The sequence below is a fragment of the Sphingopyxis sp. OAS728 genome (assembly GCF_014873485.1).
Taxonomy (GTDB): domain Bacteria; phylum Pseudomonadota; class Alphaproteobacteria; order Sphingomonadales; family Sphingomonadaceae; genus Sphingopyxis.
On record NZ_JADBDT010000001.1, the window covers coordinates 56697 to 110572 of the forward strand.

General features: G+C 63.6%; 62 protein-coding genes, 1 tRNA gene and 1 other RNA gene (2 of these 64 cut by a window edge). 34 read left to right on the plus strand and 30 right to left on the minus strand.

The annotated features are described in order from the left end of the window. A protein-coding gene (locus GGC65_RS00270; protein ID WP_192645330.1) for an alpha/beta fold hydrolase crosses the window boundary here: on the plus strand, nucleotides 1-675 show its 3' portion. Its footprint begins 99 nt before the window's first position; 675 of the gene's 774 nt are visible here — the last part of the coding sequence; its start codon lies beyond the left edge, outside the window; the stop codon is at nucleotides 673-675. Between the two features lie 7 nt (nucleotides 676-682). Here GGC65_RS00270 and aguB read toward each other — a convergent pair whose 3' ends face one another. Genes aguB through GGC65_RS00285 form a run of 3 tightly spaced genes read right to left on the minus strand, consistent with a single transcriptional unit; the run spans nucleotide 683 to nucleotide 4278 of the window. Beyond that, on the minus strand, nucleotides 683-1534 hold the full coding sequence (gene aguB / locus GGC65_RS00275) for an N-carbamoylputrescine amidase (RefSeq protein ID WP_192645331.1): 852 nt from the start codon (nucleotides 1532-1534) through the stop codon (nucleotides 683-685). A 58-nt stretch (nucleotides 1535-1592) separates the two neighbouring features. Beyond that, on the minus strand, nucleotides 1593-2576 hold the full coding sequence (locus tag GGC65_RS00280; protein WP_192645332.1) for an agmatine deiminase family protein: 984 nt from the start codon (nucleotides 2574-2576) through the stop codon (nucleotides 1593-1595). A 19-nt stretch (nucleotides 2577-2595) separates the two neighbouring features. Continuing rightward, nucleotides 2596-4278, minus strand: a complete 1683-nt coding sequence (locus tag GGC65_RS00285) for a M28 family metallopeptidase (RefSeq protein ID WP_192645333.1) — start codon at nucleotides 4276-4278, stop codon at nucleotides 2596-2598. Nucleotides 4279-4508: 230 nt separating this feature from the next. On the opposite strand from GGC65_RS00285, the gene GGC65_RS00290 reads away from it, so the two are divergent. Further along, nucleotides 4509-6440, plus strand: coding sequence for an alpha/beta hydrolase family protein (locus GGC65_RS00290; protein WP_192645334.1), 1932 nt, complete (start codon nucleotides 4509-4511; stop codon nucleotides 6438-6440). 31 nt (nucleotides 6441-6471) lie between these two features. After that, a complete protein-coding gene (locus tag GGC65_RS00295) occupies nucleotides 6472-8418 on the plus strand; it encodes an alpha/beta fold hydrolase (RefSeq protein ID WP_225940608.1) in 1947 nt (648 codons plus the stop codon). 59 nt (nucleotides 8419-8477) lie between these two features. Here the strand turns inward: GGC65_RS00295 and rpsD are convergent, their stop codons facing one another. After that, nucleotides 8478-9089, minus strand: coding sequence for a 30S ribosomal protein S4 (gene rpsD, locus GGC65_RS00300; protein ID WP_058803739.1), 612 nt, complete (start codon nucleotides 9087-9089; stop codon nucleotides 8478-8480). Between the two features lie 201 nt (nucleotides 9090-9290). Between rpsD and GGC65_RS00305 the strand changes: the two genes are divergently transcribed. After that, nucleotides 9291-9605, plus strand: a complete 315-nt coding sequence (locus GGC65_RS00305; RefSeq protein WP_192645336.1) for a chorismate mutase — start codon at nucleotides 9291-9293, stop codon at nucleotides 9603-9605. 11 nt (nucleotides 9606-9616) lie between these two features. Here the strand turns inward: GGC65_RS00305 and GGC65_RS00310 are convergent, their stop codons facing one another. The 7 genes from GGC65_RS00310 to rpiB form a co-directional block, all read right to left on the minus strand. Next, nucleotides 9617-9862 carry a hypothetical protein gene (locus GGC65_RS00310; RefSeq protein WP_192645337.1) on the minus strand — a complete coding sequence of 82 codons (246 nt, stop codon included), beginning with the start codon at nucleotides 9860-9862 and terminating at the stop codon, nucleotides 9617-9619. 100 nt (nucleotides 9863-9962) lie between these two features. Beyond that, nucleotides 9963-10202 carry a hypothetical protein gene (locus tag GGC65_RS00315; RefSeq protein WP_192645338.1) on the minus strand — a complete coding sequence of 80 codons (240 nt, stop codon included), beginning with the start codon at nucleotides 10200-10202 and terminating at the stop codon, nucleotides 9963-9965. 27 nt (nucleotides 10203-10229) lie between these two features. After that, nucleotides 10230-10955 (minus strand): RNA methyltransferase, encoded by a 726-nt coding sequence (locus GGC65_RS00320; RefSeq protein WP_192645339.1) that lies wholly within the window; start codon nucleotides 10953-10955, stop codon nucleotides 10230-10232. Beyond that, nucleotides 10952-11416 carry a transcriptional regulator NrdR gene (gene nrdR / locus GGC65_RS00325; RefSeq protein WP_039573215.1) on the minus strand — a complete coding sequence of 155 codons (465 nt, stop codon included), beginning with the start codon at nucleotides 11414-11416 and terminating at the stop codon, nucleotides 10952-10954. Before nrdR ends, GGC65_RS00320 begins: the two co-directional genes overlap by 4 nt. Nucleotides 11417-11419: 3 nt before the next feature. After that, a complete protein-coding gene (locus GGC65_RS00330; RefSeq protein WP_192645340.1) occupies nucleotides 11420-11638 on the minus strand; it encodes a hypothetical protein in 219 nt (72 codons plus the stop codon). Nucleotides 11639-11648: 10 nt separating this feature from the next. Beyond that, entirely contained in the window at nucleotides 11649-12950 is a 1302-nt protein-coding gene (glyA, locus tag GGC65_RS00335) for a serine hydroxymethyltransferase (protein ID WP_192645341.1), read from the minus strand. Beyond that, a complete protein-coding gene (gene rpiB / locus GGC65_RS00340) occupies nucleotides 12947-13399 on the minus strand; it encodes a ribose 5-phosphate isomerase B (protein WP_192645342.1) in 453 nt (150 codons plus the stop codon). Before rpiB ends, glyA begins: the two co-directional genes overlap by 4 nt. Before the next feature lie 112 nt (nucleotides 13400-13511). On the opposite strand from rpiB, the gene GGC65_RS00345 reads away from it, so the two are divergent. Continuing rightward, nucleotides 13512-13676, plus strand: a complete 165-nt coding sequence (locus GGC65_RS00345; protein WP_192645343.1) for a hypothetical protein — start codon at nucleotides 13512-13514, stop codon at nucleotides 13674-13676. 37 nt (nucleotides 13677-13713) lie between these two features. Here the strand turns inward: GGC65_RS00345 and GGC65_RS00350 are convergent, their stop codons facing one another. Beyond that, nucleotides 13714-14370 carry an alpha/beta hydrolase gene (locus GGC65_RS00350; RefSeq protein WP_037510410.1) on the minus strand — a complete coding sequence of 219 codons (657 nt, stop codon included), beginning with the start codon at nucleotides 14368-14370 and terminating at the stop codon, nucleotides 13714-13716. A 140-nt stretch (nucleotides 14371-14510) separates the two neighbouring features. Between GGC65_RS00350 and GGC65_RS00355 the strand changes: the two genes are divergently transcribed. From GGC65_RS00355 to GGC65_RS00415, 13 genes are all read left to right on the plus strand, one after another. After that, nucleotides 14511-15602, plus strand: coding sequence for a cysteine desulfurase family protein (locus tag GGC65_RS00355; protein ID WP_192645344.1), 1092 nt, complete (start codon nucleotides 14511-14513; stop codon nucleotides 15600-15602). Beyond that, nucleotides 15602-15937: a 2Fe-2S iron-sulfur cluster-binding protein gene (locus GGC65_RS00360; RefSeq protein ID WP_192645345.1), complete on the plus strand. Its 336-nt coding sequence runs from the start codon at nucleotides 15602-15604 to the stop codon at nucleotides 15935-15937. Before GGC65_RS00355 ends, GGC65_RS00360 begins: the two co-directional genes overlap by 1 nt. A gap of 78 nt (nucleotides 15938-16015) precedes the next feature. Beyond that, on the plus strand, nucleotides 16016-16564 hold the full coding sequence (locus GGC65_RS00365) for a hypothetical protein (protein ID WP_192645346.1): 549 nt from the start codon (nucleotides 16016-16018) through the stop codon (nucleotides 16562-16564). A 117-nt stretch (nucleotides 16565-16681) separates the two neighbouring features. Further along, nucleotides 16682-16779: signal recognition particle sRNA small type (gene ffs, locus GGC65_RS00370), an RNA gene on the plus strand. 43 nt (nucleotides 16780-16822) lie between these two features. Further along, the gene (locus tag GGC65_RS00375) at nucleotides 16823-18541 is read left to right on the plus strand and encodes a DNA polymerase III subunit gamma/tau (RefSeq protein ID WP_192645347.1); all 1719 of its coding nucleotides are present in this window, start codon (nucleotides 16823-16825) and stop codon (nucleotides 18539-18541) included. Continuing rightward, complete coding sequence (locus GGC65_RS00380) at nucleotides 18538-18873, plus strand: YbaB/EbfC family nucleoid-associated protein (RefSeq protein ID WP_192645348.1); 336 nt, start codon at nucleotides 18538-18540, stop codon at nucleotides 18871-18873. Before GGC65_RS00375 ends, GGC65_RS00380 begins: the two co-directional genes overlap by 4 nt. A gap of 136 nt (nucleotides 18874-19009) precedes the next feature. After that, the gene (lon, locus tag GGC65_RS00385; protein WP_192645349.1) at nucleotides 19010-21406 is read left to right on the plus strand and encodes an endopeptidase La; all 2397 of its coding nucleotides are present in this window, start codon (nucleotides 19010-19012) and stop codon (nucleotides 21404-21406) included. A gap of 172 nt (nucleotides 21407-21578) precedes the next feature. Beyond that, nucleotides 21579-21851 carry an HU family DNA-binding protein gene (locus GGC65_RS00390; RefSeq protein WP_037510426.1) on the plus strand — a complete coding sequence of 91 codons (273 nt, stop codon included), beginning with the start codon at nucleotides 21579-21581 and terminating at the stop codon, nucleotides 21849-21851. A gap of 182 nt (nucleotides 21852-22033) precedes the next feature. After that, a tRNA-Val gene (locus GGC65_RS00395) sits at nucleotides 22034-22108 on the plus strand. An 88-nt stretch (nucleotides 22109-22196) separates the two neighbouring features. Further along, complete coding sequence (locus GGC65_RS00400) at nucleotides 22197-22505, plus strand: PepSY domain-containing protein (protein ID WP_192645350.1); 309 nt, start codon at nucleotides 22197-22199, stop codon at nucleotides 22503-22505. Nucleotides 22506-22619: 114 nt separating this feature from the next. Further along, nucleotides 22620-23285 (plus strand): response regulator transcription factor, encoded by a 666-nt coding sequence (locus GGC65_RS00405; RefSeq protein ID WP_192645351.1) that lies wholly within the window; start codon nucleotides 22620-22622, stop codon nucleotides 23283-23285. Nucleotides 23286-23384: 99 nt separating this feature from the next. Then, nucleotides 23385-24689 (plus strand): sensor histidine kinase, encoded by a 1305-nt coding sequence (locus tag GGC65_RS00410; RefSeq protein WP_192649326.1) that lies wholly within the window; start codon nucleotides 23385-23387, stop codon nucleotides 24687-24689. Between the two features lie 216 nt (nucleotides 24690-24905). Then, nucleotides 24906-25784: an OmpA family protein gene (locus GGC65_RS00415; RefSeq protein ID WP_192645352.1), complete on the plus strand. Its 879-nt coding sequence runs from the start codon at nucleotides 24906-24908 to the stop codon at nucleotides 25782-25784. Between the two features lie 80 nt (nucleotides 25785-25864). Here GGC65_RS00415 and GGC65_RS00420 read toward each other — a convergent pair whose 3' ends face one another. Both GGC65_RS00420 and GGC65_RS00425 read right to left on the minus strand, forming a co-directional pair. After that, nucleotides 25865-26560: a glutathione S-transferase N-terminal domain-containing protein gene (locus GGC65_RS00420; RefSeq protein WP_192645353.1), complete on the minus strand. Its 696-nt coding sequence runs from the start codon at nucleotides 26558-26560 to the stop codon at nucleotides 25865-25867. After that, nucleotides 26557-26844, minus strand: coding sequence for a chorismate mutase (locus GGC65_RS00425; RefSeq protein ID WP_192645354.1), 288 nt, complete (start codon nucleotides 26842-26844; stop codon nucleotides 26557-26559). Before GGC65_RS00425 ends, GGC65_RS00420 begins: the two co-directional genes overlap by 4 nt. Nucleotides 26845-26952: 108 nt before the next feature. On the opposite strand from GGC65_RS00425, the gene GGC65_RS00430 reads away from it, so the two are divergent. The 4 genes from GGC65_RS00430 to GGC65_RS00445 all read left to right on the plus strand — a co-directional run bounded on the left by GGC65_RS00430 (nucleotide 26953) and on the right by GGC65_RS00445 (nucleotide 31174). Continuing rightward, nucleotides 26953-27966: a polyprenyl synthetase family protein gene (locus GGC65_RS00430; RefSeq protein ID WP_192645355.1), complete on the plus strand. Its 1014-nt coding sequence runs from the start codon at nucleotides 26953-26955 to the stop codon at nucleotides 27964-27966. Between the two features lie 22 nt (nucleotides 27967-27988). Continuing rightward, entirely contained in the window at nucleotides 27989-28366 is a 378-nt protein-coding gene (locus GGC65_RS00435) for a DUF1801 domain-containing protein (protein WP_192649327.1), read from the plus strand. Next, nucleotides 28366-30828 (plus strand): ATP-dependent helicase HrpB, encoded by a 2463-nt coding sequence (gene hrpB / locus GGC65_RS00440; RefSeq protein WP_192645356.1) that lies wholly within the window; start codon nucleotides 28366-28368, stop codon nucleotides 30826-30828. Before GGC65_RS00435 ends, hrpB begins: the two co-directional genes overlap by 1 nt. A 67-nt stretch (nucleotides 30829-30895) precedes the next feature. Then, nucleotides 30896-31174, plus strand: coding sequence for an ETC complex I subunit (locus GGC65_RS00445; protein WP_192645357.1), 279 nt, complete (start codon nucleotides 30896-30898; stop codon nucleotides 31172-31174). A 30-nt stretch (nucleotides 31175-31204) separates the two neighbouring features. On the opposite strand, the gene GGC65_RS00450 is transcribed toward GGC65_RS00445, so the two are convergent. From GGC65_RS00450 to GGC65_RS00470, 5 genes are all read right to left on the minus strand, one after another. After that, nucleotides 31205-31423, minus strand: a complete 219-nt coding sequence (locus GGC65_RS00450; RefSeq protein ID WP_192645358.1) for a DUF4170 domain-containing protein — start codon at nucleotides 31421-31423, stop codon at nucleotides 31205-31207. An 86-nt stretch (nucleotides 31424-31509) separates the two neighbouring features. Beyond that, nucleotides 31510-31872: a hypothetical protein gene (locus GGC65_RS00455; protein WP_192645359.1), complete on the minus strand. Its 363-nt coding sequence runs from the start codon at nucleotides 31870-31872 to the stop codon at nucleotides 31510-31512. Further along, nucleotides 31856-32245: a hypothetical protein gene (locus GGC65_RS00460; protein WP_192645360.1), complete on the minus strand. Its 390-nt coding sequence runs from the start codon at nucleotides 32243-32245 to the stop codon at nucleotides 31856-31858. The genes GGC65_RS00455 and GGC65_RS00460 overlap by 17 nt, the downstream gene beginning before the upstream one ends. Further along, nucleotides 32229-32693 carry a phage holin family protein gene (locus tag GGC65_RS00465; RefSeq protein WP_192645361.1) on the minus strand — a complete coding sequence of 155 codons (465 nt, stop codon included), beginning with the start codon at nucleotides 32691-32693 and terminating at the stop codon, nucleotides 32229-32231. The genes GGC65_RS00460 and GGC65_RS00465 overlap by 17 nt, the downstream gene beginning before the upstream one ends. A 7-nt stretch (nucleotides 32694-32700) precedes the next feature. Further along, nucleotides 32701-33252 carry a hypothetical protein gene (locus GGC65_RS00470; RefSeq protein ID WP_192645362.1) on the minus strand — a complete coding sequence of 184 codons (552 nt, stop codon included), beginning with the start codon at nucleotides 33250-33252 and terminating at the stop codon, nucleotides 32701-32703. Between the two features lie 204 nt (nucleotides 33253-33456). On the opposite strand from GGC65_RS00470, the gene eno reads away from it, so the two are divergent. Beyond that, nucleotides 33457-34731: a phosphopyruvate hydratase gene (gene eno / locus GGC65_RS00475; RefSeq protein WP_192645363.1), complete on the plus strand. Its 1275-nt coding sequence runs from the start codon at nucleotides 33457-33459 to the stop codon at nucleotides 34729-34731. Nucleotides 34732-34914: 183 nt separating this feature from the next. Here the strand turns inward: eno and GGC65_RS00480 are convergent, their stop codons facing one another. Beyond that, nucleotides 34915-35256, minus strand: a complete 342-nt coding sequence (locus tag GGC65_RS00480) for a hypothetical protein (protein ID WP_192649698.1) — start codon at nucleotides 35254-35256, stop codon at nucleotides 34915-34917. Between GGC65_RS00480 and GGC65_RS00485 the strand changes: the two genes are divergently transcribed. The 6 genes from GGC65_RS00485 (at nucleotide 35231) to GGC65_RS00510 (ending at nucleotide 39901) form a co-directional block, all read left to right on the plus strand. Continuing rightward, nucleotides 35231-35527: an FtsB family cell division protein gene (locus GGC65_RS00485; RefSeq protein WP_225940609.1), complete on the plus strand. Its 297-nt coding sequence runs from the start codon at nucleotides 35231-35233 to the stop codon at nucleotides 35525-35527. The genes GGC65_RS00480 and GGC65_RS00485 overlap by 26 nt on opposite strands. A gap of 140 nt (nucleotides 35528-35667) precedes the next feature. Continuing rightward, nucleotides 35668-36738: a pyruvate dehydrogenase (acetyl-transferring) E1 component subunit alpha gene (gene pdhA, locus GGC65_RS00490; protein WP_192645365.1), complete on the plus strand. Its 1071-nt coding sequence runs from the start codon at nucleotides 35668-35670 to the stop codon at nucleotides 36736-36738. A gap of 1 nt (nucleotide 36739) precedes the next feature. Then, nucleotides 36740-38125 carry a pyruvate dehydrogenase complex E1 component subunit beta gene (locus GGC65_RS00495; RefSeq protein WP_192645366.1) on the plus strand — a complete coding sequence of 462 codons (1386 nt, stop codon included), beginning with the start codon at nucleotides 36740-36742 and terminating at the stop codon, nucleotides 38123-38125. A 28-nt stretch (nucleotides 38126-38153) separates the two neighbouring features. Further along, nucleotides 38154-38753, plus strand: coding sequence for a hypothetical protein (locus tag GGC65_RS00500; protein ID WP_225940610.1), 600 nt, complete (start codon nucleotides 38154-38156; stop codon nucleotides 38751-38753). Between the two features lie 84 nt (nucleotides 38754-38837). After that, nucleotides 38838-39551: a serine O-acetyltransferase gene (cysE, locus tag GGC65_RS00505; RefSeq protein ID WP_192649329.1), complete on the plus strand. Its 714-nt coding sequence runs from the start codon at nucleotides 38838-38840 to the stop codon at nucleotides 39549-39551. Further along, on the plus strand, nucleotides 39551-39901 hold the full coding sequence (locus tag GGC65_RS00510) for a DUF2794 domain-containing protein (protein ID WP_192645367.1): 351 nt from the start codon (nucleotides 39551-39553) through the stop codon (nucleotides 39899-39901). Before cysE ends, GGC65_RS00510 begins: the two co-directional genes overlap by 1 nt. Here GGC65_RS00510 and GGC65_RS00515 read toward each other — a convergent pair. The 3 genes from GGC65_RS00515 to GGC65_RS00525 all read right to left on the minus strand — a co-directional run bounded on the left by GGC65_RS00515 (nucleotide 39879) and on the right by GGC65_RS00525 (nucleotide 42642). Then, nucleotides 39879-40952, minus strand: a complete 1074-nt coding sequence (locus GGC65_RS00515; RefSeq protein WP_192645368.1) for a hypothetical protein — start codon at nucleotides 40950-40952, stop codon at nucleotides 39879-39881. The two genes, GGC65_RS00510 and GGC65_RS00515, sit on opposite strands and share 23 nt — an antisense overlap. A 77-nt stretch (nucleotides 40953-41029) precedes the next feature. Continuing rightward, complete coding sequence (locus tag GGC65_RS00520; RefSeq protein ID WP_192645369.1) at nucleotides 41030-41680, minus strand: DUF4328 domain-containing protein; 651 nt, start codon at nucleotides 41678-41680, stop codon at nucleotides 41030-41032. A gap of 59 nt (nucleotides 41681-41739) precedes the next feature. Then, nucleotides 41740-42642, minus strand: a complete 903-nt coding sequence (locus GGC65_RS00525) for an SDR family oxidoreductase (protein WP_192645370.1) — start codon at nucleotides 42640-42642, stop codon at nucleotides 41740-41742. A gap of 200 nt (nucleotides 42643-42842) precedes the next feature. Between GGC65_RS00525 and GGC65_RS00530 the strand changes: the two genes are divergently transcribed. Further along, nucleotides 42843-44210 carry an OprO/OprP family phosphate-selective porin gene (locus tag GGC65_RS00530; protein ID WP_192645371.1) on the plus strand — a complete coding sequence of 456 codons (1368 nt, stop codon included), beginning with the start codon at nucleotides 42843-42845 and terminating at the stop codon, nucleotides 44208-44210. 209 nt (nucleotides 44211-44419) lie between these two features. Here the strand turns inward: GGC65_RS00530 and phoB are convergent, their stop codons facing one another. From phoB to GGC65_RS00560, 6 genes are all read right to left on the minus strand, one after another. Further along, the gene (phoB, locus tag GGC65_RS00535) at nucleotides 44420-45118 is read right to left on the minus strand and encodes a phosphate regulon transcriptional regulator PhoB (RefSeq protein WP_192645372.1); all 699 of its coding nucleotides are present in this window, start codon (nucleotides 45116-45118) and stop codon (nucleotides 44420-44422) included. Further along, entirely contained in the window at nucleotides 45118-45837 is a 720-nt protein-coding gene (gene phoU / locus GGC65_RS00540; protein WP_192645373.1) for a phosphate signaling complex protein PhoU, read from the minus strand. Before phoU ends, phoB begins: the two co-directional genes overlap by 1 nt. A 25-nt stretch (nucleotides 45838-45862) precedes the next feature. Next, nucleotides 45863-46645 carry a phosphate ABC transporter ATP-binding protein PstB gene (pstB, locus tag GGC65_RS00545; protein WP_192649330.1) on the minus strand — a complete coding sequence of 261 codons (783 nt, stop codon included), beginning with the start codon at nucleotides 46643-46645 and terminating at the stop codon, nucleotides 45863-45865. A gap of 2 nt (nucleotides 46646-46647) precedes the next feature. Further along, nucleotides 46648-47904, minus strand: coding sequence for a phosphate ABC transporter permease PstA (gene pstA, locus GGC65_RS00550; RefSeq protein WP_192645374.1), 1257 nt, complete (start codon nucleotides 47902-47904; stop codon nucleotides 46648-46650). Beyond that, nucleotides 47897-49273: a phosphate ABC transporter permease subunit PstC gene (gene pstC / locus GGC65_RS00555; RefSeq protein ID WP_192645375.1), complete on the minus strand. Its 1377-nt coding sequence runs from the start codon at nucleotides 49271-49273 to the stop codon at nucleotides 47897-47899. Before pstC ends, pstA begins: the two co-directional genes overlap by 8 nt. A gap of 172 nt (nucleotides 49274-49445) precedes the next feature. After that, the gene (locus tag GGC65_RS00560; protein WP_192645376.1) at nucleotides 49446-50495 is read right to left on the minus strand and encodes a substrate-binding domain-containing protein; all 1050 of its coding nucleotides are present in this window, start codon (nucleotides 50493-50495) and stop codon (nucleotides 49446-49448) included. A 329-nt stretch (nucleotides 50496-50824) separates the two neighbouring features. Here GGC65_RS00560 and GGC65_RS00565 point away from each other — a divergent pair, with 329 nt between their 5' ends. The 4 genes from GGC65_RS00565 to GGC65_RS00580 all read left to right on the plus strand — a co-directional run bounded on the left by GGC65_RS00565 (nucleotide 50825) and on the right by GGC65_RS00580 (nucleotide 53776). After that, nucleotides 50825-52159, plus strand: coding sequence for a reverse transcriptase domain-containing protein (locus GGC65_RS00565; RefSeq protein ID WP_192645377.1), 1335 nt, complete (start codon nucleotides 50825-50827; stop codon nucleotides 52157-52159). Nucleotides 52160-52164: 5 nt separating this feature from the next. Further along, nucleotides 52165-52515: a hypothetical protein gene (locus tag GGC65_RS00570; RefSeq protein WP_192645378.1), complete on the plus strand. Its 351-nt coding sequence runs from the start codon at nucleotides 52165-52167 to the stop codon at nucleotides 52513-52515. 28 nt (nucleotides 52516-52543) lie between these two features. Further along, a complete protein-coding gene (locus GGC65_RS00575) occupies nucleotides 52544-52852 on the plus strand; it encodes a putative quinol monooxygenase (RefSeq protein WP_192645379.1) in 309 nt (102 codons plus the stop codon). Between the two features lie 372 nt (nucleotides 52853-53224). Continuing rightward, nucleotides 53225-53776, plus strand: coding sequence for a hypothetical protein (locus tag GGC65_RS00580; RefSeq protein ID WP_192645380.1), 552 nt, complete (start codon nucleotides 53225-53227; stop codon nucleotides 53774-53776). A gap of 1 nt (nucleotide 53777) precedes the next feature. Here GGC65_RS00580 and GGC65_RS00585 read toward each other — a convergent pair whose 3' ends face one another. Then, on the minus strand, nucleotides 53778-53876 hold the 3' portion of the coding sequence (locus GGC65_RS00585; RefSeq protein ID WP_192645381.1) for a nuclear transport factor 2 family protein. It continues 330 nt past the right edge of the window; 99 of the gene's 429 nt are visible here — the last part of the coding sequence; its start codon lies off the right edge, out of view — the gene reads right to left on this strand; it ends in the stop codon at nucleotides 53778-53780.

Below are 53876 nucleotides of genomic sequence, written 5' to 3' on the forward strand. Positions count from 1 at the left end.
GCACGCAATATCGTGTTCGTTCACGGGCTCTTTGCCGACGGCTCCTGCTGGACCGACGTAATATCGCGGCTGCAGGCATTGGGCTTCAATACGACCTCGGTCCAGAATCCGCTGACCACGCTCGACGAGTCGGTCGCCGCCGCCGAACGCGTTCTGGCGCGGCAGGACGGGCCGACGGTGCTGGTCGGGCATAGTTTCGGCGGCATGCTCGTGACGCAGGCCGGGGTGCATCCGAATGTCACTTCGCTCGTCTATGTCGCGGCGCGGGCACCCGACGCGAACGAGAATTATGCTGCGCTTGCTGCGACCTATCCGACGCCGCCAGCAACGGCGGGCATCGTTTATGACGGTGACGAAGGGCGGCTTACTGAAGCGGCCTTCCTGCGCGATTTCGCCGGGGATCTGCCCGAAGCGAAGGCGCGGCTGCTCTATGCCGTGCAGCAGCCCTTTCAGCGGGCGTTGCTGGGCGGGCAGGTCACGCAGGCGGCGTGGCGGTCGAAACCCAGCTTCTATGCCGTGTCGAGTGACGACCGCACGATCAATCCCGATCTCGAACGCTTCATGGCGAAGCGGATGGGCGCGAAGACGATCGAACTCAAGGCGAGCCACCTGTCGATGATTTCACAGCCCGATGCGATCACCCGGCTGATCGTCGAAGCGGCGCGCGGCGGCTGACGCCGGCTCAAATATCCTCGACCAGCCGCCCGTAAAGCTGCGGCCGGCGATCGCGGAAGAAGCCCATGCCGGCGCGGTGCTTGGCGGCACGGTCGAGGTCGATCGTCTGGACGAGCACGCCGGTTTCGGACGCGCCATATTCCTGGGTCAGGTCCCCCCATTCGTCGCTGATGAAGCTGTGGCCGTAAAAATTGGCCTCGCCCTCGGTGCCGATACGGTTCGACGCGATCACCGGCATGCAGTTCGACACGGCGTGACCCTGCATCGCGCGGCGCCACATGCGGCTGGTGTCGAGGTCCGCGTCATAGGGCTCGGACCCGATCGCTGTCGGATAGAACAGCAGTTCGGCGCCCATCAGCGCCATCGCGCGCGCGCATTCGGGATACCATTGGTCCCAGCAGACGCCGACGCCGATGCGCGTGCCGAAGACGTCCCAGACCTTGAAGCCGGTGTTGCCGGGGCGAAAATAATATTTCTCTTCGTAACCCGGACCGTCGGGGATGTGGCTCTTGCGATACGTCCCCATGATCGCGCCATCGGGACCGATCATCGCGAGCGTATTGTAATAATGTGGCCCGTCCTTCTCGAAATAGCTCGTCGGGATCGCGACCTTCAGTTTCGCGGCGAGCGCCTGCATCGCGACCACGCTCGGATGCTCGGCGGTCGGGCGCGCCGACGCGAACAATTCCTCATCCTCGACCTGGCAGAAATAGGGGCCTTCGAAGAGCTCGGGCGGCAGGATGACCTGCGCGCCCTTTGCGGCCGCTTCCACGACGAGCGCGGTCACGGCATCGATGTTTGGCTGGACAGGGCCGGGCAGGGGAAGCTGCAGCGCGGCGACGGTGATGGTGCGGGTCATGGCGTATCCGTGATGGGCTCAGAATCGAGCCGGAATATAGGGGGCTTCGCACCCGATACTAGGCCGGCAATTGCTGGCTGGAGCAGTGGAAACTGCCCCCGCCGACGATGATCCCGCGCGCGGGTACGCCGACCGCACGGCGGTCGGGGAAGAGCGCGGCGAGCGTGTCGACCGCCGCCCGATCATTCGCGACACCATAGGTCGGCACGACCACGACGCTGTTGCCGATATAGAAGTTCATATAGCTCGCCGCCGCGATCTCGCCGTCCACTTCGACGCGGCCGGGCGAGGGCAGGTCGACGATCTCGACCCCGCCGAACGCCGCGGTCCTCGCGCGCGCGTCGGCATAGATATGCGCGTTGGGATCGTCCGAGCCCGCTGTGACGGGCAGCGCGAGCCGACCTTCGCCGACGAAACGCGCCAGATTGTCGACATGGCCGTCGGTGTGATCGCCGACCAGGCCATTGCCGAGCCACAGGATGCGGTCGATCCCGAGCGACTGGTTGAGCCGAACCGCGATATCCTCGCGCGTCAGCGTCGGATTACGGTTCGTGTTGAGCAGGCATTCCTCGGTCGTAACGCAGAGGCCGGTGCCGTCGACGTCGATGCCGCCGCCTTCGAGCACCCAGTCCTGATCGTCGACCGGCAGACCCGATCCGGCGGCCAGTGCCGCGCCGACTTCCTGATCGCCCGGCATGACGAACTTCTCGCCCCACCAGTTGAATTCGAAGTTGCGCGCGCGGCGTGCCGCGCCCGTGCCGGCGATGATCGGCCCGGTGTCGCGCAGCCAGATGTCCCCCAAGGGCTGGATCAGGATGCGCACGCCCGGATCGACGAGCGCGGCGGCGATATCGGCCTGCCGCGCATCGTTGACCACCAGCCGCACCTCTTCGCCGCGGCCGCCGTCATGGACGGCGTTGGCGAAGCAGGCGACGTCGCGCCGTCCTTCTTCGATCGCTCCCGCCCACTCTTCGGCGAGGTGCGGGAATCCGATCCAGACGGCGTCGTGCGGCGCCCATTCGGCAGGCATTTTCAGCGTCATGGGCGCGCGCTCTTTCCGCTTATTTGCCGGCGCGCGACTTGTCGCGGGCGGCGCGGAATTCGTCGCCCTCGACCCAGTTCGGCCATGCGTCGGTCATCGCGAGCATGCGGCCCGCGGCGTAATAGAGGCGCAGGTCCGACATCATGCCGGCCCAGTTGGTAATCGCCTCATATTCGTCGCCCGGCGCGTGGTAGCGGTTCTTCTCATAGTCTTCCGACGCCTTCTTGCCGGCTTCGGTGCCGCCCTCGACCAGATCCTCGCCGCTGCCGAAGTTGAACATCGGCACGCCGAGCTTGGCGAAGCTGAAGTGATCCGAGCGGTAGTAGAAGCCCTTTTCGGGGGTCGGCTCGGCCTTGATCGTGCGGCCCTCCATCTTGGCGAGCTTTTCGACATAGGCGTCGAGTTCGGACTTGCCGCCACCGACGACGACAATGTCCTTCGCCGGGCCGATCGCGTTCAGCGCATCCATGTTCACGCCACCGACCGTCTGCGCGAGCGGGAAGATCGGGTTTTCGGCGTAGAATTTCGAACCGAGCAAGCCCGATTCCTCGGCGGTCACGGCAAGGAAGACGATGCTGCGGTCGGGTGCGCCCGCCTTGTGGAAGGCCTGCGCTAGCGTCACGAGACCGGCGATGCCGCTCGCATTATCGACCGCGCCGTTGCAGATGTCGTCACCCGCGACCGGCGTGCAGCGGCCCAGATGGTCCCAGTGGCCGGTGTAGAGCACATATTCGTCGGGACGCTTGGCGCCCGGCAGGACGCCGATGACGTTGCGCGACATCTTCTTCGAAATGTCATTGTCGAAACCGAAGTTCGCCTTCACGCCGGTGAGGGCGACGGGCTTGAAGCCCTTCTTGCCTGCCGCGGCGCGGAGCTTGTCGAAATCCTGGCCCGCGCTTGCGAAAAGTTCCTTCGCCTTCGGCAGCTGAATCCAGCCGTTGGCGACGGTTTCTTTCGCGCCGCCGTCCTTGGTTTCGGCGAGATAGTTCGCGCCGGTGTTGCTCGATTCGACGACGTTCCAGCCATAGGCGGCGGGTTCGGTATCGTGGACGATCAGCACGGCGGCTGCGCCCTGACGCGCGGCTTCCTCATATTTGTACGACCAGCGGCCATAATAGGTCATCGCGCGGCCGTTGAATTCGCCCTTGGCTTCCTTGGTCTGCCAGTCGGGGTCGTTGACGAGGACGACGACGGTTTTGCCCTTCACATCCAGGCCGGCATAGTCGTTCCAGCCCTTTTCGGGGGCGTTGATGCCATAGCCGACGAAGACGACGTCGCTGTCCTTGACCTCGGTCTTGGGCTGCACGCGGTAGCTGAACGCGACATAATCCTTCGCATATTGCGCGGTCACCGGCGTCTTGCCGCCGGTAAAGGTCAGCGGCGTCGCATTCTTTGCGGTGATCTCGACCAGCGGTACGTCCTGCGTCCACTTGCCGTTGTTCCCGGGCTTCAGCCCCGCTTCCTCATATTTCTTGATGATATAGGCGACGGTCTTTTCCTCGCCTGCAGTGCCGGGGGCGCGGCCCTCATAGGCATCCGACGACAATTCCTTCGTCACTTCCTGCAAGGTCGCGAGCGACAGTTCGGGGATCTGGACGTCGGGAATGGCGGTGGCGGACGTCGCCGCCTTGTCGGACGTGTTGCACGCGGCAACGGTCAGGAGAACCGCAAGCGCTGCGGTCGTTCGGGGGAAGCGAAGCATGGAAATTCCTCGGAAAGTTTCATTTGCGACGAGCGGGCTTGTGCCAGCCGCGGCGCGTCGATGCAAGGCGGGCAACCGTTATGGACCGGGCTTTCCGTTACAACCGCCAAGGTTCCAAATTTGCTTGATAATTCTTCCGTCTTGATCACTCTCGCGGCAGGTATGAATTAAAGCGGGGGCGCATAGTGATTTCAAAATGGGTTGGCCGGAGCGTTTCGGCTCTGGCTTTGATGGCGGCATTGTCGCCGCTTGGTGCAGTGGGGGCACAGGAAAAGGATAATGCGGCACGGTTCGGCGCGCTCGAATCGATCCGCGATGTCAGCCTGTCGCCCGACGGGAACCGGCTGGCATTCATCGATCAGGGGCAAAATCGCCAGCGGCGGCTGTATATCGTCGATGCGACCGAGGGTGCGACGCCGCGCAGCATCCTCGCGAGCGATGCGAAAGCCGGGAATCTGTCGTGGTGCGGATGGGTAACCAATGCCCGTCTCGCCTGTCAGGCCATCGCGACCGACAATGTGGCGGGTGAGGTGATCTCGCAGTCCAACATCATTGCAATCAATGCAGATGGCACCAATTTGCGCGTGCTCAGCAACCGGCGCAGTACGCGCGCGCTTTACTGGGATACGCGCGGCGGTTCGGTTATCGACTGGTCCTCGACCGACAACGGCTCGCTGCTGATGACGCGCAGCTATGTTCCCGAAAGCGACATGGGGACGCGCATCGCGAGCAAGGCCGAGGGGCTGGGTGTCGATCGCGTCGACTCGGTGAACGGCACAAGCAAGAAGGTCGAATCGGCGGTGCCCGATGCGGTCCAGTTCATTTCGGACGGACAGGGCCGGGTTCGCGTCATGGGCACGGTAAAGCTGACCAACGCTTATCAATATGAACCGGTGATCCGCTATCTCTACAAACCTCAGGACGGGGGCGCCTGGAAGTCCCTGTCGCAAGTCGACATGGTCACCGACCAGGGCTTCGAGCCCGTTGCGGTCGACGCGGCAAGCAATCGCGCGATCGGTTTCCTGCCTGTCGATGGACGTAAAGCCGTGGTGTCGATGGCGCTCGATGGATCGGGCGCCACGACGCCGATCTACTCGCATCCCGAAGTCGACGTCGACGAGGTGATCCGGGTCGGCCGGAATGGCAGGATCGTCGGCGTGTCCTATGTCACCGACGAGCGCACCGCAGTGATGACCGATCCGGCGCTTGCCAAGATGACGACGGCGCTGTCGAAGGCGCTGGGTGGAAAACAGGTGGCAGTCGTCGATGCATCGGCTGACGAGAGCCGGTACCTGGTCCGGGCGACGTCGGATACCGATCCCGGCAACTATTATCTGTTTACGCCGAAGGCGGGCGAGCTGCGCCCCTTGCTAATGGCGCGGGCACCGTTGGCGGAAACGATGCTGTCGCCGGTCAGGTCGGTGCGCTACCCGGCGGCCGACGGCACGATGGTCCCTGGCTATCTGACCCTGCCGCCAGGCCGCAGCGATGCGAAGGGGCTTCCCGCGATCGTGTTGCCGCACGGCGGGCCATCGGCGCGCGACGAATGGGGGTTCGACTGGCTGGCGCAATATTTTGCGCAGTCGGGCTATGCGGTGCTCCAGCCGAATTATCGGGGTTCGGCGGGCTATGGCGATCAATGGTTTCTGAACAACGGCTATCAGTCGTGGAAAACGGCGATCGGAGACATCGCTGACGGCGGCCGATGGCTGGTGTCGGGGCAGGGGGTCGATCCGCGGAAGCTGTCGATCGTCGGTTGGTCTTACGGGGGCTATGCGGCGCTGCAATCCGCGGTCGTTACCCCCGATCTATTTCAGGCGGTCGTCGCGATCGCGCCCGTAACCGATCTCGAGCAATCGAAGGACGAAGCAGAGGATAATGGCAACGGCCGGATTCGTACCCGGATGCTCGGGAGCGGCCCGCACCTCAAGGAAGGGTCGCCGGCGCAGAATGCCGCCGCGATCAAGTCGCCGGTCCTGATGTTCCACGGCACCTTCGACCAGAATGTCGAGGTGACGCAGTCGAGAACGATGAAGCGATCTCTTGTCGCTGCCGGCAAGCGCGTCGAACTGGTCGAATATCCCGAACTGACGCACAGCCTGGAGGCGAGCGAGGCGCGTGCCGACATGCTGCGCAAGATTTCGGGGTTTCTTCCGCACTAAGACATGAAGCGGAATGACAGGGGGGATAGGGATGCGGGGTCGGTTTATATGGCTATTGGGTGCCGGACTGCTTGCGACGTCGGTGCAGGCGCAAGTCGACGAGGTGGCACGCCGCTTCGGCACACTCGACGGAATCACACAGGTCAGCCTGTCGCCCGACGGTCGGAAAATTGCGTTTCTTGCGCCGAACAAGGGTGAGGCGAATGATCTGTTCGTGGTCGATGTCGACGGCGATGCGTCGCCGCGCCGTATTCTTCGCGCCAGCGGCGATCCTGAAATCCTGCAATGGTGCCGCTGGGCGACCGACGCGCGCCTGATCTGCCAGATCGGTGGGCGGGAGAAGCTCGGCGATTTCATCTACGGCTTTTCGTCATTGCTTGGCGTCGATGCTGCGGGCGGCAATGTGAAGACACTGAGCACCCGGCGCGGCGACAATGCGGTGGGCATCGATTTTCGCGGCGGCAGTGTGATCGACTGGCAGCCGGGGACCCCAAACAACGTCCTCGTGATGCGCAGTCATGTGCCGGAAGCGACGCTGATTGCCAAAGAAGACGCGGGCATGGGGGTCGACCTGATGGACGTCTCGCAGGGCACGGTGAAGGTCATCGAAAAGCCGCGGCGCGATGCACGCGAATATATCACCGATGGCAAGGGCAGGGTCCGCATCATGGGCACCCAGCCGATGGAGGGGCGCACGGGCAACTTGAGCGGCACATTGCGTTATTTCTTCAAACCCGCGGCCGGCGGCGACTGGCAGCCATTGTCGTCCTACGACGTGGTTTCGCGCGAGGGGTTCGATCCGTGGGCGGTCGATGCAGCGACCAATCGTGCCATCGGCTTTGGCCGGATCGACGGACGTCAGGCCGTCATGGCCGTGAACCTCGATGGAACCGGTAAGGGTGAGACGCTGTATCGACATCCCGAGGTCGATGTGAATGAGCTGGTGCAGGTCGGCCGCGACCGGCGCGTCGTCGGTGCAACTTACGCTACCGAACGTCGCCAGATGGTAACGACCGACCCCAATGTCGCGGCGATGGCGAAATCGCTTTCGCGCGCGCTGGGCGGGCGCGAGGTCTATTTCATTGATGCGTCGGCGGACGAGGCGCACTGGCTCCTGTGGTCGGGCTCCGATGTCGATCCAGGCCGTTACTATCGTTATACGCCCGCAGCAAAGCAACTCCGCCGGCTGCTCGAGAACCGACCCTTGTTGGCTGAACAGCCGTTGTCAGCGGTGAGGCCGATCAAATATCCGGCTGCAGACGGCACGATGGTCCCCGGCTATCTGACGCTGCCGCCCGGGCGGGCGGATGCAAAAGGGTTGCCGGCGATCGTCATGCCGCACGGTGGGCCGTCGGCGCGCGACGAATGGGGTTTCGACTGGATGGCGCAATATTTCGCGCAGCGCGGCTTTGCGGTGGTGCAGCCCAATTTTCGGGGATCGTCGGGCTATGGCGACAGCTGGTATCAAAACAATGGTTTCCAGTCGTGGAAGACGGCGGTCGGCGACGTTGCCGACGCCGGTCGGTGGGTCGTCGCCGAAGGTGCCGACCCGGCAAAGCTGTCGATCGTCGGGTGGTCTTATGGCGGCTATGCCGCGCTGCAGTCGGGCGTGCTCGCGCCCGATCTGTTCAAGTCGATTGTCGCGATCGCACCAGTCACCGATCTTGGCAAAATGAAGGATCAAAGCATGCGCGTGACGAATGGTGCAATCACGCGTGATTTCATCGGGTCGGGGCCGCATGTTCGCGAAGGATCACCGGCGCAGAATGCCGGCGCGATCAAGGCGCAGGTGTTGATGTTCCATGGCACGCTCGATCAGCACGTCGATATCGACCAGGCCCGCATCATGCGCAGTGCGCTCACGTCGGCGGGGAAGAAGGTCGAACTGATCGAATATTCCGGCCTCGCGCACAATTTGTGGGACAGCGAGACCCGTATAGCGATGCTGGGCCGGATTTCGGCCTTCCTGCCGCACTGAAACGGAAAAGGGCGGCCCATTGCCGGACCGCCCCTTTTTGAATTCGATAGCGAACTCGATCAGCGCGAATAGAATTCGACGACCAGGTTCGGTTCCATCTTCACCGGATAGGGCACTTCGTCGAGCGTCGGGACGCGGACGTAGGTCGTCTTGGTGCCGTCGACCGCCAGATATTCGGGCAGGTCACGCTCGGGCAGGCTCTGGGCTTCGGCGACCAGCGCCATTTCCTGCGCCTTTTTGCCGAGGGTGATTTCGTCGCCCGGCTTCACGAGGCGGCTTGCGACGTTGCACTTCACGCCGTTCACATAGACGTGACCGTGGCTGACGAGCTGGCGCGCCGAGAAGATCGTCGGGGTGAATTTCGAGCGATACACGACGGCGTCGAGGCGGCGCTCGAGCAGGCCGATCAGGTTCTGGCCGGTGTCGCCCTTCATGCGCGATGCTTCGAAATAGTTCTTCTTGAACTGCTTCTCGGTGATGTCGCCGTAATAGCCCTTCAGCTTCTGCTTCGCGCGGAGCTGGATGCCGAAGTCCGACATCTTGCCCTTGCGGCGCTGGCCGTGCTGGCCGGGGCCATATTCGCGGCGGTTGACCGGGCTCTTTGGGCGACCCCAGATGTTCTCGCCCATGCGGCGGTCGAGTTTATACTTGGCGCTCTGGCGCTTCGACATATGTCTTCTCCAATATGCTATGTGCCGAAGGATTTCGGCTTGTTCCCGGGTCGCACCATATGGAGATTTCCATATGCGACCGCCGCTTCACCGGGGTGCGGGGTCCATTGCGAAGGCGCGCGGTTAGACGGGCAGCGGTGTAAAGTCAAGCGTCGAGCCACCCGCTCGACAGCGGCGAAAAAGCCGCTAAAGGCAGCGCACATGACCTCCGCCAAACTTCCCGAACAGTGCGAAACGATGATCGAAGTCCGCGCCGGCGTCGACGAGGTAGACCGCGCGCTCGTCGCGCTGCTCGTCCGCCGCTTCGGCTATATGGATGCGGCTGCCCGCATCAAGACCGATCGTGGCACCGTCCGCGACGAAGCGCGCAAGGCGCAAGTGATCGACAATGTCGCGCGCGAAGCCGAAGCCGCAGGGTTGGAGCCCGAGCGACTGCGTGCGGTGTGGAACGAACTCGTCGAACAATCGATCGCCTATGAGGCGATCCGGTGGGATCGCCTGCGCACGGATCGCTGACGGGAGCGGCCTTAGTTGGTGCTGCCGCTCGTGGGCGCCGCAGCGTCGGCACGCGGCGCTTCGGGGGCCGTTTTGATGGGTTCGGCGACGGTGCGGCACACGCGCTTGGGAACCGTGCTGCCGGTCATTTCGACCTTTTGGCAAACCTTCTTGGGCTTCGCGGGCTTTGCGGCCTGTTCGGCATGCGCCTGCGTCGCGGTTTCGGCCGTGTTCGCCGTAGCGGCCGCAAGGGCGAGCGAGAATATCAAAGTCATCATATAAAGACCCCCAAGGAATGAACCCATGGCAGTCAGCACGGAGCCGAATGCCCCGATGCCGCGCCCCCCGCGTCATTCCGATATCAGAGAATTTGGTCGATCAGCGCGCGCCGGCGCCGCCGTTCATACGGACATCGCCGCCGACGTCCTGCGGCTGGGCGTCCCATTGTTCCTGCGTCTTGCAGGTACGGCCCTTCAGGCGCGAACCCGTGTTCACGTCGGTACGACAGATTTTCTTTGGCTTGGCCGGTTTGGCCGTGGCGGTGGTCGGCGCCGGTGCTTCGGTCGCCGCTTCGGGGGCGGCTGCAGAGAGCGCGAGGGAAAGAACGAGAGTCAGCATTATGGTCTCCAAGGAAGATTCACCCCGTTATCGCGATCGGGGAGTTCTGCCAAGTGCCGTCACGATTCCGTGCATCATCCTGATATCATTGTGCGACCAGCACGTTTTGGTCAGCGCGGTGCGCAAGGTGCGCAGCGTCGCCTCGGTTCGCTCGGGCGGGACGAAATAGCCGCTGGCATCGAGGTCGCGCGTCAAATGTTCGATGAGCTGTTCCAGCTCGCCATGCGGCGCCGGCGGGTCGAGCGGCACTTCGGGCGGGCTCGCGAGTGCGACGCCCTTCGACCATTCATAGGCGAGCAGGATGACCGCCTGCGCCAGGTTGAGCGAGGCGAATTCGGGATTGATCGGCACCGTGACGATCGCGTGCGCAAGCGCGACATCGTCGGTTTCGAGCCCCGAGCGTTCGGCGCCGAAGACATAGGCCGAGCGGCCCGCGCTTGCATGCACCTCGCGCGCTGCCGCTTCGGGGGTCAGCACGGGCTTCATCACGCCGCGCTTGCGTACGGTGGTGGCATAGATGGTGGTGCAGTCGGCGACCGCATCGGCCAGGCTGTCGAAGACCTTTGCCTCGGCGAGCACGATGTCGGCGCCTGCCGATGCCGGGCCGGCGTCGGGATTGGGCCAGCCGTCGCGCGGGGTAACGAGCCGCAGCTCGGTCAGTCCGAAATTGAGCATTGCGCGAGCCGCCTTGCCGATATTCTCACCAAGCTGCGGACGGACGAGGACGATGACTGGGGGCGGGGCCGCGCTCAATTTTTATGCGCTGCTTCGGTCACCGACGACGCGAATTCCTCGAAATCCTTGGCCTCGGTAAATTCGCGATAGACGCTAGCGAAGCGGATATAGGCGACGCTGTCGAAGCCTTTCAGCGCCTCCATCACCATGCCGCCGATCTGCTGCGCCTGCACTTCGCTCTCGCCCGACGTTTCGAGCTGGCGCTGGATACCCGACACCAGCCGTTCGATGCGCGCGCCGTCGATCGGGCGCTTGCGGCACGCGATCTGGATGCTGCGCATCAATTTTTCGCGGTCGAACGGCTCGCGGCGCCCGTCGGCCTTGGTGACCCCGACTTCGCGGAGCTGGATGCGTTCAAAGGTCGTGAAGCGCGCGCCGCAATCCTCGCACTGGCGGCGACGGCGAATCGCTGCGCCGTCCTCGGTCGGACGGCTGTCCTTCACCTGGCTGTCTTCATGTCCGCAATAGGGGCAGCGCATCGGTTAGCGTTTCACCCGCATCAGCAGCGCGATCAGCGCGCCGCCGAACAGGCCCACGGGCCAGCTGACAGCGTCGAGCAATGCACCCACCGCCGCGCCGACCGCACCGCCGATCAGCACCGGACGCGTCGAGGGATGGGCCAAGCCTTGCTTGCCCATCGCCTTGACCTCTTCGATCGAGAGTTCGACCAGCGTCGGTTCTTCGGGGTGCTGCCGCGCCATGGCTTTATCCTTAGTAGATCGGGAAGCGTTCGCACAGCGCGCGGACGCGACCCCGGACATTCGCCTCTACATCGGCATCGCCATGCTCACCCTTGTCGCGCAGCGCCTCGAGCACGTCGGCGACCATATCGCCGATTTCCTCAAACTCGGCGATGCCGAAGCCGCGCGTCGTGCCCGCCGGCGAGCCGACACGGATGCCGCTGGTTTTGATCGGCGGCAGCGGGTCGAAGGGAATGCCGTTCTTGTTGCAGGTGATCGCGCTACGCTCGAGCGCCTCGTCGGCGTCGCGGCCGGTGACGCCGAGCGGGCGGAGGTCGATCAGCGCGAGGTGCGTGTCGGTGCCGCCCGCGACGACATCGGCGCCGCGTGCCTTCAGCCGGTTTGCCAGCGCCTGCGCATTGGCGATGGTCGCCTTGGCGTAATCCTTGAACTCGGGACGCAGTGCTTCGCCGAACGCCACGGCCTTCGCAGCAATGACATGCATCAGCGGACCGCCCTGCAGGCCTGGGAAGACCGCCGAGTTGATGCGCTTCGCGATTGCTTCGTCATTGGTCAGGATCATGCCGCCGCGCGGACCGCGCAGCGTCTTGTGCGTTGTCGTGGTGACGACATGCGCATGTTCCATCGGCGAGGGGTGCGCGCCGCCGGCGACGAGGCCCGCGAAATGGGCCATGTCGACCATCAGCAGTGCGCCGACATCATCGGCAATCGCGCGGAAGCGCGCGAAATCGAGCGTGCGCGGATAGGCCGAACCGCCCGCGATGATCAGCGTCGGACGATGTTCTTTCGCCAGCGCCTCGACCTGGTCGAAGTCGACCAGATGATCGTCGGCGCGCACGCCATATTGCACGGCATTATACCATTTGCCCGACATGGCGGGCGCCGCACCGTGGGTCAGGTGACCACCGGCGTCGAGGCTCATGCCCATGATCGTCGCACCGGGCTTGGTCAGCGCCAGCATCACCGCGCCATTCGCCTGTGCGCCCGAATGCGGCTGGACGTTGGCATAGCCGCAATCGAACAGCTGCTTGGCGCGGTCGATCGCGAGCGTTTCGACCTCGTCCGACGGGGCGCAGCCCTGATAATAGCGGCGGCCCGGATAGCCTTCGGCATATTTGTTGGTGAACACGCTGCCTTGCGCTTCGAGCACCGCCTTCGAGACGATATTCTCGCTCGCGATCAGTTCGATCTGATAGCGTTCGCGTTCGAGTTCATGCTTCATCGCCGCCGCGACCGCGGGATCGACCTTGTCGACGCCGTCGGTGAAATAGCCGGCCGATTTGATGGGCTTGGCGAGCGTGTCTGTGGTCATCGGCTGGTCTCCAGTTGCGGCGGGTTCGAAAGCTTGTCGACGCGGCGCGCGTGGCGGTCGCCGGCGAATTCGGTGGTCAGGAAGGCGTCGAGGCACGCCTTGGCCATGTCGATGCCGGTCAGTCGCGCGCCCATCGCGACAACGTTCGCGTCATTATGTTCGCGCGCCAGTTTCGCCGACAGCGGCTCGGACACGAGTGCGCAGCGCGCGGCGGGGTTGCGGTTGACCGAAATCGAAATGCCGATACCCGACCCGCAGAGCGCGACGCCGCGTTCGGCACGGCCGTCGGCGATTGCTTCGCCGAGCTTGTAGCCATAATCGGGATAATCGACGCTCTCGGGGCCGTTGGTGCCGAGGTCTTCGACCTCATGCCCCTTTTCGCGCAGCCAGTCGGCAAGCACGGCTTTCAGCTCGTAAGCGGCGTGGTCGGAGGCGATGGCGATGCGCATGGTGCGGCTCCCGCGGAGTCTAAGGGAATCGATGTCGGCCCTTTAGGCGAAGCCGCGCGGATTGGCCATAAGCGAGGTGGCAAATTTGTGACGGCGCCGATAAAGGCCGGCTATGTCCGACACGATCATCTCCATCCTGATGCTGACCGGCGTCCTTTTGACCGGCGGTGCCGTCTATGTCTTTCGCAAGGGCGACCGTCGCCGCGCGCTGCTGATGCTCGTCGCGGCGCTGGTGATGTTCGCCAATGTGACGATCTGGCTGGTGCCGGTAAAATAATCCTCCCCGTCGCGTCGCGACAGGGAGGATCGTCTCGTCAGCGGATCGGCGAATCGGGCGCGAGCCGCATATCCAGATAGTTGTCGAGCGACTTCATCAACTGGTCGAGCTCATGCTCGAAGAAGTGGTTCGCGCGCGGGATCTCGTCGTGATGGATGGTGATGCCTTTTTGGGTGCGCAGCTTGTCGACCAGCTTCTGCACCGCGCTCGGCGGCACGATCTCGTCCTGCCCGCCCGCGACGATGATGCCCGACGAGGGGCAGGGCGCGAGGAAGCTGAAGTCGTACATGTTCGCCGGCGGCGCGACCGACAGGAAGCCGCGGATTTCGGGGCGGCGCATCAACAGCTGCATGCCGATCCACGCGCCGAAGCTGAAGCCTGCGATCCACGTCGTCTGCGCTTCGGGGTGGATCGACTGCACCCAATCGAGCGCCGAGGCGGCGTCGGAGAGTTCGCCGATGCCGTTGTCGAATGTGCCCTGGCTGCGGCCGACGCCGCGGAAGTTGAAGCGCAGCACCGCGAAACCTCGGGCGACAAAGCTTTTATACATCGCCTGCGTGATGCGGTCGTTCATCGTGCCGCCGCCCTGCGGATGCGGATGCAGGATCAGCGCAACCGGCGCACGCGGGCGCGGCGGGGGCGAGAAACGGCCTTCGATGCGGCCCTCGGGGCCGGGAAAAATAACGTCGGGCATGGGCGCACCTTCTATGTTTCGTGGGCTTGCCAGTGATTCGCCGAGGGGCGGGGTGGCGGAGCGAAGATGGCGCCTATATAGAAAATAGGTATCAACATGCAACTTTTGCGAATCGTTCGCAATAAGGACTCTCTCGGCGGATGATTTACCTCGACTATCAAGCCACTACGCCGCTCGCTCCCGAGGCGCGCGAGGCGATGCTGCGCTGGCTGGAAGGGGCCGGGGAAGGCGACGGCTTTGCGAATCCGTCGAGCACGCACAAGGCGGGGCGCGCGGCGGCAGCCGCGGTCGAAGTCGCGCGCGACCAGGTCGCGGCGCTGCTGCCCAAGGGCGGGCGGGTCTTCTTCACCTCCGGCGCGACCGAGGCGCTCAACTGGGCGCTCTTTCGCGGCGCCGAGGTCATGCCGGGCGGTGTTGCCGGGCTGAGCATCGAGCACGCCGCTTCGCTGCAATGTCTCGAACGATTGAATGCCAGCATTCTGCCCGTCGATGGCGCGGGGCTCGCGCTGCCGCCCGACGACGGGATGATTCCCGAGGGCGGCATCGTCGCCACCATGCTCGTCAATAACGAGGTCGGCACGATCCAGCCGGTCGCCGAGTTCGCCGCCGCCGCGCATGCGAAGAACAGCCTGCTGCTCTGCGACGCGGTGCAGGGCTATGGCCGCGTCGCGATCCCCGACGGCGCCGACCTCATCGCGCTTTCGGCGCACAAGATCCACGGGCCGAAGGGGATCGGCGCGCTGTGGATCAAGGACGGCGTCGACTTGCCGCCGCTGATGTTCGGCGGTGCGCAGGAGCAGGGGATGCGTTCGGGCACCGTCTCGCCGGCACTCTGCGCCGGTTTCGGCGCCGCCGCGGCGCTCGCTGCCGAACGGTTCGACGAAGATGCCGCGCACGTCGAACGCCTCTGGTCGCTTGCGCTCGATATGCTCCCCGAATGGACGATCAACGGCGATGCGACCCGCCGCTATCACGGCAATCTCAACGTCCGGCGCGAGGGCGTGAACGGCCTCCGCCTGATGTCCGATGCGCGCGATGTCGCTTTCTCGCTCGGTAGCGCGTGCGGCAGCGGGTCGGGCAAGGTCAGCCATGTCCTGCGCGCGATGGGTGTCAGCGAAGCCGATGCCCGCGCCTCGATCCGCCTCGGATGGGGGCGTTACACGAGCGAGCAGCAATTGCGCGACGGCCTCACCGCGATCAGGGATGCCGCACGATTGCAGGGCGTGAACTAATGCGCGTGACCTTCATCCACGCCGATGGCAAGGGCCGGACCGAGGCCGAGGCCGAACCCGGCTCGATCCTGCTCGACGTCGCGCAGGCGCATCTGATGCCACTCGAAGGGACGTGCGAGGGCCAGATGGCCTGCTCGACCTGCCACGTCATCGTCGCGAAAGAGGATTTCGACCGCCTGCCGCCCGCGAGCGAGATGGAGGAGGATATGCTCGATCTTGCCGCGGGGGTAAGGCGGACGAGCCGCTTGTCGTGTCAGATATTGCTGACCGAGGCTCTGGATGGCCTGACGGTGCACATCCCCGCCGAAAGCCGCAACATGCAGGGGCCGCGCTGACCGGAGGCGACCGGGTTGCTGACGTAGAGATGTCGTGCGATCCTCTATGCATATCGCTTGATACGTTGGGGGGGGATAATGGTGATTGGACGCCGTGAACTGCTGTGGATGGGCGCGGCTGGGGCGACACTGTTCGCATCTCCAGCGACGCAAGCTTGCACAATCATTCCCCCGGAGAAGGCGAAGCCATTCCGACGTGGTGAATGTGAGCGACAAATTCATGATCTCATTGCGTTCATGAACGAGGCTCCGAGCCTATCTTCCGACGCTGTTTCGGAATGGGTGGACGCCCGGGATGTCGACGTTGAGTTTGAATATCCGGTCTCAGAAAATGTGGGCGGTGGACTCTACAACTATCTCTTCTTTCGAGAATATCGAATTTCCGGAGGAAAGCTTGATCCGGATCCGATTAAAATCAAGGAAATTAACCTGATCAGGAATGTGAAGAATCATGCCTCCTTTCAATTCACATTGACTCGAAATCAATTTTTCCCCGCAGACGATGAGGGATGCAACGGCCTCTTCACCCACGGCGAATATTTTAAAAAGACTGACACTGCATTCATTGCTCGCTTCTTTAACAACCGTCTGAAAAGTTTCCGCGATTTTCCAGAGTGGTTTGCCTAACCGCTGACCATTTTAAGTGCGTCAACATCTGTACGACGTCCGCTTCCCCCCTAAGTCGCCATAATCTTGATCGACAGCGCCACGCTTGCATTTCGCCTGATCCGCCGCCATATGCGCCGCGGGAGTCGGGCGGACGCAGTCTTCGCCAACCCGGTCAGGTCCGGAAGGAAGCAGCCGCAACGAATTCGCTGCGGGTCGTTCCGGCTCCCACCCATTTCCCCCTTCGACAAGATCGCGGCGCGCCCCTAAGACGGGGCCATGAGCGATTCCGCCGACGACGAAACCCCGATGCTGGGAATGGACCTGCCCGAGACGACGCCACAGCCGTCGAGCGGTCCGTACCGCGTCCTTGCCCGCAAATATCGCCCGCAAACCTTCGCCGAGCTGATCGGGCAGGATGCGATGGTGCGCACATTGGGCAACGCGATTGCGCGCGACCGGCTGGCGCATGCGTTTCTGATGACCGGGGTGCGCGGGGTCGGCAAGACCTCGACCGCGCGCCTGATCGCCAAGGCACTCAACTGCATCGGTCCCGACGGGCAGGGCGGGCCGACGATCGATCCGTGCGGTGTGTGCGAACCGTGCCGCGCGATCACCGAAGGGCGCCACATCGACGTCATCGAAATGGACGCCGCGTCGAACACCGGCGTCGACGATGTGCGCGAGATTATCGAGGCGGTGCGCTATGCCGCCGTGTCGGCGCGCTACAAGATCTACATCATCGACGAAGTGCATATGTTGTCGCGTAACGCCTTCAACGCGCTCCTGAAAACGCTCGAAGAACCGCCGCCGCACGTCAAATTCCTGTTCGCGACGACCGAAGTGAACAAGGTGCCGGTGACGGTGCTGTCGCGCTGCCAGCGCTTCGATCTTCGCCGCATCACCCCCGACATGCTGTTCGCGCATTTCAGCGCGATCTTGCAGAAGGAAGGCGTCGAGGCCGAGGCACCCGCGATCTGGCTGATCGCCAACGCCGCCGAAGGATCGGTGCGCGACGGCCTGTCGATCCTCGACCAGGCGATCGCGCATGCGGATCTCGATGGCGGCGGGATGATCGGCGCGGCGCAGGTCCGCGTGATGCTCGGCCTCTCGGACCGCTCGTCGATCGCGCAGCTAATGGCGACGATCCTCGAAGGCGATGCGGGCGGGGCCATCGATCTCGCGCGTGCGCAATATGCGCTGGGGATCGAACCCGTCGCGATGGTGCGCGGGCTGATGGACCTGACGCACGCCATCACGCTCGCTAAAGTGTCGCGCCACGATGACCCCGCGCTCGCCGAGGCGGACCGTGAACGCATCGGCGAATGGGCGCAAAAGCTGGGTTTCGCGCCGCTCAACCGGTTATGGCAATTGCTGCTGAAGGGGCATGACGAGGTGCTGCGCGCGAACAATCCGCTCGAGCATCTCGAAATGCTGCTGCTTCGCGTCATCTACGCCGCGTCGATGCCCGACCCCGGCGAGCTTGCGAAGCTGCTCGAAAAGGGGGGCGTGCCGACGATGCCGCTCGCTGCGCCGGCGGCACCTGCCGCACAGGAGAATATGGCTGCCGAGCCCGTCGCGGCGGCGGAAGCGTCCGCGACGACAAGCCCGGAGGTGCCGGCATCCGCCCTCACTGTCGCCCAAATTCATCAGCTTCTCGAAACCACAGGAAATCATCGGCTTGCGGTCGATCTCTATGATCATCTGCGAATCATCGAACTCGAACCGGGCAGCATCGTTTTCGCGCCTGTCCCGGCGCTCGGCGGGGCGTTCGCCCGCGATCTCGGCGACGCGCTGCTCGCGCAGACCGGAAGCCGCTGGCACGTGCGGGAGGGCGAGGGTGAGGGGCGGCCGAGCCTTGGCGCGATCCGTGCTGCTAAGCTCGCCGATAATGACGCCCGAATCCGCGAATTGCCGGTCGTGAAGGCCGCTTTGGCCGCTTTTCCCGACGCGAGACTTGTCGAGGGCGACGACAATCGCCATAGGTCGAACCCATGAAATCGATCGAAGAAATGATGAAGGCGGCGCAAGAAGCCGCCGCCACCGTGCAGGCGCAGATGCAGGAGGCGCAGGCCAAGCTCGACAGTGTCGAGGTCGAGGGCGTGTCGGGCGGCGGTCTGGTCAAGATCACCGCGACCGCGAAGGGCCGGATCAAGGCGATCCACATCGACGACAGCCTGATGGTTCCGTCGGACAAGCAGATGCTCGAAGACCTGCTCGCGGCCGCGTTCAACGACGCGCGCGAAAAGGCCGATACCGCGAGCAACGAAGAAATGGGCAAGATGACGAGCGGCCTGCCGCTCCCCCCGGGTTTCAAGCTGCCGTTCTGAGCCGGCCTCCAAATCCCTATGGGCCGCGCCGTTCAGCGCAGCGACATTGAATGCGTGCGAAATTACGCCATATTAGCGAAGAACCACCTATAAGAAGGGCGGTGCGCCCGGTCGCGGGGCCCGTCCAGGAGCCGTAATGACGCAATCTTATCCCCTTCTTCCGCTACGTGACATCGTCGTTTTCCCGCACATGATCGTGCCGCTGTTCGTCGGCCGCGACCGTTCGGTCGCCGCGCTCGAAACCGCGATGGAAAGCGACAAGGAAATCTTCCTCGTCGCGCAGCTCGATCCGGGCGAGGACGATCCGCAGCGCGACGATCTGTACGACGTCGGCGTGATCGCCACCGTTCTCCAGCTTTTGAAGCTGCCCGACGGCACGGTCCGCGTGCTTGTCGAGGGCAAGGAGCGCGCGAAGTTGCTCGGCCTGACCACCGAAGACAAGGCCGTGATGGCGAGCGTGAAGCCCGTCGGCGACACCGTCGACGACAGCGTCGATACCGCCGCGCTGATGCGTTCGGTTGTCGACCAGTTCGAAAATTACGCCAAGCTCAACAAGAAAATGCCCGCCGAAACCGCGGTGCAGCTGTCGCAGATCGAGGACGCCTCGCGCCTCGCCGACTCGGTTGCGGGCAATCTCAACATCAAGGTGTCCGACAAGCAGGCATTGCTCGTCGAAGATGCGCCGTCGAAGCGGCTCGAAATGGTCTTCGCTTTCATGGAAGGCGAGCTCGGCGTGCTGCAGGTCGAAAAGAAGATCCGCGGCCGCGTGAAGCGCCAGATGGAAAAGAGCCAGCGCGAATATTATCTCAACGAACAGTTGAAGGCGATCCAGCGCGAGCTCGGCAACGACAATGGCGAGGGCGGCGACGACCTTGCCGAGCTGCAGCTCAAGATCGACGGCCTGAAAATGTCGAAGGAGGCCAAGGCCAAGGCGAACGCCGAGCTCAAGAAGCTCCGCGCGATGGCGCCGATGTCGGCCGAGGCCACCGTCGTTCGCAACTATCTCGACACGCTGATCGGCCTGCCGTGGGGCAAGAAGTCGAAGCTCAAGAAGGATATCGCCAAGGCGCAGGCCGTCCTCGACGACGACCATTATGCGCTCGAAAAGGTCAAGGACCGCATCGTCGAATATCTCGCGGTGCAGGCGCGTACCAACAAGCTGAAGGGGCCGATCCTCTGCCTCGTCGGCCCTCCGGGCGTCGGCAAGACCTCGCTCGGCCGTTCGATCGCGAAAGCCACGGGCCGCGAATTCGTGCGTCAGTCGCTGGGCGGCGTGCGTGACGAGGCCGAAATCCGCGGCCATCGCCGCACCTACATCGGCTCGCTGCCGGGCAAGATCGTGACCAACCTCAAAAAGGCCGGCACGATGAACCCGCTGTTCCTGCTCGACGAGATCGACAAGCTCGGCCAGGATTTCCGCGGCGATCCGGCGTCGGCGCTGCTTGAGGTGCTCGACCCCGAACAGAATGGCAAGTTCCAGGACCATTATCTGGAGGTCGACGTCGACCTGTCGGACGTCATGTTCGTGACCACCGCGAACTCGCTGAACCTGCCGCAGCCCTTGCTCGACCGCATGGAGATCATCCGGCTCGAGGGCTATACCGAGGACGAGAAGGTCGAGATCGCCAAGCTGCACCTGATCGCGAAGCAGGTCGAGGCGCATGGGCTGAAGGCCGGCGAATTCGAGCTGACCGAAGAGGGGCTGCGCGACCTCATCCGCTATTACACCCGCGAAGCCGGCGTTCGCACGCTTGAGCGCGAGATTGCGCGTCTTGCGCGCAAGGCGCTGCGCCGCATTCTTGAAGGGAAGGCCGAAACCGTCACCGTGACGCCCGATAATCTTTCGGAATTCGCGGGCGTGCGGAAATTCCGCCACGGCATGGGCGATCTGGAGGACCAGGTCGGTGCGGTCACCGGGCTTGCCTGGACCGAGGTTGGCGGCGAATTGCTGACGATCGAAGCCGTCACCGCGTCGGGCAAGGGGCAAGTGCGCACCACCGGCAAGCTTGGCGAAGTGATGACCGAATCGGTGCAGGCTGCGCTGTCCTTCGTGAAGGCGCGCGCGCCGGCTTACGGCATCAAGCCCAGCCTGTTCGCGCGCAAGGACATCCATATCCACTTGCCCGAAGGTGCGGTTCCGAAGGACGGCCCGTCGGCGGGTGTCGGCATGGTCACCGCGATGATTTCGACGCTGACCGGGATCGCGGTACGCCGCGATGTCGCGATGACGGGCGAAGTCACGCTGCGCGGCCGCGTGCTCGCGATCGGCGGCCTCAAGGAAAAGCTGCTTGCGGCGCTGCGCGGCGGCATCAAGACCGTGCTGATCCCGGAAGAAAACGAGAAAGACCTTGTTGAAATTCCGGCGAATATCACGAGCGGATTGAAGATCATTCCGGTCAGCCATGTCGATCAGGTGCTCGCCGAAGCGCTCGTATCGCCGGTGGTTCCGATCGAATGGACCGAGGCCGACGAGCTTGCCGCGTCGCCCCCGGTTCCGGCCGGAACCGACCCCGAAACGACGATTCGGCACTGAGTCGGACCCGCTTCGCGGCATTTCGCCCCAAATTCGTCGCAAAATCGACGTTTTGGGGCGTTTTTCCCCCTTTTTTGCTTTGACAAGCCGGGGTCAAACATCGTTAGTGACGCGCCATGGCTTCGGGCCATGAGAATCATCTAACCAACCATAATGCAGGGGTTCCTTAGGCATGAACAAACAAGACCTGATCGCCGCCGTCGCTGACTCGAGCGGCCTGACCAAGGGTGACGCGAGCAAGGCCGTCGAGGCCGTGTTCGACGCAATCACCGGTTCGCTGAAGAAGGGCGGCGAAGTCCGTCTCGTCGGCTTCGGCACCTTCGCGGTCAGCAAGCGCAAGGCATCGACCGGTCGCAACCCGCGCACCGGCGAAACGATGACCATCGCGGCGTCGAACCAGCCGAAGTTCAAGGCCGGCAAGGCCCTCAAGGACGCCGTCAACTAAGTTGACAGGCACCTTCTGGTGAAACATCTCGGGCCGTGGCGCAAGCTGCGGCCCGATTTGTATCTGCCGATAGGATCGATGTGGTTTGTGCGTGAAGATTGAGCAAATCCCCGTTGCAATCACCGTCGCAGCGGCTATGGACGTCCAGCTTTCGGACGCCGGACCTTCGGTCCGTCCCGATCGGGCGCGTAGCTCAGCGGTAGAGCACACCCTTCACACGGGTGGGGTCACAGGTTCAATCCCTGTCGCGCCCACCATGGCCATTGGGGTCATGGCTGGAAACGAAACCGGGGCTGACCGGTCCATTCATCACCTATTCAATGCCTTTGCATTAGAGAAACGGCCATGATCCGCACGCTGACCTTTTCTCTCGTCTCCGCGCTGCTACTGTCGGCAGCGGGGCCAGCGGCCGCGCGCGGCGACCGCGACCAGGACAATCTGCGGCAGGCCGCGGCGCAAGGGCAGGTGATCCCGCTCAACAAGTTGATCGCCGACGTCCGCTCGCGCCCGCCGTATAGCGAGATGACGTATCTCGGCGGTCCGCAATTCGACGCGGGCCGGATGATCTATGCGCTAAAATTCATGGACGGCAGCCAAGTCGTCGTTGTCTATGTCGATGCCCGCACCGGCCGGATCGTGGGACGCAAACCCTGATATTTCCCTAGTCGCTCGGTTCGTCGCAACGAGATTTTGCGATGATCGTTCGGACTTGATACACAGTCGAAACATGCGGCCGGGCTGCCCGGTGCGCAACGGAAAGGCGCCTGAATGCGGATTTTGATTGTCGAAGACGAACCCATGCTGGGCCCGCAGCTCAAGGCGACGCTTGAAGGCGCCGGATATGCCGTGGATCTCGCGACCGATGGCGAGGACGGCCATTTCCTCGGCTCGACCGAAAATTACGATGCGGCGATCCTCGATCTCGGGCTCCCCGAAATCGACGGGCTGACCGTGCTCGACCGCTGGCGCCGCGAAAAGCGCAACTTCCCCGTGCTCGTCCTCACCGCGCGCGATAGCTGGTCCGACAAGGTTGCGGGGCTCGATGCCGGCGCCGACGACTATCTCGCCAAGCCGTTCCAGACCGAAGAGCTCATCGCGCGTCTGCGCGCGCTCATCCGCCGTGCCGCGGGCAATGCGTCGAGCGAGCTGATTGCTGGGCCGGTGCGGCTCGACACGCGTTCGGGCCGTGTCACGCTCGATGGCGCGCCCGTGAAGCTGACCGCGCAGGAATATAAATTGCTGTCGTACCTGCTCCACCACAAGGGCAAGGTCGTGTCGCGCACCGAGCTGATCGAGCATATCTACGATCAGGATTTCGACCGCGATTCGAACACGATCGAGGTCTTCGTGACGCGTATCCGCAAAAAGCTTGGCGCCGATATCATCACGACGATCCGCGGGCTCGGCTACCAGCTCGACGATCCGCAGGGCTGATCCGTGGCGGAGGCCGACGCCCCGGCCGTCGTCGCGGATACCGACGCGGACAAGCCGCAGGCGCTGACCAGTCGCATCACCGGCTCGCTTGCGCGGCGCATGATCGCGATCGCGGCGCTGTGGATCTCGGTGCTGCTGATCGGCGGCGGTTTTGCGCTCGACCGGGTGCTGACCGGGGCCATCACGCGCAACTTCGATTCGAGCCTCGAATATGTGCTGATCGCGATGATCCGCTCGTCGGAGATCGGCCCCGACGGCGAAGTGCGGCTGGTCGAACCGCTCGGCGACCAGCGTTTCCTCGAACCCTATAGCGGCCTTTACTGGCAGATCAGCGGCGGCAATCAGGAACCCTATCGCTCGCGCTCGCTGTGGGAGCGCACGCTGAAGGCGCCCGCTCCGCACGTCGACAACCAGATCCATACCTATGACAGCAACCAGTTCCCCGAAGAGGAACTGCGTGTGCTCGAACGCAACGTCATCCTTCCGGGCAGCAAGACCAACTGGCGGTTCCAGATCGCGCAATCGCGCGAGGCGCTCGACACCCAAAACCGCGCGGTGCGCGCCACGCTGATCCCCAGCCTTGGGTTGCTCGGTCTCGGGCTCATCATCCTTGCGGCGCTCCAAACCTTTTACGGCCTGTGGCCGCTGCGTCACATTCGCCGGGCGATCGCGGCGATGCGCGGTGGGCAGAATCGCCGCGTCGACGCCCCGTTGCCGCTGGAAGTGCAGCCGATGGTCGACGAACTCAACGCGCTGCTCGCGCACAACGAAAAGCAGGCCGAGGAGGCGCGGCTCCACGCCGGCAATCTCGCGCATGCGCTCAAGACCCCGCTCACCGTCCTCGTCAACAGCGCGACGAGTTCGACGTCGGAGCTCGCCGAAACCGTGCGGCGCGAGGCGGCGACGATGCAGCGGCAGGTCGACCACCATCTCGCGCGCGCCCGCGCCGTCGGACGGCGGGGCGCGGCGCAGGCGCGGGCGGTCGTCTGGGACAGCGTAAACAGCGTGTCGCGTGCGGTCGCGGCGCTTTATCCCGATGCCCGCCTCGACGCGGCTGGCGACAAGAGCGTCGTGGTGCGGGTCGAGCGGCAGGATCTCGACGAACTCGTCGGAAACCTGCTCGAAAATGCGGCCAAATATGGCGGCGGCAGCGTGTTCGTCACGGTCGGACGCGAAGACGGGATGGCCGAAATCCTGATCGAGGACGATGGCCCCGGCATCTCACCCGCCGACCGCGAACGCATCTTCGACCGCGGCGTCCGGCTCGACAGCGGCAAGCCGGGAACGGGATTGGGCCTCGCAATTGTCCGCGACGTCGCCGAAATCTATGGCGGCAGTATCACGCTCGAAGAGAGCGAGGATTTGGGTGGGTTGATGGTTCGGCTGCGGTTGCCGGCAGCATAGCGGTTCGAGCGCTTATCGGCTGCCAATTTGGCCCGAGTTGCATTTTTCGCCGCCGAGAATCGAAAAAAATTCCGCTTGTGCGACATTGGCTTATCGACGCGCCGTGCGACCTGCGCGCCAGCTTGCGCAACTTTCGCCGCTGCCGCGAGTATTCTTGTGCCAGAAAGGGCCACAAGAGGTTTTTGGGCCCTGCTAATCCAACTGAAGGAGTAGGGTATGGGTGCATTTACCAAGGGTTCGGGGGCGCTGTTGGCGCTGGCTATGCTGGCCGGGACGGCGACGGTCGGTGTCGCTGCGCAGCAGCAGGACAATGATGGCGGCGAAGTCATGGCGACCGTAGTCGGTACGCTGCCTTCGCCCGACCAGATGACCAAGGGACCCAAGGTCGAAGGCATCATCGCCGCGCGCACCGACGGCCGCATCAAGGTTGCGACCGCCGACGGCAACAGCACGACCATCGCAATCGCCGATTATACGAAAATCAAGAGCAGCGGCGGCTTCCTAGGCCTTAACCGCGACAAGCTTGGCGCGGACCAGCTGCTCAACGGCCTGCCCGTCAGCATCGACACGTTGCAGTGGGACGGCGGTCTGGTCGCGAGCCAGGTCGATCTGAAGAGCAAGGACCTGCGCACTGCATCGATGATCCGCACCGGCACCGACCAGCGCTTCGCCGAACAGACTGCGGCGACCGAAGCACTGCGCAGCCGCGTCGGCGACATCGACCAGTATAATGTCAAGGGCACGACGAACGTGAACTTCGCCACCGGCAAGGCAGTGCTGACCGAGCAGGCGAAGGCCGACCTCTGCACCGCGGCAACGCAGGCCGAGGGCATGGACAACGCGCTGCTGCTCGTCGTCGGCTACACCGATTCGACCGGAAGCCAGGAGCTCAACCAGGAGCTCAGCGAAAAGCGCGCGAGCCGCGTCGTCAATCACCTTCAGCAGGCATGCGGTTGGAAGCCCTATCGCATGCTGACCCCCACCGGGATGGCCGAAGCCGACCCGGCGGCAGACAATACGACGCCCGAAGGCAAGGCCCAGAACCGCCGCGTTGCGGTGAACATTCTGGTCAGCAAGGGCCTCGACGGTATGTAAGATGCGCGGGGTGGGCCTTGCCCATCCCGGCATTTCCCGGCGGAGCGCGCATTTTTGGCGCGCTCCGTTCGCGGTGCTTTTCAGGCCGCGGTAACTTCCAGCCCGCGCTGCACCGCCGGCCGCGCAAGCCCGGCCTCAAGCCAGCGTTGGACATGCGTGAAACGATCGAAGCCGACGATTTCGCGCGCTTCGTAAAAGCCGATCAGATTGCGGACCCAGCCGAGCAGCGAGATGTCGGCGATACTGTAATCGGCGCCCATCACCCATTCGCGCGTCGCCAGCCGCGCATCGAGCACGCCAAGCAAGCGGCTTGATTCGGCGGCGTAGCGGTCGCGCGGGCGCTTGTCCTCATATTCGCGGCCGGCGAATTTGTGGAAAAAGCCGAGCTGGCCGAACATCGGGCCGACGCCGCCCATCTGCCACATCACCCACTGGATCGTCTCGTACCGCATATTCGGATCGGCCGAGATGAACTGGCCGCTCTTGTCGGCGAGATAGAGCAGGATCGCACCCGATTCGAACAGCGCCAGCGGCTTGCCGCTCGGCCCCGCAGGGTCGTAGATCGCCGGGATCTTGCCATTGGGATTGAGCGCGAGGAACGCCGGATCATGGCTTTCGTTCGCCATGATGTCGATCCGGTGCGGTTCATAGGCGAGGCCGGTTTCCTCGAGCATGATCCCGGCCTTCACCCCATTCGGCGTCGGCGCGGAGAAAAGCTGGATCCGGTCGGGGTGCTGCGCGGGCCAGCGCGCGAAGATCGGGTGGTCGATGCTCATGCGCTTTGCTCCCGCTTGGCTTGCTGATGATGGCGGATCACTTCATCGATGATGAAGCGCAGGAATTTCTCGGTGAAATCGGGGTCGAGGTCGGCGTCGCGCGCCAATTCGCGCAGCCGTCCGATCTGCCGCTCCTCGCGGCCGGGGTCGGCGGGGGGCAGGCCTTCGCGCGCCTTCAGTTCGCCGACCGCCTTGGTCACCTTGAACCGCTCGGCGAGCATATAGACGAGCGCCGCGTCGATATTGTCGATGCTCTGGCGGTAGCGGCTCAGTTGGTCGTCCATGGGTGCGCGATTCCTCTCTTCCTCGGCACGCTTGGCACCGGGCGGGACTTCAAAGCAAGCCGAAAGTCGTTGCAAAATCGTGACCGCGGCGCCAAGGCTCGCCGCGTTATGACTGCCGAGATACACCTCCTCCACGGCGATCGTCCGCCTTCGCTCGACCCGATGATGGCGCTTGTTGCCGCCGACATGAACGAGGTGAATTCGGTCATTCTCGACCGTATGCAGTCCGAAGTGCCGCTGATCCCCGAACTTGCGGGTCACCTGATCGCGGGCGGCGGCAAGCGGATGCGCCCGATGTTGACGCTCGCGTGCGGCAAGCTGCTCGACTATCCGGGCCGCCGCCACTGCAAATTGGCTGCGGCCGTCGAATTCATCCACACCGCGACCCTCCTCCACGACGATGTCGTCGACAAATCGGACCTGCGCCGCGGACGCAAGACCGCGAACCTGATCTGGGGCAACAGCGCCTCGGTGCTCGTCGGCGATTTCCTGTTCAGCCGGGCGTTCGAGGTGATGGTCGAGGACGGCTCGCTGAAAGTGCTCAAGATCCTGTCGCGCGCCTCGGCGGTGATTGCGGAGGGCGAGGTCAACCAGCTTTCCGCGCAGCGCCGGATCGAGACGAGCGAGGACCAGTATCTCGCGATCATCAACGCCAAGACCGCCGAGCTGTTCGCCGCCGCGTGCAAGATCGCCGCGGTGGTCGCCGAACGCGACGACGCGACCGAGGCGGCGCTCGACGCTTATGGCCGCAACCTCGGTATTGCCTTCCAGCTTGTCGACGATGCGATCGACTATGTCTCGGACGCCGAAACGATGGGCAAGGGGGTCGGCGACGATTTCCGCGACGGCAAGGTCACCTTGCCCGTCATCCTCGCTTATGCACGCGGCGATGCGGCGGAGCGCGAATTCTGGCAGCTCGCTATTACCGGCCACCGCACGTCCGATGAGGATCTGGCCCATGCGACCAGCCTGCTGCACAAACATGATGCGATCGCCGACACGCTTGCCCGCGCGCGTCACTACGGCCAGCGCGCGGTCGATGCCATTGGCGGCTTCCGCGCGAGCCAGGCCAAGGCAGCGCTGACCGAAGCAGTCGCCTTCGCTGTCGCGCGCGCCTATTGAGCCGCGCCCGATGGCGATGGGAATGGGCCCTGTAGCGGACAATCCCGACGCCTATATCGCCGCGCTGTCGGGCTGGCAGCACGCGCGCGCCGAAATGATGCGCGCGGCGATCATGCGCGCCGCTCCCTTCGATGAAACGATCAAATGGACGAACCTCGTCTTCATGGCGAACGGTCCGTGCATATTGATCCGCGCCGAGGCGCATCGCGTGCTGCTCGGCTTCTGGCGCGGCAAGCGGCTCCGCGAACTGGAACCGCGGATCAAGGCCAGCGGCAAATATGAGCTCGGCAATCTGGTGATGACCGAAGCGACCGAGGTGGCGCCCGAGACGGTCGAGCGCCTCGCCGCCGAAGCCTTTCGCCTGAACGCCGAACTGGGCAATCCAGCGGCGCGCGCCTGATGCAGCCGCTGCCGATCGACGCCGTGCTGCCCGATATCATGGCGGCGCTGGTGCTGAAGCCCAACGCCGTCGTCGTCGCGCCGCCCGGGGCGGGCAAGACGACGCGCGTCGCGCCTGCGCTGCTCGACCAGCCGTGGTGCAAGGGCAATGTCTGGCTACTCTCGCCGCGGCGGCTTGCCGCCCGCGCGGCGGCCGAACGGATCGCCGAGGAGATGGGCGAAGCTGTCGGCGGCATCGTCGGCTATGCGACGCGGCTCGACAGCAAGCAGTCGGCAGCGACGCGTCTGCTTGTGATGACACCGGGGCTATTCCGCAATCGCATCCTCGCCGACCCCGAACTTTCGGGTGTTTCGGCGGTGCTCTTCGACGAAGTGCACGAACGCAGCCTCGACGGCGATTTCGCGCTCGCGCTCGCGATCGATGCGCAGCAGGGGTTGCGCGACGATATTCGCCTCGTGGCGATGTCGGCGACGCTCGACGGCGCGCGCTTTGGCGCGCTGCTCGGCAATGCGCCGGTGGTCAAGAGCGAGGGCAAGATCTTTCCGCTCGAGCTGCGGCATATCGGTCGCCGCGTCGAGGACCGGCTCGAGGCGTCGGTGCTCGCGGCGGTGCGGCAGGCGCTGGCCGACGAGGTGGAGGGAGACATGCTCGCCTTCTTGCCCGGCGCAGCCGATATCGAACGCGCTGCAACCGCGGTCGAAGAGGCGCGCCTGCCGCTCGTCGTCCACCGCTTGCACGGCCAGATCGATCCGGCGCTGCAGCGCAAGGCGCTTGTTCGCGATCCCGCCGGGGGGCGGAAACTGATCCTCGCGACAAGCATCGCCGAGACCAGCTTGACGATCGACGGCGTGCGGATCGTGATCGACGCCGGACTGTCGCGGCGCCCGCGTTTCGACAAGGCAGCGGGCATTGCGCGGCTCGTCACCGAACGCGCGAGCCAGGCGTCGGCGACGCAGCGCGCTGGCCGCGCCGCGCGGCAGGGGGCGGGCGTCGCCTACCGCCTGTGGGAAGCCGCGGCGACCGCGGGCATGCCGCCCTTCGATCCGCCCGAAATCCACGAGAATGACCTGATGCCCGTCGTGCTCGATTGCGCGAGCTGGGGCATCATCGATCCGCGGCAACTGGGTTGGCTCGACCCGCCGTCGCCCGCGGCGGTGTCCGAAGCGAAGACGCGATTGCAGGCGATCGGCGCGCTGGCCGACGACGGCCGCATCACGGCGCACGGCAAGGCGCTGGCGGCGATCCCGTTGCCGGTGCCGCTCGCGCATATGCTGCTCGACGCCGCGCGCGCGGGCGAGGGCGAAATGGCGGGCAGGCTGGCTGTGCTGCTGACCGAACCGGGGCTTGGCGGGCGCGGCGTCGATGTCGAAGCGCGGCTCGGGCGCTGGCGCGGGCAGCGCAACGAGCGCAGCGAAGGCGCGTGGCGGCTGGCACGGCGGCTGGCGACGATCGCGGAGAAGCTGGCGGTGGAAGCCGGCGATGTCGAACCGCGTTCGATCGGCGGCTGGATCGCGACCGCCTGGCCCGACCGTGTCGCGCGTCAGCGCTCGGGCCAGCGCGGCGAATATCTGAGCGTCGGCGGCCGCGCCTATCGCATCGATCCGGTCGATCCGCTCGCGGGCAGCGAATGGCTCGCGATCGCCGACGCGCAGGGTCATGCCGCGGGGGTGCGCATCCTTGCCGCGGCGCCGATCGATCAGGCCGAGGTCGAGGCGATCTTTGCCGACCGCATCGTCCAGCATTCGGCAAGCAGTTACGATGCGGCAAGCGACCGCGTCGACCATCGCCGCGAACGGCGGCTCGGCGCGATTGCGCTGACCAGCGGGCAGGCGGGGCGCAGCGAAAATGCCGAGGACGATATCGCGGTGCGCATGGCGGCGGTGCGCGGCAAAGGGCTGGGGCTGATCGGCTGGGGGCCTGCATCGCAGGCGCTGCGCCAGCGTGCCTCCTATGCGGGGATCGACGCGCTATCGACCGGCGCGCTGGCCGACAGCCTCGAACTCTGGCTGGAGCCCCTGCTTGCGGGTTGCCGCGGCCTTCGCGACATCGGCGACCGCAAGCTGACCGACGCGCTGATGGGGCTGCTCGACTGGCCCGCGCGGCAATTGCTCGAGAAACATGCGCCCGCCGATTATGCGACGCCCGTCGGAAGCCGGCATCCGATCGACTATGGCGCCGATGGCGGCCCGACGGTCAGCCTCCGCGTGCAGGAATTGTTCGGGCTCGCGCGCCATCCGACGATCGGCGATCCGCCGGTGCCGCTCGTGCTTGCGCTGACCTCGCCCGCGCACCGGCCGATCCAGACGACGCGCGACCTCATGTCCTTCTGGAGCGGGAGCTGGCACGATGTGGCGCGCGAGATGCGCGGACGCTATCCCAAGCATAATTGGCCCGACGATCCGGCGAACGCGCGGCCGAGCCTGATGACCAAAGCGGCGCAGGCACGGCGCGATGCGCAATAGGCCTCTTTTCGCGGGCGCTGCTTGGCGCTAAGGCGGCGGCTCAGGCCCCAGTTACAGGACGACCCCGATGAAAGCGCGTATTTTCCAGAAGCCCAAGAATGCCATGCAGTCGGGGCGCGCCGGGACGCAGCGCTGGATGCTGGAATTTGCCCCCGCCGAAGCGCGCACGGCCGATCCGTTGATGGGTTGGGCGGGCAGTGGCGATACGCAGCGCCAGCTGCGACTGGGCTTTGCGAGCCAGGAAGAGGCCGTGGCCTATGCGGAGAAGAATGGCATCGAGGTCGAAGTCACCGCGACCCCCGTCCGGACGCTGAAGATCCAGGCTTACGCCGACAATTTCCGTTGACAAAAGAACGGCCCCGAAGGGCCGCTCAAATCAGCCGTCCGCGTCGGGCTGCAGCAATTTGTGCAGGTGGACGACGACATATTTCATTTCGGCATCGTCGACGGTGCGCTGCGCCGCGCTGCGCCATGCCTTTTCGGCCGACTTATAGTCAGGGTAGAGGCCGACGACGTCGAGATTGTGAAGGTCGGTAAAGTCGAGGCCCTGCGGGTCGCTGACGCGTCCGCCGAAAACCAGGTGCAGCTTGCTCATCTTCGGATTCCTGCCGGTAAAAGTCTTGGGGAGGGGAAGCGCAGCCCCCTATTCCGCAACGGGCGAATAAGCAAGTAAGCTGTCTTTCAGCTGTCGGCGTCGTCCTTGCGGCCCTTGGGGAGCAGCGAGCCGAGCAGCGCGCCGATCGCGACCGCACCGGCGACCAAAGTCAGCGGCTGCTTTTCGGCGACGTCTTTCAGCTTGCTGTTTGCGCGCTTCGCCTGCGCCTTGCCCTTTTCGAGCGCCTCGCCGGCGGCTTCGCGGGCTACGCCGGCTTGCTCGCTCGCCTTGGCTGCAAAGTCTTCGGTGGCTGCGCGCGCGCGGCCGTAACCGTCCTGGATGCGCGCCTTCGCCCCCTCGGCGGTCAGGCGCGCATTTTCGGCGGTTTTCTCCGCAAGTTCACTCGCTTTCGCACGCGTCTCGCGGGCGGTTTCACCGAACGGCTTCATCATCTTCCTCCAATGGTTCGATTTCATCCTCGTCCGCCGGTTCGTCGGCGGAACGGAAATGATCGGCGACGTCGGTCGCCAGGTCCTGAATCCTCTGCACCAGACGCGGTGCATGCTCCTTGATCGGTTCGCGCAGCAGCCATGCGACGCCGGCAGCCGCCGCGATCGCGATCGGCAGGCGGTTGCTCCGAAATTGCTCCTGCACCGCTTGCGCCGTATCGTCGACGGCCGCGCCGATCCGGTATTTGCCGCGATCGACCAGCGCCGAGGGCCTAAGCGCCGCGCGCGCGACGTCGAGCCGGCGGTGCAGTTCGGCGCGCTGGAGCATCGAACGGCGCGCCGCAGCGATCAGCCGGTTACGCGTCCGCGGCATCGTCGATCCCTTCGTTCGTCAGGTCACGCCGCAGCGCGGTACGAATGTCGCCATAGCTGCGCTGCGCACGCCAGCCGGCAAAAGCGGCAATCGCCAGCAGCACGGCGACGACGATCAGCGTCGCGACGAAGGGCCCGACGTGCGGCGAGAGCGCGAGGATCGCGCCGAACGCGAGCGCGAGCATCGCGATACCCAAAGCCGAAGCGGCAACTGCGCCCCAGCCGGCTGTCCAGGATGCACCATGCAGCGCCAGCTCGGTGCGCGCTTCGAGCAGGGCAAGCTCCGCCTTCGCCGTCGCCGACAGATTGTCGACGACGTCGCCGACAATCTTTTCGAGCGGAACGGGGGGCGGTGCAAGCGGACGCCCGTCGGGCGCGTAGCCGTGACTTATGCCGTCAAAGCTGCGCGCCTCGGACGTCGGCGGGGTCTTCGGATCGGAAGGTGGCAAGGGCCTGTCAATCGTTCGAGTTGCCCTTGAGCATCCGTGCAAGGACGAAGCCGATCACCGTGGCCGCGCCAACGGCAATGGCCGGATTCTTCTTGACCATGTCGCGCGTCGAGGCGGCGAGCTCGTCGAGATCCTTCTTATCGAGCGTCGTGGCGAGGCCGGCGACGGTCGTCGCTGCCGAACGGGCATAGTCGCCGTACTGCTTGCCGAACTTGCTGTCGACGGTGCCGGCGCTGTCCTCGAGCAGCTTGGCGAGGCTGCCGACGGCTTCGGCTGCCTTGTCCTTGCCCTTGGTCGCGGCGTCGCGCGCCTTGGTCGAGGCCTGTTTCTTCAGTGCCGCGGCTTCGTCCTTCAGCGAGGCTGCTTTCTTCGATGCTTCGGATTTGATGGTGTCGCGCGTCGCGGCGATCTGGTCGCGGATCGGGTGATCCTTGGCGGCCGCCTTTTTCACGGTTGCGGGCTTGCGGGCAGGCGCGGCCTTGGTGGCAGCGGCCTTCGCGGGGGCCTTGGGACGGGGCGCTGCGGCTTTCTTCGTCGCGGGAGTAGCGGCTTTGGCCATCATTAAGTCCTCTTCTGTCGTGTCGGGCGCCGCGCAAGCGGGCAACCTTCTCTTGGTCCTGCAAGAATATATAGCAAGGCGCGCCGAATGGTTCCATCCCTCCGCAAAATTCCTATGCAGCGGTTGCACTAACGTCACCCTGCCGATAACAGGCGGGCGCCTTTCTCCACCGGCCGATTTCAGGCCGCCAGCAGGACATATTCCATGACCGCCATCATCGACATTCACGGCCGCGAAATCCTCGACAGCCGGGGCAATCCCACCGTCGAAGTCGATGTGCTTCTGGAAGACGGCAGCTTCGGCCGCGCCGCGGTTCCCTCGGGTGCGTCGACCGGCGCGCATGAGGCCGTCGAACTGCGCGATGGCGACAAGTCGCGCTATCTCGGCAAGGGTGTGACCAAGGCGGTCGCTGCGGTCAACGGCGACATCGCCGAAGCGCTGATCGGCCTCGATGCCGAGGACCAGCGCGAGCTCGACCAGGCGATGATCGACCTCGACGGCACGCCGAACAAGAGCCGCCTCGGCGCCAATGCGATCCTCGGCGTCAGCCTCGCCGCCGCGAAGGCCGCCGCCGATGCGCGCGGCTTGCCGCTCTATCGTTATGTCGGCGGCGTCTCGGCGCGCACCTTGCCGGTTCCGATGATGAACATCATCAACGGCGGCGAGCATGCCGACAATCCGATCGACGTACAGGAATTCATGATCATGCCCGTCGGCGCCGGCAGCATCGCCGAAGCCGTCCGCTGGGGCAGCGAGATTTTCCACACGCTGAAGAAGGGCCTTTCGGCGAAGGGCCTTGCGACCGCCGTCGGCGACGAAGGCGGCTTCGCGCCGAACCTTGCCTCGACGCGCGCCGCGCTCGATTTCATCGCCGCGTCGGTCGATCAGGCGGGCTTCAAGCTCGGCACCGACGTTGTGCTCGCGCTCGATTGCGCCGCGACCGAATTCTTCAAGAACGGCAAATATGAGATCAGCGGCGAGGGGCTTTCGCTGAGCCCCGAGCAGATGGCCGAATATCTCGCCGCGCTCGTGAACGACTATCCGATCAAGTCGATCGAGGATGGCATGAGCGAGGATGATTTTGTCGGCTGGAAGGCGCTCACCGACCTTGTCGGCGACAAGTGCCAGCTTGTCGGCGACGATCTGTTCGTGACCAACCCGCTGCGCCTTGAACAGGGGATCAAGGACGGCCTCGCCAACTCGCTGCTCGTCAAGGTCAACCAGATCGGTACGCTGTCGGAAACGCTCGACGCGGTCGATATGGCGCACCGCGCGCGTTACACCGCGGTGATGTCGCACCGCTCGGGCGAGACCGAGGATTCGACGATCGCCGACCTCGCGGTTGCGACCAACTGCGGCCAGATCAAGACCGGCAGCCTTGCGCGTTCGGACCGGCTTGCGAAGTACAACCAATTGATCCGCATCGAGGAAGAATTGGGCGATATGGCGCGCTATCCGGGCGCGTCGATTTTCGCATAACATAGATCAAGTCGGCGCCGAATTGATTAGGTCGATCGGTGGGAAGCTGCTAGCCTGTCTTCGACGGTTGCGGTTTTTCCACCAGATCGGCTCTTCGTGGTACCGGCTCAATGTCCGCAGTCCCTCCGTTTCGTACGGATAGCCGATCGAAATATGCCGAGGTCCGGGTCGCACCGGCTCCCGTCATCGAAGGTATTCGACATGCGGTCCTTTCATATCCTGCTCGAGGATAATTCCTCGGGCGAGCCGATACGCATTGATTTTCAGGCTGAAACCCCGGACTTTGCGTTGCAGATTGCGCAGGGGCAGGCGGCGGGTCGCAGCATCGAACTGTGGGAAGGCGGAATGCGGCTGGGCACCTTCTGCAAGACGGCGCCGCATCTCTGGCGGCTTTCCTGATGCGATGAACGGTTGAAAACCGGCGATTGGCGCCTTGACGCCACGAATCAACTCTGATTCAAGGGCCGGAATGACGCAGCGCCACAAATTCCGCAAATCGATGAACCGGGCCGCCGGACCCGCCATCGCGGTAATGGTGGTGCTGGCGATGATCGGCTACATCATCTTCGGTCCGACCGGGCTTTACGCCTGGGGCGATTATGGCCAGTCGGTCGAGAAACAGCGCGTCATCCTGAGCGAGCTGACCAAGAAGCAGAACGAACTGCAGAATCGCGTCAACTTGCTCGACCGCCGCAGCGTCGACCCCGACTTGGCTGAAGAATATGTGCGCGAGAAACTCGGCGCATATCATCAGGACGAGTATATCATTCCGATGGACAAGACAGCAAAGCCCTGAGCTTTTGGGGCAGCGTTGCTGCACCCCTATGCTGCATACGTAAGTTGGCGCCGACCCCTCCCATGGTGGGCGTTGCCAAGTGCGGCGCGGCTCTCCTATATGGCGGCTTGCCGTAACGGCTAAATGCAAAGGAACCCGTCTTGGCCAAAGCACCTGCGCGAACCTCCCCCGCGCCCAAAAAGACTGCATCCACTCCGGCCGCCGCGAGCAATCGCGAGCAACCGCGCGAACCCGTCCCCTATGACGCGACGCCCGAAGAGCTGGAAAAATTCTATCGCGAGATGCTGCTCATCCGCCGCTTCGAGGAAAAGGCGGGGCAGCTTTACGGCCTCGGCCTGATCGGCGGTTTCTGCCACCTCTATATCGGTCAGGAAGCCGTCGCGGTCGGCCTGCAGTCGGCGCTTGACGGCGACAAGGACAGCGTGATCACCGGCTACCGCGACCACGGCCATATGCTCGCCTATGGCATCGACCCCAAGGTCATCATGGCCGAACTGACGGGACGCCAGGCCGGCATCTCGAAGGGCAAGGGCGGCTCGATGCACATGTTCAGCGTCGAGCATAAATTCTATGGCGGTCACGGCATCGTCGGCGCGCAGGTGTCGCTCGGCACCGGGCTGGCCTTCGCGCACAAATATCGCGGCGACGGCGGCGTAGCGATGGCCTATTTTGGCGACGGCGCCGCGAACCAGGGCCAAGTCTATGAGAGCTTCAACATGGCTGAGCTGTGGAAGCTGCCGATCATCTTCGTGATCGAGAACAACCAATATGCGATGGGCACGTCGGTCAACCGCGCGTCGGCCGAGGACCAGCTCTATCGCCGCGGCGAAAGCTTCCGCATTCCGGGCATGCAGGTCGACGGCATGGACGTGCTCGCGGTGCGCGGCGCGGCCGAAGCGGCGCTCGAATGGGTGCGCGCGGGCAAGGGCCCGGTGCTGATGGAGCTCAAGACCTATCGTTATCGCGGCCACTCGATGTCCGACCCCGCCAAATATCGCAGCCGCGAGGAAGTGCAGGCGGTGCGCGACAAGAGCGACGCGATCGAACATCTGAAAAAGCTGATGACCGATGCCGGCATCGGCGAGGACAAGTTCAAGGATATCGACAAGGAAATCCGTCAGATCGTTGCGGACTCGGCCGACTTCGCGGAAAGCGCGCCCGAACCCGAACTTCATGAACTTTATACCGACGTGCTGGTGGAGCAATATTGAGATGGCCATCGAATTGAAAATGCCGGCGCTGTCGCCGACGATGGAAGAGGGCACGCTCGCCAAGTGGCTCGTCAAGGAAGGCGATGCGGTGAAATCGGGCGATATTCTCGCCGAGATCGAAACCGACAAGGCGACGATGGAATTCGAAGCGATCGACGAGGGTACGATCGGCCAGATCCTCGTTGCCGAGGGCACCGACAATGTGAAGGTCGGCACCGTGATCGCAACGATCACGGGCGACGGCGAGGAAACCGCCGCTCCGGCTGCTGCGCCTGCGCCCGCCGCTGCTCCCGAGCCCAAGGCGGAAACTCCGGCTCCCGCTCCGGCACCTGCCGCAGCCCCGGCCGCTGCTCCCGCCGCAGCCGAACGCGCATCGGACCCCGCGATCCCCGAAGGCACCGCCATGGCGCGCCTGACCGTCCGCGAAGCGCTCCGCGACGCGATGGCCGAGGAAATGCGCAAGGACGACCGCGTCTTCGTGATGGGCGAGGAAGTCGCCGAATATCAGGGCGCGTACAAGGTCACGCAGGGCCTGCTCCAGGAGTTCGGCCCGCAGCGCGTCGTCGATACGCCGATCACCGAATATGGCTTTGCCGGTCTCGGCGCGGGCGCGGCGATGGGCGGTCTCCGCCCGGTCATCGAGTTCATGACCTTCAACTTCGCGATGCAGGCGATCGACCACATCATCAACTCGGCGGCAAAGACCAACTATATGTCGGGCGGCCAGATGCGCTGTCCGATCGTGTTCCGCGGTCCGAACGGCGCCGCAGCGCGCGTCGGCGCGCAGCACAGCCAGAATTACGCGCCCTGGTATGCGAGCGTCCCCGGCCTGATCGTGATCGCGCCCTATGACGCCGCCGATGCCAAGGGGCTGCTGAAGGCCGCGATCCGCACCGAAGACCCCGTCGTCTTCCTCGAGAACGAGCTGCTCTATGGCCGCAGCTTCGACGTTCCCGAAGTCGACGATTTCGTCCTGCCGATCGGCAAGGCGCGGATCATGCGTCAGGGCAGCGACGTCACCATCGTCAGCTATTCGATCGGCGTCGGGCTCGCGCTCGAAGCGGCCGACCAGCTGGCGGGCGAGGGCATCGACGCCGAGGTCATCGACCTTCGCACGATCCGCCCGCTCGACACCGCGACGGTGCTCGCCAGCCTCAAGAAGACGAACCATCTCGTCATCGTCGAAGAGGGCTGGCCGACCTGCTCGATCGCCAGCGAACTCGCGATGGTCGCGATGGAGCATGGCTTCGACGATCTCGATGCGCCCGTGATGCGGGTGTGCAACGAGGATGTGCCGCTGCCCTATGCGCACAATCTCGAAAAGGCCGCGCTGATCGACACCCCGCGCGTCGTGGCAGCCGTGAAGGCGGTCCGCAATCGCGCCTGACGACCAAGAGACGGCCTTCTATCCCGATATGCGCGATCCGCGCGTGCTGGTCTCCGTACCGCACGCGCGGCGCGCCGCGATGTCGGCGCTATGGGGATTGGCTGCGCGGCTGACCAAGCTGCTGCTCGACGCGCGCGAGCCGCTGATCGGGCAGATCAAGCTCGCCTGGTGGCGCGACATGGCGGCGCTGGTGGCGAGCGATCCCGCGGCGCTGCCGAAGGGCGAGCCACTGCTTGCCGAACTTCAGGCGACATGGGCGGGGCAGGGCGGTCTCGACGCGCTTGTCGATGCCGCCGAGGCGATGCTGCTGGCCGAGACGGACGAAGAACGACGGGCGGCGTCCGAGAGCTTCGGCGGGGAGCTTTTCAAGCTGTCCGGCGGTGAGGAAGCTGGCGGAACACGGTGGGGCCTGTTGTGGGGCGCCGGGGTCGAAGAAAGCGAGCGCGAGGCGCGCGATCTGCTCGGCCATGCCAAAATACTTCCCGCGCCGCCGCGCCGGGTCTTCGCCGGAAACCGGTCGCTTTTGATGCTCGACCGCTGGGCCGCGAAGATCGCGAGCCATGACGGCGAACGGAACCTGCGCAGGGAGGGCCTGCTCCTCCTGCGCATCGGCCTTTTCGGGCGCTGACGACTAAAAGCGCATCGGGGGTGGAAATAGCGCCTCCAAACAACTATCTTGGCCAGAACAAACGGGGTCGCAGGGGACAATGCGATGTTCAACGGGCTGGTCGCCTATCTCGATTCGATCAAGGCGCGCGACCCTGCGCCGCGGTCGCGCTGGGAAATTCTACTCTATCCGGGTTTGGTTGCGGTGGGTTTGCACCGTGTCGCGCATTGGCTGTTCGAGGCGCGGCTGTTCTTCCTCGCGCGCTTCGTCAATCATTTGTCGCGCTTCCTGACCGCGGTCGATATCCATCCGGGTGCGACGATCGGACGCCACCTGTTCATCGACCATGGTTTCGGCGTCGTGATCGGCGAGACCGCCGAGATCGGCGACAATGTTTCCATCTATCAGGGCGTGACGCTCGGCGGCACCGACCCGGCGAACGGCATTGGCGGCAAGCGCCATCCGACCCTCGCCAATGACGTTATCGTCGGATCGGGCGCCCAGATCCTCGGTCCCGTCACCGTCAACGCGCGCGCGCGCGTCGGTGCGAACGCCGTGGTGACCAAGGATGTGCCCGAGGGCGCGGTGATGGTCGGCATCCCGGCGCGCTCGACCTTGCTCGATGCAACCGAATATGCGCGCGAGTTCGTGCCCTATGGCACGCCGTGCAGCGAAACCTTCGACCCCGCGACGCAGAAGATCGAGCTGCTGCAATGCCAGCTCGATATGATGCAAAAACAGCTGAAGGCCTTGCTCGACGAACGCGAAGTCGCTGAGGACCAGGCGCCGCGGCGCAAAGGGAGCCGGACCGGGGCCTGATGGGAACGGTGACGCCCTTGCCGTTCGGAAATAACCGGGCGGTCCCGCAGCAGACCGGTTTCGAGCGTCCCGAGCTCATGCGTATCCTTGATCTCTACGGCCGGATGGTCGCCGCCGGGCACTGGCGCGACTATGCGATGGATTTCCACCGCGACGCGGCGATCTTCTCGGCCTTTCGCCGCGCTGCCGAGCGCCCCGAATATCGCATAGAAAAGCGCCCCGCCTTGCGGAGCCGGCAGGGCATGTGGGCCCTTGTCTCCGAAGCCGGGGCGATCCTGAAACGCGGGGACGAGCTTTCCAATGTGCTCGCCCCCGTCGAACGCAAGCTTATGAAGCTGGTTGGAGACTGACCGTACGGGTCGTCGCGGGCAGCTGATTCGCGAGATTGTCGGGCAGGAAGCCCACGACCACCGCCCGCGCATTCTGCCAGAAGGCCGAGAGCAGCAGCAACGCCGAGCCGATCACGAACGCCGTCAGCGCGACATTGAGCTCGACCGCGCCAAAGGTGTTGAACAGCTGCGTCATCGCGAACAGCACATAGGCGAGCGCCGAGACGAGCAGGGCGCGGCGGTCGATCGCGAGCGCGAGCAGCCCAAACAGGATATAGACGCCGATCACCATCACCGCAGCAGCGCTGCCGATGTCGTCGCCGCGCGTGACGCCGAGCAAGTGGAAGATCGGGTGCGCGATCATCGGTGCGGCGAGCAGGTGGAGCCAGAAGGCGACGTCGCTGCGGCGCGTCTGGCGCACCCGGTCGCTGCGATCCCACCACATGGCAAGCGCGAAGACGCCGAGGCCGGCAATCAGCACCAGCGCCATTGGCAGCGTGCCGTCGGGGCTGGGCATGCCGGTGATCGCGAGCACGAGCGCGACCGCGGTCGCAGCGAGCGCGGCGGTTCCGGCGGCGACGGTGATCGGCACCATGAAGCGCTTCCAGTGGAGCCAGGTCGCCGCCGCGGTGACCAGCGCCATCGATCCGATCAGGATCGCACCGGTCGTTTCGCCGACATCATTGCCGAAAATGGACTCGCCATGCTTGACGAGGATGCCGACCATCGTCGCGAACACACCGCCCGAAAAGGCGAGGACGAGGACGATGCTGGGCAGCGCCATGCGGCGCTTGCGGGTGAAATATTCGGCGAGGAACCACGCCGAGCCGGCGACGAACGCGCCGCCGAGCGCGGGGTGGATCGAGGCGCCGATCCAGCCGACCGCGACGAGCAGGATCACCGCCGCGATGCTGACAAAAATATCGTTGAAGCCGGTGATAAGGCGGAATGATTCCTCATCCGCTCCGGGAGCGGCGCGCACCGATGCGATATGCGACCGGAAAGCCAATGCGGCCTCCGGCGTCAGTACCTTTGCATCGACCGCAGCTTGCAGGTCGCTTTCACTATACATCGGGGTCGTCCTTCTGTCCGATCCCCTTGCCCCGCATCGCTTTTAGCAGAACTGTATTAGTGATGCAATACGATAAGTCAGGCAAAAATATGCGCGGGCGACAGCCGGTCGCGCTGCGCCTCGGTGACGCGCTCGACAAGGCGCATGCCGACGACGAACAGGACGAGGCTGAGCACCGACGAAATGGCGCCCAGATAGAGTGAGGTGCTGACCATTTCGGTGCTGGTCGCGCGAAAGCTCATCTGGATCGAAATATTGGCGCTGATGTTGGAGGCGAGCCAGACCGTCCACCACAGGGTCAGGATCGGGTCGCCGCGATCTATGTCGCTGCCGCCCGCGTGGCTCGCGTTCCAGATTTGCCGCATCGCGCGGAAAGGTTGGACGAGATTGGCGAAGGGCACGAAATACCAGCCGACGGCCCAGCCGGGGGTGAAGTCGAAACCCGCGATGCCGGCCGCGACAACATTGGCGGCGGCGCGATATATCCACATCGCGAAGAAGACGATCGTGACCAACGATACGAGCGTGTTGACCAGCAGCACGGCAAGATAGAGCTGTTCCATCGGTGTGGGATCGGGATTGGCGAGGATGATGTCGCCGTTGATTTCGCCGATCTCGCCCGCGAGCAGCGCGACCGTCACGGCAAATCCGACGATCAGCAAGGTTTTGACGATCTTCGCCCGCCGCTGAAGCAGCTCGATACCGTCGCCCAGGTTCATTTCCGCCATGTCATCCCCCCGCACAGGAACGCCGCCCCGGCGCCCCTATGCGGAAAGATGTAACAGGATCAGCCCAGCGCCATCAACGCCTTCATGACGTTCATCGACTGCTCGCTGCCCGATTGCGGGACGATTTCGCCATTGCGGTCGATGATCTTTTCCCACGCCGCGGCGACACCCTCGGGCGTGCGCTCGCCTTCGGGAAGCGCGACGCCGGGGGTCATGGTGACATAGGCGGCGTGGAACGCACCTGCGCCCGCGCCGACGATCATGTTCGTGGGCGCGTCCTCGCTGACCAGATAGAGCGCGGCGGGGACGACATTCTCGGGCGTGAACTTCTCGAACAGCTCGGCGGGGAAGATATCCTCGGTCATGCGCGTGCCCGCGACGGGCGCGATCGTGTTGCAGCGAATATTATATTTCGCGCCTTCGAGGTGGAGCGTCTTGGTGAGCCCTGCGAGGCCCAGCTTTGCCGCGCCATAATTGGCCTGCCCGAAATTCCCGTAGAGGCCGGTCGACGAGGCGGTCATCAGGATGCGGCCATAGGCCTGTTCGCGCATCAGGTCCCAGCATGCCTTGGTGACGTTGGCGCTGCCGCTGACATGCACCTTCAGCACCAGGTCGAAATCGGAGGGCTCCATCTTGGCGAAGCTCTTGTCGCGCAGGATGCCGGCATTGTTGATCAGGACGTGGACGCCGCCCCATTCTTCCTTCGCCTTGGCTACCATTTCGACCATCTGGTCATATTCGGTGACGCTGCCGCCGTTCGAGATTGCGGTGCCGCCCGCGGCACGGATTTCCTCGACGACCTGCAGTGCGGCGTCCGAATGGCCGGTGCCGTCGCGCGATCCGCCGAGGTCGTTGACGACCACCTTTGCCCCGCGCCGCGCGAGTTCGAGCGCATAGGCGCGGCCAAGGCCGCCGCCGGCGCCGGTAACAATAGCCACGCGGCCGTCAAATTTGATCGTCATGATGGTCTCCCGGAAAGGGCGTGCCTCAAGAAAGGTTGCCCGAAAAAACTGGAACGTCCTTAGCCGTTCGCGCTTGGCAGGCAAGGGGGTGAAAAAATGACGGCTGAAACAAAAATGTCACGCAAATGACGTGCATATGTCATGCAAGCGTCATAGCAGCGCCTCGAGCTTGTCACCTTTCGCAACGGAGCAAATCCCTCATGCGTCATGCCCTCACCGCCGCGTTGCTGGCGACGTCGATGTTCAGCCTGCCGACCGCAGCGCACGCGCAGGCAATGACCGCTGAAGAGGCTGCGCAGCTTCGTGCCGAACTCGCGGCGCTGAAGGCGCAGGTCCGGACACTCGAAACGCGGCTCGACGCCGCGACCGCGCAGCCGACCCCTGCGCCGGCTCCGGTCCCGACACCGTCGCCGTCACCGTCGGTGACCGCCAAGCCCGCGACCGAGATTAGCTGGAAGGGGGCGCCCGAGATCAAGACCGCCGACGGCTGGAGCTTCAAGCCGCGCGGGCGGATGCAGTTCGACGTCGCGGGCATCGATGCGCCCGCAGGCGTTCTGGGAACGCGTGGCGGTTTGACGACCGAAATACGCCGGGTGTTCCTGGGATTCGACGGCAAGATTCCGGGAGGCTTTTCATACCGCGCCGAAGCCGATTTCGCTGGCGGCTCGGCCGAACTGACCGACGTCTATCTTACCTATGGCTCGGGGCCGCTATCCGTCACGGTCGGGCACGTCCGACACTTTACGTCGCTCGAAGATGTGACGAGCGACTTGTTCACGAGCTTTACCGAGCGTGCAGCCTTTGTGCCGGCCTTCGGTTTCGAACGCCGCGTCGGCATCGGGGGCCAATATAAGGGAAAGCAGCTTCTCGCGCAGGCGGGCGTCTTTGGTGACGATGCCAACAGTCTTTTGGACGACAAGAACAACAGCATGAGCGTCGACGGGCGGGTGATTTGGATGCCCAAATTCGGCAGAACCCAGCTGCATCTCGGCGGATCCGTCCATTTTCGCGATTTCAATGACCTGTCGACGACCGCGCGCTATCGCGCTCGACCCTTTATCCACACGACCGACGTGCGTCTGGTCGATACCGGTGACATCAGCGCCACCGGCGAGCACGGTTTTGGGCTGGAGGGGGCGTTGATGTCGGGGCCGTTCCATGCATCGGGCGAAGCCTTCTGGCAGAGGATGAAGCGCCCCGGCCTGGCCGACCCGACCTTCTTCGGCGGCTATGCGGAAGTCGGCATGTTGCTGACCCCCGGGGATAGTCGCAGTTACAGGGATGGTGCGTTCGACCGGCTAAGGCCGTCGAAACCGATCACCGACGGTGGGATCGGGGCGGTAGAGATCAACGCGCGCTACGACCATCTCGATCTCAACGACGCCGGAATCGTTGGCGGTAAGCAAAAGACGGCGCTGATCGGTCTCGTCTGGGCGCCGATCGATTATATCCGTATCATCGCCAATTACGGCAAGTTGTGGATCGACGATGCGCGCATCCCGACCCTCACGGGCGACCGCAGCTATACGGCCGATACCTTCGGGCTTCGGACGCAGATGGATTTCTGATTTATCGGAACCCCCGCATTGGGGTGGGAAGCGGTCGTTTGAGTAGTGCTCGAATGTCCCCTCCCGCCTGCGGGAGGGGCAGCGAGGCTTGCCAGCTTGCTGGCTAGCCGCAGCGGGGTGGGCCATCGCTACGTTGCTGCCCACCCCCGACCCGCCCGCAAGCGGGAGGGGAGATTACGGCAGCTTACGCTCGCTGGCCGACTTCTAAATCAGACGCTCTTGCCCGCGTCCAGCGCATAACCCGCCGACCGCACGGTGCGGATGATATCGCTCGTCCCCGGCAGGTTGATCGCCTTGCGCAGGCGCCGGATATGGACGTCGACCGTGCGCAGTTCGATGTCGCTGTCCTGGCCCCACACGCTGTCGAGCAATTGCCCGCGCGAGAAGACGCGGCCCGGATGCTCCATGAAGTGGCGGAGCAGGCGGAACTCGGTCGGACCCATTGCGACGATCTGGCTGTTGCGCACGACCTTGTGCGCGACCGAATCCAGCTCGATGTCGGCATAGGTCAGCATTTCGCCCGCAAGCGCGGGGCGCAGACGGCGGAGCACCGCCGACACGCGCGCGACCAGCTCGCGCGGGCTGAACGGCTTGGTGACATAGTCGTCGGCGCCGGTCTCGAGCCCGCGGATGCGATCCTCTTCCTCGCCGCGCGCGGTGAGCATGATGATCGGGACATTGGCCGATTTGGGGTTGCGGCGCAGGCGCCGGCACACTTCGATGCCGGGCAGGCTCTCGATCATCCAGTCGAGCAGGACGATGTCGGGCACGCGTTCCTCGACGAGGACGAGCGCTTGCTCGCCATCGGGGGTCTGGCGGACCGAAAAGCCCTCGCGCGCGAAGTGCCAGACGATGAGCTCGGCGATCGCCTCGTCATCTTCGATCAGCAACAGGTCGGGCTGCGGCATCAGCCTTGCTCCTGTTCCGCGGCGCCGTCTTCGGGCTGTTCGCCGCGTTCGCGTTCCTCCATCCGTTCACCGGTCACGACATAATAGACCATCTCGGCGATGTTGGTTGCGTGGTCGCCCATGCGTTCGAGGTTCTTGGCGACGAACAGCAGGTGCGCGCTCTCGGTGATATGCTTCGGATTTTCCATCATGAAGGTCACGAGGGTGCGGAAGATGCTGTTGTAGAAATCGTCGACATTCTTGTCGCGCACCGTGACGCGGACCGCGAGGTCGGCGTCGCGTGCGGCAAAGCTGTCGAGCGCGTCGTGGATCAGTTCCGCGACCGCCGAGGACATCGACATCAACACCGGGATCGCCTCGATCTGGCGCGTCTGGTCCATCAGCGCGACGCGCTTGGCGATATTCTTCGCATAGTCGCCGATGCGTTCGACGACCGAAACGATTTTCAGCGCCGCGATCATCTCGCGAAGGTCGTCGGCCATCGGTGCCCTGAGAGCAATCGTCTGCACCGCGAGCTGTTCGACTTCGGCCTCGAGCGCGTCGATCTTCTTGTCGTCGCGCACGACTTGCGCCGCGAGGTCGAGGTCGCCGCTGTTGAGCGCGCTCATCGCCTGGAGCAGCGCCTGTTCGGCACGGCCGCCCATCTCGCTGATCAGGCCGCGGAGGCGGTTCAGATCCTCGTCGAAAGCCTTGACCGTATGATCGTTCGTAACTGCCATTGCTTCGTCCTTCTTCGGCCGGGGCTTAACCGTAACGGCCGGTGATATAATCCTTGGTCCGTTCCTGCTTCGGGTTGGTGAAGATGTCGGTCGTCTTCCCATATTCGACCAACGTCCCGAGGTGGAAAAAGGCGGTGCGCTGCGACACGCGGGCCGCCTGCTGCATATTGTGCGTGACGATCACGATCGCATATTTGCCGCGCAGTTCGTGGATCAGTTCCTCGATCTTCGCGGTCGCGATCGGGTCGAGCGCCGAGCAGGGCTCGTCCATCAGGATGACTTCGGGATCGACCGCGATCGCGCGCGCGATACACAGCCGCTGTTGCTGGCCGCCCGACAGCGCGGTGCCGCTTTCGCCGAGGCGATCCTTGACCTCGTCCCACAGGCCAGCGCGCACCAGCGCGCGTTCGACGATGACGTCGAGGTCGGCCTTCGACGGCGCGAGGCCGTGGATGCGCGGGCCATAGCCGACATTGTCATAGATCGACTTGGGGAAGGGGTTCGGTTTCTGGAACACCATCCCGACGCGCGCGCGGAGCTGCACGACGTCCATCGACGGCGCATAGATATCCTCGCCATCGAGCTCGATCTTGCCGGTGACACGCGCGCTGGCGACCGTGTCGTTCATGCGGTTCAGCGAGCGCAGGAAGGTCGACTTGCCGCAGCCCGACGGGCCGATGAAGGCGGTCACGAGGTCGGTGCCGACGTCGATCGACACGTCGTTGATCGCCTGTTTCTCGCCATAGAAGACGTTGACGCCATGCGCCTTCATCTTGGGGTCGATAATGGTCAAATCGTCTTGGGTCATGATCACCAGCGTTTTTCGAATTTGTTGCGAAGATAGATCGCAAAGGCGTTCATCGACAGCAGCACGATAAGCAGCACGATGATCGCGGCGGAGGTTTTCTCGACAAAGCCCCGGTCGACTTCGTCCGACCAGAGGAAGATCTGCATCGGCAGCACCGTCGAGGGCGAGCAGATGCCCCCCGGCACGTCGCCGATGAAGGCGCGCATGCCGACGAGGAGCAGCGGCGCGGTCTCGCCCAGCGCGCGCGCCATGCCGATGATCGTGCCGGTCAGGATGCCGGGCAGGGCGAGCGGCAGGACGTGATGGAACACCACCTGCACCGGGCTCGCGCCCACACCCAAAGCGGCATCGCGGATCGACGGCGGCACCGACTTGATCGCGTTGCGGCTGGCGATCACGATCACCGGCATCGTCATCAGCGCCAGCGTCAGCCCGCCGACGAGCGGGCTAGCCTGGCACAGGCCGAACCAGTTGATGAACACGGCGAGCGCGAGCAGGCCGAAGATGATCGACGGCACCGCGGCCAGATTGTTGATCGACACTTCGATCAGGTCGGTCCAGCGGTTCTTCGGCGCATATTCCTCGAGATAGAGCGCCGCGAGCACACCGGTGGGGAAGGCGATGAGGAAGGCGATGAAGATCGTCAGCACCGATCCCTTGAGCGCGCCCCAGATGCCCGCGACCGCCGGATCGGTGGCGTCGGCATTCTTGAAGAAGGGCCAATGGATGCCTGTCGACAGCTTGCCCTGCTTCTCCAGCGCATCGACCTTTGCGCCGAGCGCGCCCTTCGCGCCTTCCTTGGCGGCAATGTCGACTTCGGACGAGGCGGGCAGTTCGAACACCGTCTTGGCCGTAAGCAATTCGGGGTCGGCCTTGATCGCGCTGCGCACTTCCTTCCACGCATTTTCGGAAATCAGCTTCGATCCGTCTGTCCCCAGCGCCTCGTCGGCGGCAAAGGCGACGATGTCGGAGAGGCCGGCGTTCGCGATCACCTGATCGGCGTCGGCATCGGCGAGGCGCGCCTTGTCGATCGTCAGCGGCATCGCCTTGAAATCGACCGGCACCGCGACATGCGTATACATGAAGCCGCGCGCGCCGTTGCCGACCATCACGAAGAGCAGGAAAGCGAGGAACGCTCCCGAGAGCAGCACCGCGCCCAGCCCGAGCAGCTTGAAGCGGCGCTCGGCGGCGTAGCGGCCCGCGATGCGCTTCTGCATCACGGCGCCTTTCCAGTCGGTGGGGGCGGTTTCCCTATTCATAAGCTTCACGATACTTTTTGACGATGCGCAGCGCGACGATGTTGAGCAGCAGCGTAACGATGAAGAGGACGAGGCCGAGCGCGAAGGCGGCGAGCGTTTTCGCGCTGTCGAACTCCTGGTCGCCGGTGAGCAATTTCACGATCTGCGCCGTCACCGTGGTGACGCTGGCGAAGGGGTTGGCGGTCATGTTCGCCGACAGGCCCGCCGCCATCACCACGATCATGGTTTCCCCGATCGCGCGGCTGACCGCGAGCAAGATGCCGCCCATCACGCCCGGAAGCGCGGCGGGGATCAGCACCTGGCGGATCGTCTCGTTCGGCGTCGCGCCCAATGCCAGCGATCCGTCGCGCATCGCCTGCGGCACCGCGTTGATGCTGTCGTCGGCCATCGAGGAGACGAAGGGGATGATCATCACGCCCATCACGATACCCGCGGCGAGCGCGCTTTCGGTCGAGGCATTTGGAATGCCGAGCATCACCGCGAACTCGCGCAAAGCGGGCGCAACGGTCAGCGCGGCGAAATAGCCGTAGACGACCGTTGGCACGCCCGCGAGGATCTCGAGCAAAGGCTTCACCCATTTGCGCACCGTCGGCGCGGCATATTGGGTGAGATAGACTGCGGTCATCATCCCGATCGGGATCGCGACGATCATCGCGATGATCGCACCGATCAAAATCGTGCCCCAGAAGAGCGGAATGCCGCCGAAGGTGTCGGGCTGCGGCGCGCCGCTCGTCGGCGCCCATTCGGTGCCGAACAAGAGTTCGGTCGGCGAGACGAGCCGGAAGAAGCGGATCGATTCAAAGAGCAGCGAGAGCACGATGCCAAAGGTCGTGAGGATCGCGACGAGCGACGCGAGCAGCAGGAACAGCATCACGATCTTTTCGACGCGGCTCCGCGCCCGGAAATCGGGCTTGATCCGCGTGAAGGCATAGAGCCCGCCCGCGAGCGCCAGCGCGAGCATCGCGGCGATGCCGATCCACGCATATTTCTGGCTCGCGTCGGCATAGGGCTTCACCAGCGGCGCTGCGGCGGGCAGGCGGACCGCGGCTTGGCTTCCCTGTGCGACCGCGCGCGCGTCGGACAGGATCGCGCCGCGCTCGAAACCGAAGGAGGGGAGGTTTTGCGCGGCCTCGGTCGTAAGCACCTGGTTGGTGATCAGCGCGGGCGAGACCGAAGACCAGACGGCAAGGAACAGCGCGGCGGGGGCGAACAGCCACAGCGCGACGTACCAGCCATGATATTGCGGGCGCGAATGCAGCTTTTCGCCCGCACGGCCGGCCAGCAGGTTCGACCGCGCGCGGCCGGCCAGCCAGCCGATCAGGGCTAACCCTGCGATCAAAAGCAAAAGGGCGGCGGCGTTGAAGGTCACTTGCTTCTCTTAACCGGCCCCCAATTCCGTTCGCCCTGAGCTTGTCGAAGGGCCGTTCTGTCCTGAGGAAAGAAGGACGGTGCTTCGACAAGCTCAGCACGAACGGGGGAGGGGGAGTAAAAAGACGGTGGCCGGATCGGGCGAACCCGCCCGGCCACCAGCGGGAGGAAACTTATTTGAGCTCGGCGCCGTTCAGCGCGGTCATCGCCTTGCCGTTCGAAGCCGCGAGATCGGCGATCGCCTTCGGCGACACGATCAGGCCCTTGGCGCCCAGATAACCGCCTTCGCCCGCGCCCTTCAGGAACTCGGCGACATATTCGGCGAGGCCGGGGACGACGCCGACATGCGCCTTCTTCACATAGATGAACAGCGGACGCGAACCGGGGTAGCTGCCGTCGGCGATCGCGGCATAGGTCGGGGCGACGCCCTGCACCGGAACCGCCTTGATCTTGTCCTTATTGGCATCGAGATAGCTGAAGCCGAAGATGCCGAGGCTGGTCGGGTTCTTGTCGAGCTTCGAGATGATGAGGTTATCATTCTCGCCCTGCTCGACATAATAGGGCGCGCCGCGCAGCGTGGTGCAGGTCGCCTCATGCTTTTCCTTGTCGCTGTCCTTCAGCGCCTTCATCTCCGCATTGGCGTCGCAGCCCTTGCCGAGGATCAGCTCCTTGAACGCGTCGTAAGTGCCGCTGGTCGACGGCGGACCAAAGACCGAGATCGCGACCGCGGGGAGGGCAGGGTTCACATCCTTCCACGTCTTTGCGGTGTTCGGCTTGCCATAGGGGTTGGCCGCGAGCGCCTTGTAGACATCTTCTTCCGACAGCTTGAAGCCCGGGCCGCGCGCCGCTTCGCCCAGCGCGATGCCGTCGATGCCGACCTGGATTTCGACGATCTCCTTCACGCCGTTCGCGGCGCAGGTGTCATATTCCTTCTTCTTGATTCGGCGCGATGCGTTCGCGATGTCGGGTGTGTCGCCGCCGACGCCGGCGCAGAAGCGCTCGAAGCCGCCGCCGGTACCCGTGCTGTCGATCTTCGGCGTCTTGTTGCCCGTCGCTTCGGCGAACTTCTCGCCGACCGCGGTGGCAAAGGGATAGACGGTCGAGGAACCGACCGCGCTGATATAATCGCGCGCGCCGCCGCCCGAAGACGCCTGATCCTGGCACGCGGAAAGCGCCAGCGCGCACGTCGCCGCACCAGCGATAAGGGCAAATTTCTGGAACATCCGGGTAATCCTGTCGGGGGTCGTTACCGAACCAAGCCGCCACCCCCGCGGCGACTCGCTGAGCCGCCAATGGGGGAGTTGTGTGACGTGTATGTGACAGAGGGTGTCATATAAGTGTCACGGGATGGGTGGCGGCTATCAAGAGCTTGACAAACAAGATCAGATTGTCACGAAGGAGAAAGGGCCTGTGAGCAGAACCTTCTGCTGAAGTTTCGCGGCAGTTGAATAGTATGCGAGGATTTCTTGCTACTGGATAAATCGACAATGATGATCCGAATAGGACAATTAATGCGGATTCACCGGAATCGCATGAGAGTGCTCACAGGCCCATGCTAATCGATCTAAAGGCTTGCAAGGATAAGCGTGACCTCGCTCATCTCTTAGGATTTCAGCTCAAAACGATAACTTACCAGATTAACATCGCTCCCGACGCTGAAAAATATAAAAAAATATGCATAAGTAAAAAGAATGGTAATTCAAGAACGGTTTTTTCACCAAATCCTATTCTAAAATCTATACAAAATAGCCTTCTTGAGATCATAACTTCTTGTTATGATCAAATTCATGGTGGAATGAATTATCCGGTAAGCTTCGGTTTTATTCCTAATCTAAACATTTATGACAATGCGAAGCGCCATATAGGAAAACGCTGGGTATTCAATGTCGATATAAAAGACTATTTTGACTCAATAAATTATGGTCGCGTTTGGAGGTATCTGCAAAAGAACAAGAATTTTCTTTTGAATGCTGAAATCGCAACAATGATTTCGCAGATTGTTTGCTTTGACGGTCGCCTTCCACAGGGCGCTCCTACTTCTCCGATGATGGCAAATTTAGTGTCAGGGTCATTGGATTACCGATTGCGATCATTGGCCTCTGAGCACAAGTGCACCTATTCTCGATACGCTGATGATATCACGTTTTCGACAAATTTGCGGGATTTTCCTGAGGAGGTGGCTCGATATGATGAACCTTCCGGGAGTTGGCTGCCGGGTAAGGGTCTCTTGTCCTGCGTAAGTAGAGCTTGGTTTTCACTAAATGATGGTAAGACAAGGATGTCCTATCGTCGCAGTAAGCAAGTGGTGACCGGGCTAATTGTAAATAAAAAGGTGAATGTCGATAGGGAGTATTTCAAACTTGTCCGCGCCAATATACATCATCTCTTAACAGGTCGCCCGGTCATTCTGCAGGAGTTCTGCGATCCGTATGGTGAAAATTGCGATGGCAAGGAAGTCAAGAATAAAAATGGAATGAGTCTTATTGAAGGAAGGATAAATTTTTGCTTTGAGATAAATGATCAAGGCGATGAAAGAACGGATAATGCAAAATTTTTCAAGCCAAGCTCAGTTAGAAAAACGTACAGGGATTTTTTGATTTATAAATATTTTATACACGGAGATAGGCCGATACTAATCACTGAAGGTGAAAGTGATATTGTATATATGGCTGCCTATCTGAAAGCGAGATCTTTGCCATTGGCTAATTTAGTAGATGTATCTCCGCCGGATAATCGCAAAATTTTGATCGATTTCTATCAGTTTCCTAAGAGACCCTCGAAAATTATCGGCATGACAGGCGGTACTTCTGGCGTGGCATTCGCGCTTAAATGGGTTGGGGAGATTTTACCGCGCTTGGGCAAAAATGTTTCACGCCGCAAATTCTAATTCTCTTGGATAACGATGAAGGCCTGAAGCCCGTAACAGAAATGTGCAAAACGGTCTTCTCCAAAGAGTTGTCATTAGACAACAACGCGGACTACGTGGAAATCGATAAGTTCATTAAAATTGTAAAAACTCCTCATATCGGAGGGAAGAAGAAAACTTGCATAGAAGATTTTCTCCCTGATGCGCCTAAGAAGGATTCTGTAAGCGGAAAAACGTATAGTTCTAAGCCGGATTTCGACGCTACAAAGCACTTTGGTAAGATTGTCCTTTCACACCGGATCTATGACCAAAGAGATTCATTGGACTTTTCTAAATTTGACAAAGTGGCAGACAGAATGTCGAAAGCTCTAAGCTAGAGGCAAATTTGCTTTGCGTGGAAATGTCATGATCCTCATCACCGGCCACGTCATCCTCACCCCCGAGCATCGCGAGCGCATGATCGCGCTCGGTGCCGAGCATAGCGCGCGGTCGCGGTCCGAGCCGGGGTGTCTGGCGCATAATTGCCATATCGATGTCGAAAACCCCGACCGGCTGATGTTCGTCGAGGAGTGGGAGAGCGTCGACGCGGTCCGTGCCCATTTCGCGCTGCCCGCCTCGCGCGCCTTCGTCGCCGACATGCGCGCGCGCTCGCCCGAGCCGCCCGCGATCCGGATTTATGCCGCCGAGGATATCACCGCGACGCTGATGGGCTGACCTGACTCCCCTCCCTTCGGGGAGGAGTTGGGGGAGGGCATGTTTCGCGAGCCTCGCGTGGCTGGCCCGCAGACCCTCCCCAAACCCCTCGCGCAGGTGGGAGGGGCTTCGCAAAACCGCTGTCCTACATTATCGCACCATGTCACCGTCGCACCGGCTCTTTGATGTCGTCGATCGTTCGCGCCTCCGCTGCCGCCCGGGCTTAAGGCGACAAAGGAGGCAGTTTCGTGCGCTGCGTCCGTATCCTTTGTCGCTTTAACGGGGACGCCGCCCGCCATCGGCCGGATCGATAAGCCTTTGTATTTCGTGCCGCCCGCTTGCCCGCCGCGCCGCATTTTGCCACAGCGCCGACGGGGCATATCCGGGGGGACTATGAGCGGGCTTGAATTCATCATGTCGCTGTTCGGGCTGATCCTCGGCCTCGCGCTGGCCGAGGGGCTGGGCGGGCTGGCGAAGGCGTTGAAGGCCAGCCACCGCGTCCGCATCGGCTGGCCGACGACCTTGCTCGGCCTGTTCGTCTCGTGCGACGTTGTCACCTTCTGGATGTATGGCTGGACGCTCCGCGACGCGCTGCCGCTGAACTGGGCGGTGATGTTCGGCGGCTTTGTCGTCACCGCCATCTATTATGTCGCCGCCAGCCTCGTCTTCCCCGACGATATCGAGGCGTGGGACGATCTCGACGCCCATTTCGACAAGCACCGGCGCAAGGTGATCGGCGGCATCTTCCTGTGCAATGTCGCGCTGATCGCCGCGACCTTCGCGCTGCTCGGCACCGGCTGGACCGGCGGGCTGCGCGCGGCCGTGGTGACGTGGAGCTTCTTTCCGGTCGCGGCGCTGGCGATCTGGGCCAAGGACCGGCGCATCGTCTGCGCCTGCCTGATCTGGCTGCTCGCGACCTATCCGCTCTCGGCGGTGTGGGCCTGACTCACTGTACCGCGGTGGTCTTGGCGACGACGCGCCACCCGGCATCGGTGCGATAGAGCAGCAGCTGGTCGACGTAGCGGTCGCCGCCGAAATGCAGTTC

Bases quoted from the DNA above. Each gene is read 5' to 3' on its own strand.
- GGC65_RS00285 (WP_192645333.1), bottom strand. From the start codon at position 4,278: ATGCTTCGCTTCCCCCGAACGACCGCAGCGCTTGCGGTTCTCCTGACC.
- GGC65_RS00330 (WP_192645340.1), bottom strand. From the start codon at position 11,638: ATGGCGCGGCAGCACCCCGAAGAACCGACGCTGGTCGAACTCTCGATC.
- GGC65_RS00470 (WP_192645362.1), bottom strand. From the start codon at position 33,252: ATGGCCAAAGCCGCTACTCCCGCGACGAAGAAAGCCGCAGCGCCCCGT.
- GGC65_RS00580 (WP_192645380.1), top strand. From the start codon at position 53,225: ATGAGCGGGCTTGAATTCATCATGTCGCTGTTCGGGCTGATCCTCGGC.
- phoB (WP_192645372.1), bottom strand. From the start codon at position 45,118: ATGCCGCAGCCCGACCTGTTGCTGATCGAAGATGACGAGGCGATCGCC.
- GGC65_RS00455 (WP_192645359.1), bottom strand. From the start codon at position 31,872: ATGAAGCCGTTCGGTGAAACCGCCCGCGAGACGCGTGCGAAAGCGAGT.
- GGC65_RS00290 (WP_192645334.1), top strand. From the start codon at position 4,509: ATGGCGGCATTGTCGCCGCTTGGTGCAGTGGGGGCACAGGAAAAGGAT.
- GGC65_RS00380 (WP_192645348.1), top strand. From the start codon at position 18,538: ATGAAATCGATCGAAGAAATGATGAAGGCGGCGCAAGAAGCCGCCGCC.
- GGC65_RS00525 (WP_192645370.1), bottom strand. From the start codon at position 42,642: ATGACGATCAAATTTGACGGCCGCGTGGCTATTGTTACCGGCGCCGGC.
- GGC65_RS00430 (WP_192645355.1), top strand. From the start codon at position 26,953: ATGACTGCCGAGATACACCTCCTCCACGGCGATCGTCCGCCTTCGCTC.
- rpsD (WP_058803739.1), bottom strand. From the start codon at position 9,089: ATGTCGAAGCGCCAGAGCGCCAAGTATAAACTCGACCGCCGCATGGGC.
- GGC65_RS00400 (WP_192645350.1), top strand. From the start codon at position 22,197: ATGATCCGCACGCTGACCTTTTCTCTCGTCTCCGCGCTGCTACTGTCG.
- GGC65_RS00375 (WP_192645347.1), top strand. From the start codon at position 16,823: ATGAGCGATTCCGCCGACGACGAAACCCCGATGCTGGGAATGGACCTG.
- GGC65_RS00560 (WP_192645376.1), bottom strand. From the start codon at position 50,495: ATGTTCCAGAAATTTGCCCTTATCGCTGGTGCGGCGACGTGCGCGCTG.
- GGC65_RS00510 (WP_192645367.1), top strand. From the start codon at position 39,551: ATGGGAACGGTGACGCCCTTGCCGTTCGGAAATAACCGGGCGGTCCCG.
- GGC65_RS00365 (WP_192645346.1), top strand. From the start codon at position 16,016: ATGGTGATTGGACGCCGTGAACTGCTGTGGATGGGCGCGGCTGGGGCG.
- GGC65_RS00315 (WP_192645338.1), bottom strand. From the start codon at position 10,202: ATGCTGACTCTCGTTCTTTCCCTCGCGCTCTCTGCAGCCGCCCCCGAA.
- GGC65_RS00405 (WP_192645351.1), top strand. From the start codon at position 22,620: ATGCGGATTTTGATTGTCGAAGACGAACCCATGCTGGGCCCGCAGCTC.
- GGC65_RS00305 (WP_192645336.1), top strand. From the start codon at position 9,291: ATGACCTCCGCCAAACTTCCCGAACAGTGCGAAACGATGATCGAAGTC.
- GGC65_RS00520 (WP_192645369.1), bottom strand. From the start codon at position 41,680: ATGGCGGAAATGAACCTGGGCGACGGTATCGAGCTGCTTCAGCGGCGG.
- pstA (WP_192645374.1), bottom strand. From the start codon at position 47,904: ATGAATAGGGAAACCGCCCCCACCGACTGGAAAGGCGCCGTGATGCAG.
- GGC65_RS00390 (WP_037510426.1), top strand. From the start codon at position 21,579: ATGAACAAACAAGACCTGATCGCCGCCGTCGCTGACTCGAGCGGCCTG.
- GGC65_RS00460 (WP_192645360.1), bottom strand. From the start codon at position 32,245: ATGCCGCGGACGCGTAACCGGCTGATCGCTGCGGCGCGCCGTTCGATG.
- GGC65_RS00310 (WP_192645337.1), bottom strand. From the start codon at position 9,862: ATGATGACTTTGATATTCTCGCTCGCCCTTGCGGCCGCTACGGCGAAC.
- GGC65_RS00345 (WP_192645343.1), top strand. From the start codon at position 13,512: ATGTCCGACACGATCATCTCCATCCTGATGCTGACCGGCGTCCTTTTG.
- lon (WP_192645349.1), top strand. From the start codon at position 19,010: ATGACGCAATCTTATCCCCTTCTTCCGCTACGTGACATCGTCGTTTTC.
- GGC65_RS00480 (WP_192649698.1), bottom strand. From the start codon at position 35,256: ATGGCGGGTCCGGCGGCCCGGTTCATCGATTTGCGGAATTTGTGGCGC.
- pstB (WP_192649330.1), bottom strand. From the start codon at position 46,645: ATGACCCAAGACGATTTGACCATTATCGACCCCAAGATGAAGGCGCAT.
- GGC65_RS00500 (WP_225940610.1), top strand. From the start codon at position 38,154: ATGCGCGATCCGCGCGTGCTGGTCTCCGTACCGCACGCGCGGCGCGCC.
- aguB (WP_192645331.1), bottom strand. From the start codon at position 1,534: ATGACCCGCACCATCACCGTCGCCGCGCTGCAGCTTCCCCTGCCCGGC.
- GGC65_RS00420 (WP_192645353.1), bottom strand. From the start codon at position 26,560: ATGAGCATCGACCACCCGATCTTCGCGCGCTGGCCCGCGCAGCACCCC.
- GGC65_RS00280 (WP_192645332.1), bottom strand. From the start codon at position 2,576: ATGACGCTGAAAATGCCTGCCGAATGGGCGCCGCACGACGCCGTCTGG.
- GGC65_RS00435 (WP_192649327.1), top strand. From the start codon at position 27,989: ATGGGCCCTGTAGCGGACAATCCCGACGCCTATATCGCCGCGCTGTCG.
- glyA (WP_192645341.1), bottom strand. From the start codon at position 12,950: ATGACCACAGACACGCTCGCCAAGCCCATCAAATCGGCCGGCTATTTC.
- GGC65_RS00575 (WP_192645379.1), top strand. From the start codon at position 52,544: ATGATCCTCATCACCGGCCACGTCATCCTCACCCCCGAGCATCGCGAG.
- GGC65_RS00530 (WP_192645371.1), top strand. From the start codon at position 42,843: ATGCGTCATGCCCTCACCGCCGCGTTGCTGGCGACGTCGATGTTCAGC.
- GGC65_RS00360 (WP_192645345.1), top strand. From the start codon at position 15,602: ATGCGCGTGACCTTCATCCACGCCGATGGCAAGGGCCGGACCGAGGCC.
- phoU (WP_192645373.1), bottom strand. From the start codon at position 45,837: ATGGCAGTTACGAACGATCATACGGTCAAGGCTTTCGACGAGGATCTG.
- GGC65_RS00450 (WP_192645358.1), bottom strand. From the start codon at position 31,423: ATGAGCAAGCTGCACCTGGTTTTCGGCGGACGCGTCAGCGACCCGCAG.
- GGC65_RS00445 (WP_192645357.1), top strand. From the start codon at position 30,896: ATGAAAGCGCGTATTTTCCAGAAGCCCAAGAATGCCATGCAGTCGGGG.
- GGC65_RS00495 (WP_192645366.1), top strand. From the start codon at position 36,740: ATGGCCATCGAATTGAAAATGCCGGCGCTGTCGCCGACGATGGAAGAG.
- GGC65_RS00410 (WP_192649326.1), top strand. From the start codon at position 23,385: ATGATCGCGATCGCGGCGCTGTGGATCTCGGTGCTGCTGATCGGCGGC.
- rpiB (WP_192645342.1), bottom strand. From the start codon at position 13,399: ATGCGCATCGCCATCGCCTCCGACCACGCCGCTTACGAGCTGAAAGCC.
- hrpB (WP_192645356.1), top strand. From the start codon at position 28,366: ATGCAGCCGCTGCCGATCGACGCCGTGCTGCCCGATATCATGGCGGCG.
- GGC65_RS00515 (WP_192645368.1), bottom strand. From the start codon at position 40,952: ATGTATAGTGAAAGCGACCTGCAAGCTGCGGTCGATGCAAAGGTACTG.
- GGC65_RS00485 (WP_225940609.1), top strand. From the start codon at position 35,231: ATGAACCGGGCCGCCGGACCCGCCATCGCGGTAATGGTGGTGCTGGCG.
- GGC65_RS00295 (WP_225940608.1), top strand. From the start codon at position 6,472: ATGCGGGGTCGGTTTATATGGCTATTGGGTGCCGGACTGCTTGCGACG.
- GGC65_RS00350 (WP_037510410.1), bottom strand. From the start codon at position 14,370: ATGCCCGACGTTATTTTTCCCGGCCCCGAGGGCCGCATCGAAGGCCGT.
- GGC65_RS00425 (WP_192645354.1), bottom strand. From the start codon at position 26,844: ATGGACGACCAACTGAGCCGCTACCGCCAGAGCATCGACAATATCGAC.
- eno (WP_192645363.1), top strand. From the start codon at position 33,457: ATGACCGCCATCATCGACATTCACGGCCGCGAAATCCTCGACAGCCGG.
- GGC65_RS00415 (WP_192645352.1), top strand. From the start codon at position 24,906: ATGGGTGCATTTACCAAGGGTTCGGGGGCGCTGTTGGCGCTGGCTATG.
- nrdR (WP_039573215.1), bottom strand. From the start codon at position 11,416: ATGCGCTGCCCCTATTGCGGACATGAAGACAGCCAGGTGAAGGACAGC.
- GGC65_RS00565 (WP_192645377.1), top strand. From the start codon at position 50,825: ATGCTAATCGATCTAAAGGCTTGCAAGGATAAGCGTGACCTCGCTCAT.
- GGC65_RS00355 (WP_192645344.1), top strand. From the start codon at position 14,511: ATGATTTACCTCGACTATCAAGCCACTACGCCGCTCGCTCCCGAGGCG.
- cysE (WP_192649329.1), top strand. From the start codon at position 38,838: ATGTTCAACGGGCTGGTCGCCTATCTCGATTCGATCAAGGCGCGCGAC.